Annotated in this window: 42 protein-coding genes and 1 tRNA gene (1 of these 43 cut by a window edge); 12 read left to right on the top strand and 31 right to left on the bottom strand. The window is 67.3% G+C overall.

Annotated elements, in window-relative coordinates; genetic code table 11:
* Positions 1-437: 437 nt before the first annotated feature.
* Positions 438-968: a cytochrome b gene (locus LGM56_RS30670; RefSeq protein ID WP_171026769.1), complete on the bottom strand. Its 531-nt coding sequence runs from the start codon at positions 966-968 to the stop codon at positions 438-440.
* Positions 968-2,062 carry a catalase family peroxidase gene (locus LGM56_RS30665; RefSeq protein WP_226207631.1) on the bottom strand — a complete coding sequence of 365 codons (1,095 nt, stop codon included), beginning with the start codon at positions 2,060-2,062 and terminating at the stop codon, positions 968-970. Before LGM56_RS30665 ends, LGM56_RS30670 begins: the two co-directional genes overlap by 1 nt.
* 156 nt (positions 2,063-2,218) lie before the next feature.
* Between LGM56_RS30665 and LGM56_RS30660 the strand changes: the two genes are divergently transcribed.
* Together LGM56_RS30660 and LGM56_RS30655 are read left to right on the top strand one after the other, a co-directional pair.
* Entirely contained in the window at positions 2,219-2,740 is a 522-nt protein-coding gene (locus LGM56_RS30660) for a sigma-70 family RNA polymerase sigma factor (RefSeq protein ID WP_175956534.1), read from the top strand.
* Positions 2,737-3,495 (top strand): anti-sigma factor family protein, encoded by a 759-nt coding sequence (locus LGM56_RS30655; protein ID WP_226207630.1) that lies wholly within the window; start codon positions 2,737-2,739, stop codon positions 3,493-3,495. The genes LGM56_RS30660 and LGM56_RS30655 overlap by 4 nt, the downstream gene beginning before the upstream one ends.
* Positions 3,496-3,743: 248 nt before the next feature.
* Here LGM56_RS30655 and LGM56_RS30650 read toward each other — a convergent pair whose 3' ends face one another.
* The 4 genes from LGM56_RS30650 to LGM56_RS30635 form a co-directional block, all read right to left on the bottom strand.
* Positions 3,744-4,304 carry a hypothetical protein gene (locus LGM56_RS30650; protein WP_226207629.1) on the bottom strand — a complete coding sequence of 187 codons (561 nt, stop codon included), beginning with the start codon at positions 4,302-4,304 and terminating at the stop codon, positions 3,744-3,746.
* A gap of 680 nt (positions 4,305-4,984) precedes the next feature.
* On the bottom strand, positions 4,985-5,302 hold the full coding sequence (locus LGM56_RS30645) for a hypothetical protein (RefSeq protein ID WP_226207628.1): 318 nt from the start codon (positions 5,300-5,302) through the stop codon (positions 4,985-4,987).
* Between the two features lie 76 nt (positions 5,303-5,378).
* Entirely contained in the window at positions 5,379-6,095 is a 717-nt protein-coding gene (locus LGM56_RS30640; RefSeq protein WP_226207627.1) for a hypothetical protein, read from the bottom strand.
* A gap of 106 nt (positions 6,096-6,201) precedes the next feature.
* Complete coding sequence (locus LGM56_RS30635; protein ID WP_226207626.1) at positions 6,202-6,351, bottom strand: hypothetical protein; 150 nt, start codon at positions 6,349-6,351, stop codon at positions 6,202-6,204.
* 587 nt (positions 6,352-6,938) lie between these two features.
* Between LGM56_RS30635 and LGM56_RS30630 the strand changes: the two genes are divergently transcribed.
* Positions 6,939-7,015: transfer RNA gene (locus LGM56_RS30630), tRNA-Val, on the top strand.
* A 308-nt stretch (positions 7,016-7,323) separates the two neighbouring features.
* Positions 7,324-7,827 (top strand): DUF2628 domain-containing protein, encoded by a 504-nt coding sequence (locus LGM56_RS30625; protein WP_226207625.1) that lies wholly within the window; start codon positions 7,324-7,326, stop codon positions 7,825-7,827.
* Positions 7,828-7,928: 101 nt separating this feature from the next.
* On the opposite strand, the gene LGM56_RS30620 is transcribed toward LGM56_RS30625, so the two are convergent.
* Together LGM56_RS30620 and LGM56_RS30615 are read right to left on the bottom strand one after the other, a co-directional pair.
* The gene (locus tag LGM56_RS30620) at positions 7,929-8,810 is read right to left on the bottom strand and encodes a sigma-70 family RNA polymerase sigma factor (protein ID WP_226207624.1); all 882 of its coding nucleotides are present in this window, start codon (positions 8,808-8,810) and stop codon (positions 7,929-7,931) included.
* On the bottom strand, positions 8,810-9,286 hold the full coding sequence (locus LGM56_RS30615) for a carboxymuconolactone decarboxylase family protein (RefSeq protein ID WP_226207623.1): 477 nt from the start codon (positions 9,284-9,286) through the stop codon (positions 8,810-8,812). The genes LGM56_RS30620 and LGM56_RS30615 overlap by 1 nt, the downstream gene beginning before the upstream one ends.
* A gap of 563 nt (positions 9,287-9,849) precedes the next feature.
* Here LGM56_RS30615 and egtB point away from each other — a divergent pair.
* The 5 genes from egtB to LGM56_RS30590 all read left to right on the top strand — a co-directional run bounded on the left by egtB (position 9,850) and on the right by LGM56_RS30590 (position 13,524).
* On the top strand, positions 9,850-11,073 hold the full coding sequence (egtB, locus tag LGM56_RS30610; RefSeq protein WP_226207622.1) for an ergothioneine biosynthesis protein EgtB: 1,224 nt from the start codon (positions 9,850-9,852) through the stop codon (positions 11,071-11,073).
* Positions 11,057-12,070, top strand: coding sequence for an L-histidine N(alpha)-methyltransferase (gene egtD / locus LGM56_RS30605; RefSeq protein WP_226207621.1), 1,014 nt, complete (start codon positions 11,057-11,059; stop codon positions 12,068-12,070). The genes egtB and egtD overlap by 17 nt, the downstream gene beginning before the upstream one ends.
* Before the next feature lie 296 nt (positions 12,071-12,366).
* Positions 12,367-12,669 (top strand): hypothetical protein, encoded by a 303-nt coding sequence (locus LGM56_RS30600; RefSeq protein ID WP_089471846.1) that lies wholly within the window; start codon positions 12,367-12,369, stop codon positions 12,667-12,669.
* A 43-nt stretch (positions 12,670-12,712) separates the two neighbouring features.
* Positions 12,713-12,967, top strand: a complete 255-nt coding sequence (locus LGM56_RS30595) for a hypothetical protein (RefSeq protein ID WP_175237681.1) — start codon at positions 12,713-12,715, stop codon at positions 12,965-12,967.
* A gap of 188 nt (positions 12,968-13,155) precedes the next feature.
* Positions 13,156-13,524 carry a hypothetical protein gene (locus tag LGM56_RS30590; protein ID WP_226207620.1) on the top strand — a complete coding sequence of 123 codons (369 nt, stop codon included), beginning with the start codon at positions 13,156-13,158 and terminating at the stop codon, positions 13,522-13,524.
* Between the two features lie 255 nt (positions 13,525-13,779).
* Here the strand turns inward: LGM56_RS30590 and LGM56_RS30585 are convergent, their stop codons facing one another.
* The 17 genes from LGM56_RS30585 to LGM56_RS30505 form a co-directional block, all read right to left on the bottom strand.
* Positions 13,780-16,806, bottom strand: coding sequence for a type III restriction-modification system endonuclease (locus tag LGM56_RS30585; RefSeq protein WP_226207619.1), 3,027 nt, complete (start codon positions 16,804-16,806; stop codon positions 13,780-13,782).
* Positions 16,806-18,824, bottom strand: a complete 2,019-nt coding sequence (locus LGM56_RS30580) for a site-specific DNA-methyltransferase (protein WP_226207618.1) — start codon at positions 18,822-18,824, stop codon at positions 16,806-16,808. The genes LGM56_RS30585 and LGM56_RS30580 overlap by 1 nt, the downstream gene beginning before the upstream one ends.
* Positions 18,825-19,159: 335 nt before the next feature.
* On the bottom strand, positions 19,160-20,290 hold the full coding sequence (locus LGM56_RS30575; protein WP_226207617.1) for a porin: 1,131 nt from the start codon (positions 20,288-20,290) through the stop codon (positions 19,160-19,162).
* 281 nt (positions 20,291-20,571) lie between these two features.
* Positions 20,572-21,249, bottom strand: a complete 678-nt coding sequence (locus tag LGM56_RS30570; protein ID WP_041492705.1) for a response regulator — start codon at positions 21,247-21,249, stop codon at positions 20,572-20,574.
* A gap of 13 nt (positions 21,250-21,262) precedes the next feature.
* Positions 21,263-22,630: a sensor histidine kinase gene (locus LGM56_RS30565; protein WP_226207635.1), complete on the bottom strand. Its 1,368-nt coding sequence runs from the start codon at positions 22,628-22,630 to the stop codon at positions 21,263-21,265.
* An 88-nt stretch (positions 22,631-22,718) separates the two neighbouring features.
* Entirely contained in the window at positions 22,719-23,576 is an 858-nt protein-coding gene (locus LGM56_RS30560; protein ID WP_089438879.1) for an ABC transporter permease, read from the bottom strand.
* A 37-nt stretch (positions 23,577-23,613) separates the two neighbouring features.
* Entirely contained in the window at positions 23,614-24,411 is a 798-nt protein-coding gene (locus LGM56_RS30555; protein WP_226207616.1) for an ABC transporter ATP-binding protein, read from the bottom strand.
* A 121-nt stretch (positions 24,412-24,532) separates the two neighbouring features.
* Positions 24,533-25,537, bottom strand: coding sequence for an ABC transporter substrate-binding protein (locus LGM56_RS30550; protein ID WP_089493789.1), 1,005 nt, complete (start codon positions 25,535-25,537; stop codon positions 24,533-24,535).
* Between the two features lie 166 nt (positions 25,538-25,703).
* Complete coding sequence (gene fliR / locus LGM56_RS30545) at positions 25,704-26,486, bottom strand: flagellar biosynthetic protein FliR (RefSeq protein ID WP_226207615.1); 783 nt, start codon at positions 26,484-26,486, stop codon at positions 25,704-25,706.
* Between the two features lie 23 nt (positions 26,487-26,509).
* On the bottom strand, positions 26,510-26,782 hold the full coding sequence (fliQ, locus tag LGM56_RS30540; RefSeq protein WP_039351961.1) for a flagellar biosynthesis protein FliQ: 273 nt from the start codon (positions 26,780-26,782) through the stop codon (positions 26,510-26,512).
* 20 nt (positions 26,783-26,802) lie between these two features.
* Positions 26,803-27,564, bottom strand: coding sequence for a flagellar type III secretion system pore protein FliP (fliP, locus tag LGM56_RS30535; RefSeq protein ID WP_089455315.1), 762 nt, complete (start codon positions 27,562-27,564; stop codon positions 26,803-26,805).
* A gap of 36 nt (positions 27,565-27,600) precedes the next feature.
* The gene (fliO, locus tag LGM56_RS30530; protein ID WP_226207614.1) at positions 27,601-28,161 is read right to left on the bottom strand and encodes a flagellar biosynthetic protein FliO; all 561 of its coding nucleotides are present in this window, start codon (positions 28,159-28,161) and stop codon (positions 27,601-27,603) included.
* On the bottom strand, positions 28,158-28,649 hold the full coding sequence (gene fliN / locus LGM56_RS30525) for a flagellar motor switch protein FliN (protein ID WP_069246732.1): 492 nt from the start codon (positions 28,647-28,649) through the stop codon (positions 28,158-28,160). The genes fliO and fliN overlap by 4 nt, the downstream gene beginning before the upstream one ends.
* Complete coding sequence (gene fliM, locus LGM56_RS30520; RefSeq protein ID WP_069246733.1) at positions 28,642-29,640, bottom strand: flagellar motor switch protein FliM; 999 nt, start codon at positions 29,638-29,640, stop codon at positions 28,642-28,644. Before fliM ends, fliN begins: the two co-directional genes overlap by 8 nt.
* A gap of 22 nt (positions 29,641-29,662) precedes the next feature.
* Entirely contained in the window at positions 29,663-30,199 is a 537-nt protein-coding gene (gene fliL, locus LGM56_RS30515) for a flagellar basal body-associated protein FliL (RefSeq protein ID WP_089424119.1), read from the bottom strand.
* A 248-nt stretch (positions 30,200-30,447) separates the two neighbouring features.
* Positions 30,448-31,170, bottom strand: coding sequence for an LrgB family protein (locus LGM56_RS30510; RefSeq protein ID WP_039351943.1), 723 nt, complete (start codon positions 31,168-31,170; stop codon positions 30,448-30,450).
* A 13-nt stretch (positions 31,171-31,183) separates the two neighbouring features.
* Entirely contained in the window at positions 31,184-31,660 is a 477-nt protein-coding gene (locus LGM56_RS30505; protein ID WP_089424120.1) for a CidA/LrgA family protein, read from the bottom strand.
* Positions 31,661-31,800: 140 nt separating this feature from the next.
* Here LGM56_RS30505 and LGM56_RS30500 point away from each other — a divergent pair, with 140 nt between their 5' ends.
* A complete protein-coding gene (locus tag LGM56_RS30500) occupies positions 31,801-32,727 on the top strand; it encodes a LysR family transcriptional regulator (protein WP_085041246.1) in 927 nt (308 codons plus the stop codon).
* A 59-nt stretch (positions 32,728-32,786) separates the two neighbouring features.
* Here LGM56_RS30500 and LGM56_RS30495 read toward each other — a convergent pair whose 3' ends face one another.
* Together LGM56_RS30495 and LGM56_RS30490 are read right to left on the bottom strand one after the other, a co-directional pair.
* Positions 32,787-34,346: a DHA2 family efflux MFS transporter permease subunit gene (locus tag LGM56_RS30495; RefSeq protein ID WP_089471857.1), complete on the bottom strand. Its 1,560-nt coding sequence runs from the start codon at positions 34,344-34,346 to the stop codon at positions 32,787-32,789.
* A 177-nt stretch (positions 34,347-34,523) separates the two neighbouring features.
* Entirely contained in the window at positions 34,524-35,015 is a 492-nt protein-coding gene (locus tag LGM56_RS30490) for a MarR family winged helix-turn-helix transcriptional regulator (protein WP_226207613.1), read from the bottom strand.
* Positions 35,016-35,189: 174 nt separating this feature from the next.
* On the opposite strand from LGM56_RS30490, the gene LGM56_RS30485 reads away from it, so the two are divergent.
* Complete coding sequence (locus LGM56_RS30485; protein ID WP_089439027.1) at positions 35,190-35,474, top strand: multidrug ABC transporter ATPase; 285 nt, start codon at positions 35,190-35,192, stop codon at positions 35,472-35,474.
* Positions 35,475-35,757: 283 nt separating this feature from the next.
* A complete protein-coding gene (locus LGM56_RS30480) occupies positions 35,758-37,308 on the top strand; it encodes an efflux transporter outer membrane subunit (protein ID WP_226207612.1) in 1,551 nt (516 codons plus the stop codon).
* Between the two features lie 22 nt (positions 37,309-37,330).
* Here LGM56_RS30480 and LGM56_RS30475 read toward each other — a convergent pair whose 3' ends face one another.
* The 4 genes in view from LGM56_RS30475 to gspK are tightly spaced (at most 32 nt apart) and all read right to left on the bottom strand, a layout consistent with a single transcriptional unit that may run on beyond the window.
* A complete protein-coding gene (locus LGM56_RS30475) occupies positions 37,331-38,119 on the bottom strand; it encodes a type II secretion system protein N (protein ID WP_226207611.1) in 789 nt (262 codons plus the stop codon).
* Between the two features lie 32 nt (positions 38,120-38,151).
* The gene (gene gspM, locus LGM56_RS30470) at positions 38,152-38,658 is read right to left on the bottom strand and encodes a type II secretion system protein GspM (protein ID WP_069249188.1); all 507 of its coding nucleotides are present in this window, start codon (positions 38,656-38,658) and stop codon (positions 38,152-38,154) included.
* The gene (gspL, locus tag LGM56_RS30465; protein ID WP_226207610.1) at positions 38,655-40,016 is read right to left on the bottom strand and encodes a type II secretion system protein GspL; all 1,362 of its coding nucleotides are present in this window, start codon (positions 40,014-40,016) and stop codon (positions 38,655-38,657) included. The genes gspM and gspL overlap by 4 nt, the downstream gene beginning before the upstream one ends.
* A gap of 26 nt (positions 40,017-40,042) precedes the next feature.
* Positions 40,043-41,052: the 3' portion of a type II secretion system minor pseudopilin GspK gene (gene gspK / locus LGM56_RS30460; RefSeq protein ID WP_226207609.1), read on the bottom strand. Its footprint extends 118 nt past the window's final position; only the last 1,010 of its 1,128 coding nucleotides appear in the window; its start codon lies beyond the right edge, outside the window; it ends in the stop codon at positions 40,043-40,045.

The raw sequence follows: 41,052 nt of genomic DNA, 5'->3' as shown, positions 1-41,052 counted from the left end.
GCTTTCATCAAGCGCCCACACTTATCGGCTGTTAATTTTTAAAGAGCATTCTGCGAGGAACTTCGTGTTTCTCAGCAGCGCTGCGTTTTCAGCAGCAGAGAAGCGAGATTATGAACCGTGTTTCGCAATTCGTCAACAACTTTTTTAACTACTTCGTTGCGACGACTGCGGTTTTATTCCATTTGCGCTGGAGTCGTTAAAACCGACATCAACAGCACCACTTCTCTTTTTCCCCCGCGCTGCGTTTCCGTTAGCGCGAAAGAGGCGTGATTCTAAGCACCTGCCCCAGTCTCCGCAACCCCTTTTGTGAAATTATTTTGACATGCGGTGCCGGGGGGGCGCCGAACCCCTCTAATAGTCATATATAAGCGACGCGGCAGGAGCAGCCTCGGTCGCCCGTGAACCGCCCCGCCGCATCGAGCGCAATCCTCCGCCGCTCACCGCCCCACCATCGCCCTCACCACACCGTCCCGCCGAATCAGCCCGTGATACAGCGCAGCAGCAAAGTGCGCGAGGAACGTCGCGAAGAACAGATAGGCCAGCACCCGGTGCGCGACCCGGAGCCACGCGAACGTCACCGGATCGGCCGACACCAGCGCCGGCAGTTGCACACCACCGCCCAACGTCACCGGGTAGCCGCCCGCCGACAGCATCGCCCACCCGATCAGCGGCATCGCGAGCATCAGCGCATACAGCACGAGATGCGACCCGTGCGCGGCAACCTTCTGCCACCACGGCAGATCCTCGGGCAATGCCGGCGGCTTCGACAGAACCCGCACCACGATCCGCACGCAAACCAGCACGAGCACGGCAATACCCAGAGGCTTGTGGATCGCCACCAGAAGCGCATGCCGCTCGGAAACGGACGCCACCATCCCCACCCCGATGAACAGCATCGCGATGATCATCGCGGCCATCACCCAGTGCAGCACCCGCGCCGGCAAGCCAAACGTCGTCGAAGCCTTCATCACCGTCCCTCCCCACTCAATCGCGCCACGCCCGCTACCCCGGCCTCTTCACTCGTCCTGCGCAGATATGAATCCGCGTAAGCCGCCGACCGTGCCGCCAGCAACGGATCTCCCGACACCTGAATCCCCTGCGGCAGCACCGTCGGGTCGTAATTCACGTCGCGACACGGGCCGCTGTCCTGCGCCTCCACGTGGTCGAGCACGAGCGTGCCCGCATCGATCGTCGTGCGCTGCGCGGGCCAGACCTTCGTCGCGTCGTCCACCGGGTCGCCAGGCTCCGCCAGCGTGACCAGCAGCTTCCACTTCTGCGGACCGGCCGCGATCCGCTGCGTCACGTCCTGCTGCAATACGTTCGGGTCCGCCGCCGTCGCGACGTCGCCGGCGCCGGCCGTCTGCTCCGGCACGACGCGCCACCGCACCGCCTGGCGCTTGCCCGCTGCGTCGACGAAGTAGAACGCGTTCAATCCGTAATAGCTTTCGGTGACGTAGCTCGCGCTCGGCTTCGCACCCTTCACCCATTCGCGGAACGCGGCCGTCTCCGGGTGTGCGCCGAAAAACGCCTTCACCTTCGCCGGGTCGGGCTTGCCCGTCTTCGGATCCGGCCGGGTCGCCATCAATTGCGCGTAGAACGCCTGCGGCGTCGCGACCGGAAACACGGGCATCGCGTTCATCCCGGTGCGCCACTGCTCGCCGTCCGGCGCGGTGAGCCTCAGCGCGAGGCTGCGGATCGGCACGCTGCTGTCGGGTGCATACGGATTCCCGCCCGGCAACGCGAACCGCCCGACCACCGGCGTGCGCACCGCCTGGAAGAACGGCGCGACCGAATACGCGCTCGCCGCACCGTTGCCTTCGAAGTAACCGGTCACGCACACGCCCTTCGCGTGATTGCGCCGGAAGCCCGGGTGAATGCCGCCGCCGGCCGTCTGCAACGCGTCGACGATCCGGTGCGGGGTCAGACGCGCCGGCGCGAGCCAGCCGCCGACATACCCGAACGCCACGGCTACGCCGGCCACCGCGCCGCCGATCGCGGCCCAGCGCCACCACCCGCGCCCGGGCTCGCGCCGCGGCGAAGAAGAGGAAGAAGATCGCTCCATATATAGACTCCCGACCATCAGGTCATTGTCGAACCCGCGTAGGACGCCGCCCACGCCGCTTTATTCCACGAAAAGATTTTTCGTATGCTGGTGGAATAAGCGGCGCCGTCCGCCGTCCTACGTGGCATCTCGACCCTTTCGGCAACCGGCCCGGCCATGCCCTCCACCGCCCTCGACGACGACGCACTGCGCGAACTCATCCCCAGGCTGCGACGCTTCGCGCTCTGGCTCGCGCGCGACGTCCATGCGGCCGACGATCTCGTCCAGTCGACGCTCGAGCGCGCGCTGTCGCGCTGGACGAGCCGCCGCGACGACGCGTCGCTGCGCAGCTGGCTCTTCACGATCCTGTACCGGCAGTTTCTCGACGGCAAACGCAGCGCGAAGCGCTACGCGTGGCTGCTTGGGCGCATCCGCGACGACGATGAAGCGCACTGGCCGTCCGCCGAACGCGAATTCGCGGCGCGCGCGACGCTCGAAGCATTCGGCCGGCTCTCCGACGAGCAGCGCAGCCTGCTGCTGCTCGTCGCGGTCGAGGGCTTCACCTATCAGGAAGTCGCCGACCTGCTCGACATTCCGATCGGCACCGTGATGTCGCGGCTCTCCCGCGCGCGCCAGGCGCTGCGTCAGCTCAGCGACGGCGAGCTTCCCGCTCCTTCTCTCCGGTTGATGAAGAAATGAACACGCCTCCGAACGAACACGACCTCCAGGCCTACGTCGACGGCCAGCTCGACGACGATGCGCGCGCCGCGGTCGAGCGCTATCTCGCGCTGCATCCGGCGCGCGCGGAACAGGTGAAGCACTGGCAGCAGGATGCGCAGCGGTTGCGGGCCGCGCTCGAAAGCGTGCGGATGCCGGCGGACAACCCCGCGCTGGATCCAGCCGCGATTCGTGGCCGGCGGGCCGATCGCGCGCGCATGCGGTTCGCAATGGCGGCTTCGTTCGTGTTCTGCGTCGGGCTCGGGACGTTCGGCGGCTGGCAGGCGCGCGGGTGGAACGCGCCGCCGCCCATCGCGCCGATGAGCGATGCGGTCAAGGCTTACCAGATGATGGTGGTCGATCGGACGGCCAAGGTCGATTACCGGCCGACCGGTGCGGGCGATTTGCAGGGATGGCTCACCAAAGGCGTGGGCGCATCGGCGAAGCTGCCGGATTTGAGCGCGGCGGGGTTCAGGCCGGTCGGCGGGCGGTTGTTCACGACGGACAGCGGGGCGACTGCCGCGATGGTGCTCTATGAGGACGAGGCCGGACGGACGCTGAGCTTCTATCTCCGGCCGGCGGAATCGAAACATCGGCTGCTGCCGGCCGGGCAACGGGTGGACGGTGCGCTGCTCGCGCGGTATGGATCGGTGAACGGGCTCAACTACGCGGTGGTCGGGCCGACGGGGAGTCTTGGCGAAAAGGCAGTCGTGCAGGCGCTCGACCAGCAGACTTGAAGTGGCAGGATGCACGCTCGGCTGGCTGTTGGTGGCGGCCGCCGGCGCCTTTGGTGGGGCGGCCCGGCGGGCTTGAACGGGCGCCCGCTCACCATTCGCCTGCACAGCGTTTCGAGTGACTTTCCCGGGCTGTTATTCACATCGAGACCACGCCGGCGCCCTCACCTTTGGAATCACAGGGTTTCGAGTTGCTGCGGAACAGGATATCCACATCGATCACGGGTAAGCGATCCGGCTTCCAGCGAGGGCTACGATCCTGTCCGTCCAGGTAGCGTCGCCACGGAGACCTGGCTGCCGGCAAGCATCTTGTTCGTCCGGCGCACGAACACCCAGTGCCAAACCCAGAGGAAAACCGCGACGCCACCCGCGATGGAGCCAATGGCATTGGGTATCAACGAAAGAACCTGCGCGAGACACCACCCGATGCCGCTGGTCCGGCCAAACGAGCGCAACCCCGACAGAGCCGGATTGATACGAGACTCCGCTTCCAGGGACTTCGCAACGTTGGAAATAATGAAGAAGTCCTCGATGAAGTTGTAGGGCAAGAGGAACATCAGCCAGACGCTGTTGGGTTCGGCCGCACGCGATCCTCGGTCGACCGATTTCAGGGACGTCCGGAGGTCGCTCGCGTAGGCATAGACCAGCGCCAGGAAAACCGCGACGACGACGATGCTGCCGATTGTCCCAAGCACCGCTATTTCGCCGAGAACGCCGCCGTCTTCGGAGGGATGGCCAAGGGGATAGGCAAGCCCAAAGGCAATGGGGATGCTCAGAATGGCTTTGAGAAGGCTCCGTGCAGTTGCGCTCATGTGTATCGGATGGAATCGGTGCGTTGTCACCGGCAGCATAGCGAACGGTCATCCTCGCTGGGCGACTTTGTCCTGGCATATGCCGCCTTCTCTCGCGACGCTCGCCGAGTCGGTGTCTGAACCGCACCGAGAATCGTGGAGTCGAGTGATATGAAAGTGCGATATCCACGACCCGTGAGATAACGCGAACATCCTCGCCGAATTCGCGTACCCTTACCCGTTGAATGCACAGGATTTCGAGTGCCTTGGCTGCTCGATATCCACAAGGCATTCCATCATGACGGATCGCGCCAGCAGGCTCCACATCGCCTGCGCTATTCCGGAAAATCCCTGTCAGACGAGGCGCTCGAGCTGATTCGCATGGTCGAATGCATGGCGCTCACCTGTCCGACGCACAGCGATTCGACTGGTTGGGTGTGTGAGTTGTCCACATACACGCTGTGGACAAGCGCACGAACACGTTGCACGTTCCGCATGCACCCCGTTCTCAGCGCTTGCTTCTCTCCGTCCAGTCGCGTGCTCGAACATTCGGATCGGCTTGTCGAGGGCAACATTCGCCGAGATCCGCACCCAGCTTGTGATCCGGGCAAACGCTCACCTTGTGTCAGCACAGCGTTTCGCATCGTTTTGTGCCGCGGTTGTCCACACGTGAAGGCTGACGACCTTCACCACCTCCGAAGTCACTTGGTCAGATAAACCCTGAGAATCTCGCCAGTTTCCGGAGAAACGACGTACTGGATCGACGTCCCGAGCGGACTCGCGTTACCGAGCCCGCGCATGCCCGCCGGCATCTTCGCCGAGAACGTCACGCGGATGACGGCGTCCTCGGGCTTCGGATCGACCTTGGCGGCACTTGCATCCTCGATGCAGATCTCGAAGTTGCGCAGGTCTTGCCCGGTCTTCGCAAATTCCTCATAGGCGGACTTCAGGCCGAGCAACGTCGCGGTATTGAGCCAGACGGAACAACGATCGACCCTGCCGAAATTCAGATTGCTCATGGTGTTCTCCGGATATCACGGATCAGGGCCGATGTCGTATTGCGCGATCATGCCCGTCACGATTGCCCCGTTGCGTTCACGTCCGCGTGTCGTCCTTGCGCAGACCGCTACGTTCCAGCACCTCTCGCAGGCACACCGGACACACGAGCTCACCGGCGTCCCACATCTGCACGAACGTGGCCCGATCATCGATGCGAAACGTCGATTCAACGATGTCGATGTCCGGCCCGAGCACCTTCCGCAAGAACGCTTCGTCAAACCAATGCGTGGCCCCATGCTCCACGCTGGCATTGGTCACCCGCACGACGTGACAATCGCGGATCACGTCGATCGACAAGATAGCGTCCTCGATATCCGGTGAGGTCCGTGTCGGCCGGATCAAGCCGTGCAACTCGCAGCGCGCGTCGCCGCGCGACCACTTCGCATTCGCCGCGACGACCGACGTGTCGAACGCTTGCTCTTTCGTCGTCGGTTTATAGGGCACCTCGCCGGAACGCACGAGCAGCTCGTCCAGGCATGCCGAACACAGACGCTCCCGCAAGCGCTCCAGCGCCGCGATCTTCGGAAACGCCGTCACGTGCGCAACGTTGTCGATAAAGGTCGCATCGACCTCGTGCTCGGCAAGTTCAGCACGCAGCATCCACCTTTCCAGGCTGTATTTCCGTCGGTCGAGCGAAACCTTCACGAGCTCGCCGGACATGAACTGCCCGCGCTGCCGGATGCGCGCGGCAATGCCCTTCGATGTCGTGATGCCGTTGTCGTGTCCGTGCCGACCGCAGTGAATGGGGCCCATTACCCGCTCCGGTTGCGGGCAGCGCTCGCGTTGCCCAAGTCTTGCTTCGGTTTCATCGTGTCGGTCGTCATCATCCCCTGGAATCGAGATCGAACTTCACGTTGAATCATTTGCCCTTGTAGCGGCAACACAGGACATCGGCCTCCGGCATCGACACGCGTTGCTCGAACACGATGTCGCCCGGGTGTTGCCGCAACCGGCGTACGACGGCATCGATCTCGAGTGCGTCGAGCCGGGCCAACGAAGAATCACTCATCTGTCGTGAGCCTGTGCGCCACGCCTTCGGATCCTGAATGCCGGCGATTCTACAGATACAGCGGCTCGCGCATCGTCAGATGCCCTCACAGCTTGCCGCTTCGTTCATCCGATCACCGCACGCAGTGCATATCCTGCTTGGATCACAGTCGACGGACTGTGCTTATCCAAAGGTGTTAACAGAGTTCGTATACATACGTAGTGATAGTTAACAAACCCTGTGCCTCACAGTGGATAACGTCCCTAACCTCATGAATTCTCGGCGGGAAGCAGAATGCATAACCCTGGGTGAGCCACGTGAACAGCTTCCGGCAGCACAGAACAACTTTTCTTCGATTCACGGCCGCGGCGACATATCCTCAATCGTTCCACTGTGAATCCAGAGGCTTGCCGGAGGGTTATCCATAGGGCAATGTGGATAACACCACAGCGCATCGACGCGTTTTGCTGTGATGCGAACAGGTGAAGCCAACGTTCCCGGCATCGCGAGGCATCATCGATCGTCGGCCCTCGCGCACCTCGATTCAAAAAATTTTCACGAAGGGGCTTGTGCTCCTCAAAAACCCTCTCTATAATTCGCGGCTTCTTAGGCTCGTAGCTCAGTTGGTTAGAGCACCACCTTGACATGGTGGGGGTCGTTGGTTCGAATCCAATCGAGCCTACCAACGAACAAATGAAGGGGTCTGGCAGCACAACTTGCCTACAGGCAATGCGGCTCGCCAACATACAAACGCCACGCGGCAACATCGCGTGGCGTTTTTCTTTTTCCGGTCGAAACAACGTATGTCGCCCCGATGCGTGGCGCGATCCACGGCATCGCATCCTTCCTCGCCGACACTTCGATCCGCCATACAACGGCCACTGAGCCGCGCGTAGAATCGTGTGCGCATCGAAGCAGCGGTTCCGACCGTCGCCCGATCTCCAACACATCAAAACAACGACGCGCGATCCGCGCGACTGAGAGCACACGACCATGTCCGACGTCACGACCGCCACGTCATCCGCGAGCAACGACGAAATCGCCGCTTTCGTCGGCAAGAAAGCCGCCTGGTTCGAAAGGAAGTGGGAGATCGCCGCATCGCGAAAGAACCGGCAGTCGTGGAACTGGGCCGCCTGTTTCCTGGGCCCGGTGTGGATGGCGTATCGATGCATGTACTGGCAGGCGGCGGCCGTCCTTGGCACGACGCTCGCGATCACGCTGGTCGAGCTGCTGTTCTTCCCGCGTTACTTCGAATCGACCACGTTCGACCCGGTCACCATCGGGATCGCGGTCACGCTCGGCTGGTGCGGGAACAGCCTCTACAGGACGCACGTCGAACGCAGGATCGAAAAACTACGCCCGAGCGCGACGTCCCGCGAATCGTTGCTCGCGTTGCTGGAAGCGCAGGGCGGCACGAACTGGCTCGCGGCAGCCGGTTTCGCGATCGCGACGCCGTTGCTCGGCGTCTTGATCTACCTCGTGGCCGGAACCTATTGAGCGCAGGAGCCGGCGGCCGGTAAGGCAGGGCGGCAGGACGAAGAAAAGGGCGCATCGCGGCCGCGCATGCGCACGGCACACGCCGCGTGATTCTGCCACCCTCAATGCAGGTGCTTCAACTTGTCAGGATTCCGCACGACATAGATCGCGACGATTTTCCCGTCCTCGATCTCGAGCGCCGTGGTCTGCAGCTCGCCGTCCGCTTCCTGCGTAACGAAACCCGGCAGCCCGTTGATGAACCCCGCGCGCACGAGCTTCGACGCATGCGTGGCGAACAGCCTGGCCAGGTACTCGTGCACCTTCATCACACGCTCGAAGCCGAGCACCGGGATGCCCGCGGCCGGGCGTTTGCCGCCGCCATCCGCGTGCAGGCTCACGTCCTCGGCGAGCATCGCGCCGAGCGCGCGCATGTCGCCGCTGCGTGACGCTGCAAAAAACGCTTCCGCCAATTCGATTCCGCGTTGCTTCTCGACATGGAAGCGCGGCCGCGCCTCGCGCACATGCGTGCGGGCCCGCGCAGCGAGCTGGCGGCACGCGGCCGGATCGCGCTGGATCGTCGTGGCCACTTCGTCGAACTCGAGGCCGAACACGTCGTGCAGCAGGAACGCCGCGCGTTCGAGCGGGGAGAGCCGTTCGAGCGCGAGCAGCAGCGGCAGCGTGACGTCTTCCTGTTCGTCTTCCTCGACGACCGGCTCGGGCAGCCACGGGCCGACATAGGTCTCGCGCTGGTGCCGCGCGGACTTCAGCTGGTCGAGGCACATGCGCATCACCATGCGGCGCAGGAACGCTTCAGGCACGCGCACCTCGGTGCGGTCGACGTCCATCCAGCGGATGAACGCCTCCTGCACCATGTCCTCGGCATCCGCGACGGAACCGAGCATCCGGTATGCGACGCGGATCAGCGTGCGGCGCAGCGGGTCGAAGCTCGCCGCCGCATCGGCCCGTGCATCGACGCTGCCGTTGGCCGGGTCGAGGTTCGGCATCAGGCCACCATCTTCGCGGCGGCGGCCTTTGCTTCGGCCGGTTCGATCCACAGCCCGAAGCCGACCGCGAGCCGGTTCCAGCCGTTGATCACGTTGATCATCAGCGTGAGTTTCACCTGTTCCTCCTGGCTGAAGTGGTCGTTCAGCGCCGCGTAGGCCGCTTCGTGCGCCGCGTGGTCCTCCGACAGCCGCGTGAGCGCGTCGGTCCAGCCGAGCGCCGCGCGTTCGCGGTCGGTGTAGCAGGGCGCTTCGCGCCACGCGGACAGCAGGTAGATGCGCTGCTCGGTCTCGCCTTGCTCGCGGGCTTCGGCCGCGTGCATGTTAATGCAGTTCGCGCATGCGTTGATCTGCGATGCGCGGATCTTGACCAGCTCGACCAGCGTCGGCTCGAGGCTCTGCGCGGCGGCGACCGAGACGGTCATCCAGTGCTTCATCAGGGCGGGCGCGGCGGCAAACGGGTTGAGTTTCGCAGTCATGGTCCTTCTCCTTTCGTGTGGGTTCCGGTGACATGACGAGCGAGCCCCCCGCGTATGTGACATCGACACAAAATTTTTTTCGAAACCGGCGAGCGGATCGGCGTGGAAGGCCGCGGGGGAAGGGCGGGCAGGGTGCTCGTCGAACGCGATAAACGCGGCGAGCATGCTTCGCGCACCCGTGTTGGTCAGACGATTCCGCATTCACTCAGGGAGACGATCACGGCCGCGCGAACGTCCGCGGCGTGCGTCGATCACAACGGCCGACGCATGCTCCTCCGCATGCTCCTCGATACGCGCGGATGTCAGCAATTGGCAGGTGATCGGTTGCTTTCATTTACATTTATCTGCCGTTTCATCCGCATCTCGGTCAGCAACATTCACATTTCTGGCCCATACTGTTCTGCACGGGCAGATGAAGTGACGCCGCATCCGCGGCCCGGCGCGCGCGCCGGCTGCCCGACGACGCAGCAGCAGGTCGCACGTCAGCCGCGCGCATCACGCGCAAGGCTTTCCTTTTTCCGGCAACACGCAACGCAGCGAACCGCGACGTGGACGGTAAACCGATGAGCCTCCTTGCCTCACAGCTTCAGCGCCGTTACCAGGACGTGCGCGCCCATAGCGTCGCGTTGACCGCGACATTGTCCGCCGAGGACCAGGCCGTGCAGTCGATGCCCGACGCCAGTCCGACGAAATGGCACCTCGCGCATACGACCTGGTTCTTCGAAACCGTCGTGCTGATGCGCCGCGTCCCCGGCTACGCGCCGTTCGACGCGGCCTTCCAGTTCCTCTTCAATTCCTATTACGAAGCGCTCGGCCCGCGCCATCCGCGGCCGCAACGCGGGCTGCTCTCGCGCCCGTCGCTCGACGAGGTACATGCGTACCGGCAATACGTCGACGACGCGATGCTGCGCGCGCTGGCCGGCGCCGACGCGGCGTTGCTCGAGACGATCGCGCCCGAGGTCGTGCTTGGCCTGCATCACGAGCAGCAACATCAGGAGCTGATCGTCACCGACATGCTGCATGCGTTCTCGTGCAACCCGCTGAAGCCGGCGTTCCGGCCGCGCAACGGGACGGACACAGGCGCGATGGCCGCGGGCGACGCCGGCGCGCAGCACTGGCTGCACCAGCCGGGCGGGCTCGTTGAGATCGGCCACGATGGTGATGCGTTCTCGTTCGACAACGAACGGCCGCGCCATACGGCGCTCGTGCGGCCGTACGAGATCGCGAACCGTCTGGTGACGAACGCGGAATTCGCGGCGTTCGTCGCGGACGGCGGCTATACGCGCCCCGAGTTCTGGCTGTCGGACGGCTGGGCGACGGTGCAGCGGGAAGGGTGGCAAGGGCCCGCGTACTGGATGCCCGACGACGACGATGCGGCCGCCACGCGCGTGCGGCGCACGTTCGGCCTGCACGGCGTCGAGCCGCTCGCACCCGACGCACCGGTGTGCCACGTGAGCTTCTACGAAGCGGCCGCGTACGCGGAATGGGCCGGCGCGCGCCTGCCGACCGAATTCGAATGGGAAGCCGCGTTCCCCGCCGAAGGCATCCGGCAGATGCTCGGGCACGTGTGGCAATGGACGCGCTCGTCCTACGAGCCGTACCCGGGCTTTCGGCCGCTCGTCGGGGTCGCTGCCGAATACAACGGCAAGTTCATGGTCGGCCAGCAAGTCCTGCGCGGCAGCAGCATCGCGACGCCGCCCGGACACGAACGGCCGACGTACCGCAATTTCTTTCCGCCGGCCGCGCGCTGGCAATTCACGGGGGTGCGACTTGCGCGAGACGTCTGACCGGACGGCCACGAGCGGTGGCCAGCAACCCGCCCGCGATTCGCGGCCGAGCGCGTTCGAGCGCGACCTGATCGACGGGCTGTCGCGTACGCCGCGCAGCATTCCGCCGAAATACTTCTACGATGCGGCCGGCTCCACGTTGTTCGATCGCATCTGCGAGCTGCCCGAGTATTACCCGACCCGCACCGAACTCGGCATCCTGCGCGATCGCGCGGCCGAGATCGTGCGGCGCGTCGGCCCGCATGCGGAACTCGTCGAATTCGGCGCGGGCTCGCTCGAGAAGATCCGCGTGCTGCTCGACGCGTTCGCGGGCAACTACGCGAATGCGCCGGCGCGCTACGTGCCGGTCGATATCTCGGCCGACTACCTGCACGATGCCGCCGCCCGGCTGCGTGCCGCGTATCCGTGGCTCGACGTCGCGCCGATCGCGGCCGACTACACGAAGGCCGAGCAACTGGCCGAGCTGACCGCGACACCGGCGCGGCGCATCGGCTTCTTTCCCGGTTCGACGATCGGCAACTTCGCGCCGGAAGAAGCCGATGCGTTCCTGCGCGATGCCGCGCGGCTGCTGCGTGGCGGCGGCTTGCTGGTCGGCGCGGATCTCGTGAAGGACGAGCGCACGCTGCACGACGCGTACAACGATGCGCAGGGCGTGACCGCGCAGTTCAACCTGAACCTGCTGGTGCGCGCGAATACCGAGCTTGGTGCGGATTTCAACGTCGACGCGTTCTCGCATTGCGCGTTCTACGACCCCGTGCGACAGCGCATCGAGATGCATCTCGTCAGCGACGTCGCGCAGACGGTGCACGTGCGTGGCCACGCATTCCGCTTCGACGCCGGCGAGCGCATCCACACGGAGAATTCGCACAAGTTCACGATCGACGGTTTCCATGCGATTGCGCGCCGCGCCGGATTCGTGCCCGATACCGTGTGGACCGACCCGGACAACCTGTTCAGCGTGCACTGGCTGCGCAGCGTCGACGATATCCGCGCGTGATGCACGTGCTTGCGAACCGCTCGCGGATAGTGCGGGCGGTTCGCTTTCGGTGTTTTCCAGTTCACGCCTGCGCGTGCCGATCACCCGGTTTCGTGCCGAAACCCCCTTTTTTACCGGCCCGATGCACCGCTGCAACGGTGTTTGGAATGCCGCCTCTTCCTTGTCCTGCAAGGCTTGGCGGGCGCCTGTAAACGTCCGTTACCTGTCTCGCATACCCGTTTCACCTGTGTCTGTGTCCGGTGCCTAGACTCCGAACCGTATTCACATGACGCACGACACGTGCAGGGAGTTGCGAGATGAACAAGAAACTCATTCTCGGTGCAGTTCTCGGTGTAGCGGCGCTGGCAGCTTCGGGCGTCGCATCGGCCCACGTCGACCTGTCGGTCGGCATCGGTGTACCCACCTATGTGGCGCCGGCGCCCGTCTACGTGGCGCCGCCTCCGCCCGTCATGTACGCGCCGGTCGGCTATCGCGACGACGGTTGGCGTGGCGACGGCTGGCGTCAGCGCGAATGGCGCGAACACGAGTGGCGCCGCCGTGAATGGCGCGAGCACGAGTGGCGCGATCGCGGCGGCTGGCGTGGCGGCCGCTGGGATTGAGCGAAGCGGCTCGACTTGATCGCCACATGAGGAGAATGAAAACATGACGCCCATTCGACACATCAGGCTGTATGCCACCGCGGCCGTCGTTGCGCTGGCCACCATCGGCAGCGCGCACGCGGCGGGCTGCATGAAGGGCGCGGTGGTCGGCGGTGTGGCCGGCCACTATGCGGGGCACCATGCGGTCGTCGGCGCGGTGGGCGGTTGTATCGTCGGCCACCACATGGCGAAGAAGCAGGCGCAGGAGCAGGCCGCGCAACACAGGGCCGCCGCGCAGGGCATCCAGCCGGCGCAGTAAGCATCATCGTCACCGGGGCGGCGCTGCGGCGCCGCGCCCGCCTGCCTCGTTCCCCACTCAAGCACGATCCGGATTGATCTGACGAATACGCGCCGAGCGCCTCGTTACGATCATTTACAACGTCGCATGGCGCGAATCCGGCGCGTTCATAGAATGCAGTCACACGAACGCGCTCCAGGGAGCACAAGATGAAACAGCAACGATATCTGTCCGTACTGACGGCCGCGCTGCTCGCGCTCGGCACGGTGTCCGCGTATGCCGCAGCCGGCGGCAATGGCGGTGGAAACGGTGGTGGTGGCGGCGGCGGAGGTCACGGTGCAGGCGGCATGTCCGCCGGCCACATGAGCGGCCACGCGCTGAGCAACTCGAACGGCATGCACGCGGGCGACCGCGACAAGGGCCTGTCGCGCGCGGCCGACCGCGCCGACACGATCGCCGATCGCGCCGGCGCGCAGCCGGGCCGCGGTCACACGCACGCACACGCGCATGGCCACACGACGCACGCGTCGACGTCCACACATCATTCGCATCACCACGCATTCGGCCGCACGCTTTAGGCGCGGCGCGCAATCGTGACGGAAGGGCGCTTCGGCGCCCTTTTTTCATGGCAGGAATGCAACGCGGCTGTCGCGCGAAAACATCGTGCCGACCCGATTTGCAACCAGCCGTAACCGCGCCGCGAACGGGCGCGAATACGGATCGCTTACACGCGGGTAACAGACCGGAAATCGGCGCAAGGCGCGCGCATGGCGAGCGCGCCGGGCCGCGTCGAGAAAGCCGATAAAAAAGGGCGGCTCATCGCCGCCCTTCGTTTAGCGCCCGGCGCTCGCCAGGGGCACTGCAGGTTCAAACAAAGCGTCCGCCTGCCTGACGCGCACGAAGCGCGCCGCGCCGTCGCCGTCCACCAGCGCCCGGAAGTGCGCTTCGCCGCACGCGAGCTTCGCCCGCTCGTGCTCGCTCGGCACGTGGCCGTCCGCATTCGGCGTATCGACGACGAAGTACAGCCGTTCGCCGCCGTCCTGTTCCGCGAGCACCGCCCAGTCCGGGTGATAGCTGCCGAGCGGCGTCTGCACGCGGAACCAAGCAGGCAGCTTCGCATACAGCTTCACGCCGTCGTGCGCCTCGAGCGCATCGGCGAACGCGCGCTCCGCATCCGTCTCGCACACGACCGCCTCGTGGATCGACTTCTGCGCATCGGGCCGCAGGTTGCGCAGGTAGCCGGTCAGCGCCTCGCTCTCGAACGATTCGAGCGCATGCACATGACGCTCGCCGAGCTTGTGGTACGCGATGCCCGCGACGAGCGCGAGCCGCTTGCAGCGGTTGATCGCATCGGCCGCGACCGCGATGAACTGCTGTGGATTCACGCGGAAATCCTCGAGCCGGCCGCTGTCGGCCAGGATCGTCGCGAGCGAACGGCGCGTGAGCTGCGTGCGGTCCTGCAGTTCGGTGAGCAGGTCGGGCAGCGGCAGCTCGCCTTCGTCGAGCAGCACCGTGCCGGCGCCGGCCACCTCGATCGCCTCGATGCCGGCCTTGCCGATGTCGATCTCGGCCTTTCGCCACTGCAGCCGGGCGCGCGCGATGTCCGGCGCGTCGTGCAGCGCGGCCGCGCAGTCGCGCACGAGCTTCGCGTTGTCGAACTCGACGCGGTACACGGTGCGATGGCGGATGCGGTCCCACAACGCGCGGAAATCCTCGCCGAACACGACGGCCTTGCCCGACGCATCGCGCCGCAGCGCGATCGCACGGCGCTCGTCCGCGTTGCGCACGGCGAAGCGGCCCGACAGCTTGCGCAGCGTCGCGACGATCGGCGCGCGCAGCATCTCGAACGCCTCCGGCAGCACCAGCGCACTCTGGCGCAGCGCATCCTTCAGCCGGTCGAGCACCTTGCCCTGCGCGTCGACGTAGCCTTGCTCGTGCAGGTGGTTCCACAGCACGCGCGACAGCTCGACGCCGAGCGCATGCGCGGGCCCGTCGCCTTCCTGCACGGGCAGCGCCGCGAACTGGTGTTCCTCGACGATCCCGAACCGGATGCCCGTATCGGCCTCGATTTCCTTCTGCAGGTTCTCCGCGAACGACTCGTAGCGCTCGGTCGCGATCACAGTGAGCGTGTTCACGCCCGGATCGCGCACGCGTTCGCCGTCCTGGTCGACGGCAAGGCGCAGCCCGCGGCCGAGCGTCTGGCGGCGCTCGCGTTCGGTCTGGATGTCGCGCAACGTGCAGATCTGGAACACGTTCGGGTTGTCCCAGCCTTCCTTCAGCGCCGAGTGCGAGAAGATGAACTTCAGCGGCGTGTCGAACGACAGCAGCGCTTCCTTCTCGCGCATGATCAGGCCGTACGCACGCTCCGCGTTCTCGCGGGCCGCGGCGCTGCTTTCGCTCGTGTCGGTCCAGCCGCCCTTGCGGTCGATCGAGAAGTAGCCGTTGTGCGCGCGGCCGACTTCGAGCGCCACGTCGACGCCGTCGAACAGTGCGCGATAAGCCGGCACGCGCGCCGCACGTGCGTATTCCTCTTCGAAGATCAGCGCGTAGTCGCCCTTCGCGGGCATGCCGTTCTCGTCGTAGCGGCGATAGCGTTCGACCGAATCGACGAAGAACAGCGACAGCACCTTCACGCCGCGTTCGGCGAGGCGCAGCTCCTTGTCGAGATGCTCGCGGATCGTGCGGCGGATCATCTCGCGCTGCACGGCGAGCGTGTCGATGTCGCCGAACGCCTCGCCGAGCGACAGGAACGCCTCGCCTTCCGGATGGCGCAGCTCGACGTATTCGGCGCCCTTCACCGCATGGACTTCGCCGATCCGCAGCCCCGCGTACAGCGCGCGCTTGGTCAGGCGTTCGAGATCGTCGCCGTCGGTGGCCGACACGATCTGGCGTTTCACGCCGGCCGTCGTCGCGACGTCGAGCTCGATGCGCGCGCTGATCGCGCCGCGCCGGTTCGACACGCCGACGAGCCGCACGTACGGCTTGTTGTGCGCATCCTCGACGATCGCCGACGCGATCTCGATCTGCTTGACCAGCTTGCGCTCGTACGCGTCGACCGCGTCGAGCCGGTACACCATGTGGTGACGGTCGACGTGCGTGGCCGAATAGCGCAGCGTGCAGAGCGGCGCCATCGCGGCGAGCGCTTCGCGGCCGCGACCTTCGAGCCCGCCGTCGACGCTTTGCGGCTCGTCGACGATCACGATCGGCCGCGTCGCGCGGATCAGGTCGATCGGCTTCTCGCCGCCGGTCTTCTCGCTGTCCTTGTAGAGGTTGTTGATTTCCTTCTTGTTGATCGCGGCGACCGTCATCACCATGATCTGGATCGCCGCGCTCGCCGCGAAGTGGCGCACCTGGCCGAGCTTCGCGGAGTCGTACAGGAAGTAGTCGTACGGCACGCCCGCGTACAGCGCGCGGAAGTGATCCTCGGTGATCGCGAGCGTCTTGTGCACGCCTTCCTTGATCGCGATCGACGGCACGACGATCACGAACTTCGTGAAGCCGTAGCGGCGGTTCAGCTCGAAGATCGTGCGCAGGTACACGTAGGTCTTGCCGGTGCCGGTCTCCATCTCGACGGTGAAGTCGCGCGAGCCGGGCAGGCCGGACGGCGGCAGCCCGCCGCGCAGCTGCACGTCGGCGAGATTGCGCGCGAGCGCGTCGTCGGTCAGCGACAGCCGGTTGCCGACACCCTGTTCCGACACCGCGAAGCCGAGCGAGCCTTGCGCGGCGGCCGTCGTGCCGGGCGCGGCGTTCGCGAGCACGCTGAAGTCGCCGCGATACGATTCCTGGCCGCGAAACAGGTCGCAGACGGCGTCGATCGCCTCGCGCTGGTAGTCGAGATCCGCTTCGAAATGCAGCCGCATCACAGGCTCCGCACGCGCTTCACGCCGTGCTGTTCGAGCAGCGCGGCGAGATTGAGCTTCGCGACGTCGTCGACGAAGCCGCTGTCGCGGAACAGGCACGTGACGTCGTGCGTCGTGCCGGTCGCATCGAGCAGGTCGACGATGCCGTCGGCCAGCGGCCCCGCGTCGTCGCGCGAAATGCGCGCATCGAAGCACGCGACGATCGCGCGGCCGATCAGGTGCACGGTCTTGCCCGCCACCGGGTGATGCTCGACCGGCGTGCACAGGTCGAGGCCGAGCTTCAGCGTCAGCTCGGCGAGCAGGTCGTCCTCGGTGCGGCCGGTCTTCACGTGCTCGACGGACGCGAAGAGCGCGTGGTCGAAGTCGTCGCGGCGCGGATCCCACTCGATCACGTTGGTCGTGTCGAGCCGGTACACGCGAAAGCCGAGGTCGCCATAGCTTTCCGGATAGTCGCGCGCGACCTGCTGCGCGGCGCGGCGCAGGCGCTCCTTCGTGATTTCGGCGAGCGTCAGCGGCTTCTTCAGCTTCGCGCAGAAGTCGGCGGCCGCCGTCTGCGTCTTGTCGCGGCGGTCGAGCGCCTCGGGCAGCTGCACGAGGATGTAGCGGCGCGCGCCGCCGTCGGTCGCGTTCACCTGCATCACCGCGTGGCCGGTCGAGCCGGAACCGGCGAAGCAGTCGAGCACGATGTCGTCGCCGCGCGTGCACCAGCCGATCACGGCCGCCGCGAAATCGACCGGCTTCGGCAGGTCGAACGGGATGCCGAGCGTCTTCAGCAGCGCGTCGTCGGAGCCGGCGAACGGCAGCACCGACGGCACGTTCTCGTACATGTTCTCGTCGAGGTAGTAGATCCGCTGCGGCTGCGTGGTTTCATCCGCGCCGAATTCGATCTGGCCGCGCTCGATCAGCGCCTGCATCGTCGCGGGCGGGTTGCGCCAGCCGCGCGCCGGCATCGCGCACGGCTTGCCGGTGACCGGGTGGATCAGCGGCGTGAAATACTCGTCCGGCGCCTTCTTCTTGTTCGGCCAGGCCATCGACACGAGGCGGTACACGCGGCCTTCCGGCGACAGCCGGTCGTACATCACCTCGCCGCCGGACAGGTTGGTCTGCGCCTTCATCCATGCGCGGTACGCCTTCTGCGCGTCCTTCGGGTTGCCGCTGCGGTACACGGCGTCGTGCGCGGCGTCGAGCATGCGCTGCGCATTGCGCTTCGGACGCTTGAGCGGCGCCTGTTCGAGCAGTGTCTCGGCGTTGCGCGCGAACAGCACCAGCGATTCGTGCTGGTACGCGACGCCGCGCGCGTCGCCCTTCGGGTTGCGCTTGTCCCACACGGCCACGCCGAGCTCGTTCTCCTCGCCGAAGATCTCGCGCAGCATCAGCACCAGCGCATGCACTTCATGCTCGTCGATGTGCACGGCGATCAGCCCTTCGTCGGACAGCAGCGCGTGCGCGAGCTTCAGGCGCGGATACATCATGTTCAGCCAGTCAGTGTGGAACCGGCCGTTCGCCTCGGTGTTGGTGCTGCGCTTCACGCCGCCCTGGGTCTGTCCGGTCATCGCCAGGTAGTGGCGGATGCTGTCGCTGAAGTCGTCCGGATAGACGAAATCGCTGCCGGTGTTGTACGGCGGGTCGATGTAGACGAGCTTCACCTTGCCCGCGTAGCTCTTGTGCAGCAGCTTCATCACGTCGAGGTTGTCGCCCTCGATCACGAGATGGCGCGTGTCGTCCCACGCGACGCTGTCGTCGGGGCAGGGCCGCAGCGTGCCCGTCGACGGCGTGAGCGCGGCCTGGCGCGCGCTGCGCTTGCCGTGCCAGTGGAAGCCGTAGCGCTCGTCGGCGTCGCCGACCGTGCGGTCGCCGACCAGCGCCTTCAGCACGTCGACGTCGACCGACGCGCCGTCGGGGCCTTCGGTCACGAGTTCGGGGAACAGCGCCTTCAGGCGCGCGACGTTGTCGGCGGTGAAATCCGTCGACATCGCCTGCGGGCTGGCCGCATCGAGTTTCTGCATCGTCTTTTCCATCGGAGCCCGGCCGCGCGCGCCAGGACGTCGGGCGTGCTCACGGCACCGGCGGCAACGGCCGCCCGGGCAAACCCGAAACGCTATCGAGTCACCCGGCCGAGGTCAAGCGCCGATGTGAGGCGATCGTGCGGGCATCGGCCGCGATTGCCCGCCGGACGGGCCGCAAGCGGCTTCGGGCGGGTTGTCGTAAGGTCGGCCGGCGGCCGCCTGGAGGGCATCCGCCGGAGCCCGCCGGAAAGGACGAAAAAAGGGCACGGTCGGCGCCAAGCGCCGGCGTGCCCGCATGGAGAATCCCGGACGGAGGTGCGGCGGGGCCCGTCTGGCCCCGTTTCAGGTCAGAAGCGCGTGCGGATGCCCGACGTCAGTTCGAGCTGGTTCTTCGCGCCGAACGTCGACGACACCGTGTAGCCGCCATGCAGCTTCATGTAGTCGCCGGCCAGGTAGACCTCGGTGCGCTTGCTCAGGTGGTAGAACACCGACCCGTAGATCGTCTCCTTGAAGCCGTTGGCGACGCCGTTGGTCAGGCTGAACGCGCCGAGGTTGGCGTTCGGCGTGAAGCCGTCCGCGTTGTTCGCGGCGTTCTTGATGCGCATCTGCTGGTAGCCGAGCTCGTAGTCGAGCGCGCCCTTCGGCGCGATCTTCATCGACACCGTCCACGAATCGTCGTGACGCTGGCCGAGCGAGCCCTGGTCGCCGTTGTAGCGGAAGTAGCCGGCGTTCAGCCGCACGATGTCGAACGTGTAGTTGCCGCCGACCGAGAACGTCTGGTTCCGGTAGCCGTCGTGGTTCACGTGGTTGTAGAAGCCCGACACGTTGAACGGCCCGCCGTTGTAGCCGAGCGCGACCTGGTACGCGGAGCCGGTCGCGAACGCGGTCGAGTTACTGAACTGGTAGCCGGCGCTCGCGAAAATGCCGTTGCTGAACAGCTTCTTCCACGCGATGCCGTTGTTGTAGCGCGTGCCGGTCGGGCCGGCCGCGTAGAAGATCATCTGCTTGAAGTTGTTCGAGTTGGTCCAGCCGCCTTCCTCGGTCGACAGCTTCGAGGAACCGTACGCATCGCCGTAGATCGTGGCCGCATCGCGGGCGATCGTGTTCTGGAAGCCGGCCGTCAGCTTGCCGAAGCGCTCGTCCTCGACGCCCACCCATGCGTCGCGGTCGAAGATCTGGCCTTCGTCTTCCATCTGGCCGTTCGCGACCACGAATTCGCTTTCGAGGCGGAAGATGATCTTCGTGCCGCCGCCGATGTCTTCAGCGCCCTTCAGGCCCCAGCGGCTGCCGCTGAACCACGGTTCGCCTGCGTTGCCCATCCCGATCACGTGATTGCCGTTCGCGTCGGCGTGGGTCCGGTAGGTCGGAAAGCTCAGGTCCATCAGGCCGTAGAGCTGCACGCTCGACTGCGCATGCGCCTGGGTGCCGGCGCACAGGCCAGCCGCCGCGATGGAAAGGGCAAGGGTTTTTCGTTTCAAGATCGTCTCCTCCGAGCTGCCGCATTGGAATCTGGTCGTTGGCAGTACGCAATGTATGCCGACTCTTGCCGGCCACAGCGAGAGGGCCGACGCGTAGCATCGTAGAGGGTGCAATCCTTCACGACGCTTTCCCGGCCGCAAGAATCGGATCGGTGAAAACACCGAACGCGCAACCATCGCGGATCGGGCAGGCGGACGGAAGCAGGCAAGCCGGGGGCGCCGGCATGCATCGATGACGTTTCGTGCTACGAATCGGTATTCAGGGCGCGCGAAGCGGCCCGTCAGTCCTGCGTGCTCTTCATGCGCAGGATGTAACCGAGCCCGCGCAGCGTGATGATCTCGGCCGTGCTGCCCGCGAGATGCTTGCGCAGCCGGTGGATGTAGATGTCGATCGCGTCGGCGCTCGGCTCGTCGTCGAGCGCGAACACGCTGTCCATCAGGCGGGCCTTCGACACCGTCTTGTTCTGCTGCAGCATCAGCGTTTCGAGGATCGCGTGCTCGCGGCGGCGCAGCGCGAGCACCGTTTCGCCGCAGCGGAATTCGCGCGTGCCGAATGCGTAGACGAGATCGCCGCACACGAGCTGCGTCGTGCCGACGCCGGCCTGCCGGCGGATCAGCGCGCGAATCCGCGCAACCAGCTCGCGCGATTCGAACGGCTTCACGACGTAGTCGTCGGCGCCCGCGCCGAAGCAGTCGACCTTGTCGTCGACCGAACCGTGCGCGGTCAGCATCAGCACCGGCACGTTGTCGTTGCGGCGCCGCAACCGCGCGAGCACCTCCTTGCCGCTGATGCCGGGCAGGCGCATGTCGAGCAGCACCGCGTCGTAGCGTTCGGTCTTCAGCACCGTATCGGCGCGCTCGCCGTCGCCGACGGAATCGACCGCGAAATCCTCGCCGCGCAGCAGGTTCACGATCCAGTGCGCGAGTTCGGCGTTGTCTTCGACCAGCAGGAGTTTCATGACGGCGTTCTCTTCAATCGTAGGCGGGCAGCCGTACAGTCACGACGATACCGCGATTGCCGGCTCCCGGCGCGAGCGACACGCTGCCGCCGTGCGCCTGCGCGATCTCGCGGACGATCGCGAGCCCGAGGCCCGAGCCTTCGGTGTCGGCCGACACGCGGTAGAACCGCTTGAACACGTGCGGCCGCGCTTCGGCCGGGATGCCGGGGCCGTTGTCGACGACGTCGAGCACGATCGCGTCGCCATCGCGGCGGCCGCAGACCGTCACGCAGCCGCCCGGCTGCGTATAGCGCACCGCGTTGTCGACGAGGTTCATCACCAGCGCGGTCAGCAGGCTGTCGCTGCCGGCGACGTCGAGCCGTTCGCCGAGGTCGGCGCCGAGATCGATATTGCGCTGCTGCGCGAGCACGATCGTTTCCTCCAGCACGCTCGATACCACGGCCGCGAGATCGACGCGATGGGTCAGCAGCGTCGACGGCGTCGCTTCCGCATGCGCGAGCAGCAGCAGCTTGTCGGTCACGTCGGCCATCTTGCGGCTGCTGCGCTGCATGCTGTCGAGCACCGACGCGAGTTCACGATCGTCGTTGCCGCGCTGCTGCGCGTACTGGATCTGCGTATCGAGCACCGCGATCGGCGTGCGCAGCTGATGCGCGGCATCCGCGATGAAGCGGCGCTGCGTGGCCGTGTGCGTGTTGAGCCGCGCGATGCACTGGTTGATCGCGTCGACGATCGGCCGCAACTCGTGCTGCAGCCGCTCGGGGCGGATCGGCTCCAGCTCCATCGGCCCGCGGTCGGCCACGTCGTCCTTCAGCTTCATCAGCGGGCGCAGCTCGAGCGTGAGGCCGAGATAGACGAGCACCACCGCGAGCACCAGCATCAGCGACAGGCGCACGAGCTGCGGCCGCCAGATCGTCGCGACCATCGCGCCGTAAGAACGCGTCGTCTTCGCGACGACCACCGTCACCGTCTCGATCTGCCCCTCGTCGTACAGCTGGCGATCGTAGGCCACCGCGCGCAGCGGCACGCCGTCGAGCGACGTGTCGTACAGCGTCGGCTCGACGCCGTGCCGCGCCGGCAGGTCGAGCGCGGGATTGCCGGCAAGCAGGCCGTCGTGACCGTCGATCACCTTGTAGAACACCGAGTCGCGCGACGGCGATTCGAAGATCTCCAGCGCGGCGGGCGGCACGTCGGCCGCCGGCCGCCCGTCGCGCCATTCGACGTCCTCGCCGATCGTGCGCGCCGACGCGACGAGCGCGCTGTCCTGCACGAGCGCGGCCGTGGTCCGCGCGGTGTCGTACGACATCGCGCCGGCGATCAGCACGAACACCGCGAGCGGCAGCAGCAGCCACCACAGCAGCCGTCCGCGCAGGCTGTGCGCCATCCCGTTGCGCTCCTTCTCCGAAATGCCGAACCGCGCCGGGGTCGCCGGCGCGGTCGGGTGTGTCATGTCAGGCGTCCGTCTGAGGCGTTCAGAACGCCGCGGGGCGCCACTTCAGCAGCCGCTTCTCGAGCCACGTCAGCAGGTAGTCGGCGGCCAGCGCAACCACCGCCAGCACGATCATCGCCGCGAACACGCCGCTCGCGTTGAACGCGCCCTGGGCGGTGGAGATTAGCAGGCCGATGCCCTGCTTGGAACCCAGGAATTCGCCGACGACCGCCCCGACCAGCGCGAAGCCGAAGCTCACGTGCAGGCTGGCGAGAATCCAGCTCAGCGCGGACGGGATCACGACCGACGTGGTGATCTGCCGGCGCGACGCGCCGAGGATCTGCGCGTTCGCGATCAGGTAGCGGTCGGCTTCGCGCACGCCCTGGAACGCGTTGCCGAACACGACGAAGAACACCATCACGACGGCCAGCGCGATCTTCGACGCCATCCCGAGGCCCAGCGCGATCACGAAGATCGAGCCGAGCACGACGCGCGGAATCGAGTTCGCGATCTGGATGTACAGGCCGAACACGTCGGCCATCAGCTTGTTGCGGCCGAGCACGATCCCGCAGATCACGCCGGCCACCGAGCCGATCACGAAGCCAATGCCGGTTTCCTCGAGCGTGACCCACACCTGCGTGAGCAGCGGGCCCTGCGACGTGCCGTTCACGAACCAGTCCTGGATCTGCGCGAAGATCAGCGTCGGTTGCGAGAAGAAGAACGGATCGATCCACTTCAGCCGTGCGGCGAGTTCCCACCCGCCCAGCACGATCACGAGTACGGCGATCCGCAGGCCGATGATCAGTTGCCGGCGGCGGCGCAGGCGGGTTTGAGCGGCGCGCGACTCGTCCTCGAGCGACGTTGCCGGAATGGCGGTGGGGGGAAGCGTCATGTCGGTCATGCTCCTGTCCTTGCGGTCCTTGCCTTGAGCGTATGCGTCAGCCGATCTGCACTTCTTCGCGCAGGTCGTGCCAGATGTCCTTGGAAATTTCGATGAAGCGCGTGTCGTAGCGGATCTCCGACGTGACGCGCGGGCGCGGCAGGTCGATCTCGACCACGCGCTTGAGCGTGGCGGGCCGCGCGGTCAGCACGAACACGCGGTCGGCCAGCGCGATCGCCTCCTCGAGATCGTGCGTGACGAACACCACCGAGCCCTTGTTCGCTGACCAGAGCTGCAGCAGCTCGTCCTGCATCAGCGTGCGCGTCTGCATGTCGAGCGCGGAGAACGGCTCGTCCATCAGCAGGATTTCCGGCTGGTTGATGAAGGTCTGCGCGAGCGCGACGCGCTTTCTCATCCCGCCGGAGAGCTGGTGCGGGTAGTGCTTCGTGAACTTGTCGAGGCCGACCTTGCGGATCCATTCCTCGGCCTGCGCGTACGCGACGTCCTTCGAGCGGCCGCGAAACAGCGGGCCCGCCGCGACGTTGTCGATCACGTTGCGCCACGGAAATACGGCGTCGGCCTGGAACACGAAGCCGATGCGCGGGTCGATCCCGTCGACCGGCCGGCCCATCACACGGACTTCGCCCGACGCGGGCTTGAGCAGCCCGGTGATCAGGTTCAGCGTGGTCGACTTGCCGCAGCCGGTCGGGCCGACGATCGCGATGAACTCGCCGCGCGCGACGCTCATGCTGAAGTCGCGCAGCGCGACGGTAGCCTTGCCTTCCGGCGAAATGAAGCGGCACGACACATTGCGAAACTCGATCGCCGGTGTGCTCGGGGAAACTGCCTGATTCATCGCATTGATCCTGCGGGTGAGGAGAGCGTCGCAGCGTGGCGGCGCCGGGCCGGTCAACCGGGCCGGAACGGGGAGCGCACGGCGGCGGGATCGCCGCCGCCGGCGCGACTGCCGAGTTCGATTACTTCGCGTTCACGAAATCGTTCGTGAAGGTGCGCGCCAGGTCGATGTGCTTGCCCTTCACCGACGGGTTGAACGCCGACAGCACCTTCAGCACGGTCGCCGGGCCGTCGGCCGGCATCTTGCCGTCGGCCGTGTACATCGGCAGCGACGCCTTCAGCGCGCTCACGTACAGCGCCTTGTCCTTCTGGTAGTCGGCCGGCATCTTCGCGGCGATTTCATCGGCGCTGTGCGTGTGGATGAACTGCATCGTCTTCGCGAACGCGTGCGCGAGCTTGGTCGCCTGATCCTTGTGCGAATCGGCCCAGGCCGACTGCACGTACAGGCTCGCGGCCGGGTAGGTGCCGCCGAGCGCGGCGCGCGTGCCTTCGAGCGTACGCAGGTCGACCAGCACCTTCGCGTCGCCCATCTTCTCCAGCGCGGACACCGTCGGCTCGGTCGTCATCCCGGCGTCGATACGGCCCTGCTTGATCGCGGCGATGAAGCTCGCGTCGGCGCCGACCGGCAGCATCGTGTACTGGGTCGACTGCACGCCGTGCTGGAGCGCAAGGTATTGGGTGAGGAAGCTGGTCGACGAGCCGAGGCCCGTCACGCCGAGCGTCTTGCCCTTCGAGTCGGCCATCGACTTGAAGGTCGGCGCGGCCTTGGTCGACACCATCTCGACTTCGCCCGGCACCTGGCAGAGCACGGCGATCGCCTTCACGTCCTTGCCCTTGCTCTGCAGGTCGACCGTGTGGTCGTAGAAGCCGACGACGCCCTGCACGGCGCCTGCCAGCAGTTCGTTCTCGGCGTCGACGCCGGCCGGCTGCGACAGCAGCTCGACGTCGAGCCCTTCGGCCTTGAAGTTGCCGAGCTCCTGCGTGAGCCGTGCGGGCAGGTAGATGAGCTTCGCGATCCCGCCGACCATGATCGTGATCTTGCCGCCGTCGTCGGCGAAAGCGGGGTGAGCGGCGAGCGCGCAGCTGAGGCTGGCTGCAACGGCGAGGGTGCGCAGGATGGGTCGCATCGGGATCGTCTCCTTCGTTGTATTCGTATGGCGCGATGCTTGCTGCATCGTCACGACGAGTATAGGGAGGCGAAACCTTCTGCAACCTTTCGCGGGTTGGCGGTTCCTTTAGGGGTTTTCCAGCAACGGAGGGCCGGAACCGGTGGGAAACGGGGGCGGCAGGCGCTCAGCGCCAGCCGGTCAGCACCCGCCCCATCGCGTCGAGCCCCATGTCGAACAGGTGCGCCACGAACGGCACGAGGTTCGGGATCATCAGTTGCACGAGCAACAGCCCGACGAGCATCGTGACGGGAAAGCCGACCTGGAACACGCCGATCTGCGGCGCCGCGCGGTTCAGGATGCCGAGCGCGAGGTTCGCGATCAGCAGCGCCGCGACCACCGGCAGCGCGAGCAGCAGCCCCATCTCGAACACCGTCGTGCCGAACCCCGCGAGCGTGCGCCAGCCGGGCGCGTGCAGCAGGTCGGCTGACACCGGCAGCGACTGGAACGACGCGGTGAGCGCGGCGAACACCTGCAGGTGGCCGTCCACCGCGAGGAACGCGAGCATCGCGATCGCGTTCAGGAAGCGGCCCATCGCGGGTGTCGCGCCGCTCGTGTGCGGATCGAAGAAGGTGGCGAAGCCGAGCCCCATCGACAGCCCGATGAAATCGCCGGCCGCCCCGACGGCCGCGAACACGATCTGCATCGTGAAGCCCATCGCGATGCCGATCAGGAACTGCATGACGACGATCCAGATGCCCTGCGCGGAGAACACGGTGACGTCCGGCATCGCGCCGAGCGTCGGGGCGACGACCAGCGCCATGAACGCGGCGAGGCCGATCTTCACGCGGATGGGCACCGCCGCATGGCCGACGACGGGCGCGGTCGCGACGAGCGCGAGCATCCGCACGAACGGCCACAGGAACGCCGTGAGCCAGCCGTTGAGCTGCGCGTAGGTAACCGAGAACATCACCGCCGGGTGGTGCGCGCGGCTCAGCCGACGCCGAGCGTCGCGACGTGCAGCAGCGTCTGCCGCAGGTAGTCGAGCATCGTCGTCATCATCCACGGGCCGGCGATCACGAGCGTCGCGGCGACCGCGAGCAGCTTCGGGATGAACGACAGCGTCGCCTCGTTGATCTGCGTCGCGGCCTGGAACAGGCTCACGACCAGGCCGACCGCCAGCGCGACCAGCAGCAGCGGGGCAGCCAGCAGCAGGCCGACCATCATCGCGTGGTGCGCGAGCGTCATCACTTGTTCGGGCGTCATCGTGCGTGTTCCTCCGCGGCTTACGTAAAGCTCTGCGCGAGCGAGCCGATCAGCAGCTGCCAGCCGTCGACCAGCACGAACAGCATCAGCTTGAACGGCAGCGACACGGTGGACGGCGACACCATCATCATCCCCATCGACATCAGCACGCTCGCGACGACCATGTCGATGATCAGGAACGGGATGAACACCGTGAAGCCGATCTGGAAGCCGGTCTTCAGCTCGCTCGTGACGAACGCCGGCACCAGCAGCGACAGCGGCACGTCCTCGGGCCCCTGCATCGGCGCGGCCTTCGAGATCTTCGCGAACAGCGCGAGATCGGTCTCGCGGGTCTGCTTCAGCATGAAGGTCTTGAACGGCGCGACGCCGCGCTGCACGGCCTGCTCCATCGGCATCGAGCCGTCGGAGAACGGCTTGTAGCCGTCGTTGTATGCCCGGTCGAGCACCGGCGACATCACGAAGAAGGTGAGGAACATCGCGAGGCCGACGAGCACCTGGTTCGGCGGCGTCGTCGCGGTGCCGAGCGCCTGGCGCAGCAGCGACAGCACGATGATGATGCGCGTGAAGCTCGTCATCATCAGCAGCATCGCCGGCAGGAACGACAGCATCGTGAGCAGCAGCATCGTCTGCACGCTCAGCGAATACGTGGTGCCGCCATGCGGGCCCGGGCTCGCGTTGAACGCGGGCAGGCCGTTCGCCTGCGCATACGCGAGCGCGGGGGCGAGGCAGAGGATCAGCACGGGCGCGAGGCGCGCCGCGCGATGCAGGAAGGCGTGTTTCATCGGAATGCGGGGTCGGAAAGAGGGCGCGTCGCCATGTCAGCGGTCCGTGCCGCGACCGAGGCGCTTCGCGGCTTCGCCCGCGAGCGCGTCGCGAAACCGCGAGCCGAACGTGCCGGGCAGGCCGCCGTCGGACGGGGCGGCGCCGGCGGGCGCATCGGCGGAAACAGGGGCCGCCGCACCGGCCGGCAGCGTGTGCAGCAATCGCACGTTGCCCGGCGCGACGCCGAGCACGAGCCAGGTATCGCCGATCTCGACGATCGTCGCGCTTTCCTTCGCGCCGACCGCGACGCTCGACACGACCTTCAGCGGGCCGCCGCGGCGTGCATGCTGGAAGCCGAAGCGGCGCGCGAGCCAGGCACACGCGAACACGAGACCGATCACGACCGCGAGCCCGACCAGCGTCTGCAGCACCGCGCCGAAGCCGAGCGACGGTGCGGCCGAGCCGACCATCACGCTCGATGCGATCGACCCGGGGTGGTTCACCGCGTTCATGTCGGCGGCGCTTGCCGGTGCGGTGGCGAGCGACGACGCAATGGCCGCGGCAGCCGCCGTCGCGATCACGCTGCGCGCGCGGCGGCCGGGCATCACTACGTTCACCGGTTCAGCTTCCGGATGCGTTCGGCCGGCGTGATGATGTCGGTCAGGCGGATGCCGAACTTGTCGTTGACCACCACGACCTCGCCCTGCGCGATCAGGCAGCCGTTCACGAGCACGTCCATCGGCTCGCCGGCCATGCCGTCCAGCTCGACGACCGAACCCTGCGCGAGCTGCAGCAGGTTGCGGATCGCGATCTTCGTGCGGCCGAGCTCCACGGTCATCTTGACCGGGATGTCGAGGATCATCTCGATGTCGTTGTGCGTCGTGTTTGCCGCGGCCTTCGACAGCGGCTGGAACACGCCGGCGCCCGTCGCACCGGCCGGCACCGGCTGCTCGTTTTGCTCGGCCAGCGCGGCCGCCCAGTCGTCCATGCCCGGATCTTCTTCCGCCGCGGCCGGTGCCGCCTGCGCGGCGGCGGCCGATGCCGCGAGGGCCGCGTCGGCCATCGCTTGTGCGTCGTCCTCGGGCGTCTGGTTCAGCTCACTCATATCCACCTTCCTTCATCGAATCGCCCGCGCTGATCATCTTCTGCACGCGCAACGCATATTGACCATTGAAAATTCCGTAGCCGCATTCCATCACCGGCACGCCGTCGACCTTCGCGGTGATCGTGTCCTCGATCTCCAGCGGCAGCACGTCGCCCGCGCGCAGGTTCAGGATCTTCTCGAAGTTCGACGAGATCTCGGCGAGGTTCGCGGTCAGCTCGACCTCGGCGGACTGCACCTGCTGCGACAGCACGCGCACCCAGCGGCGGTCGACTTCGAGCGCCTCGCCCTGGATCGGCGACGCGAGCACGTCGCGGATCGGCTCGACCATCGAGTACGGCATGCAGATGTGCAGCGTGCCGCCCGTCGGCCCGAACTCGATCGAGAACTGCGTGACGATGACGATCTCGTTCGGCGTCGCGACGTTCGCGAACTGCGTGTGCATTTCCGAGCGCACGAATTCGAACTGCAGCGGCCGCACGCTCTTCCATGCGGTCGTGTAGTGCTCGAACACGAGGTTCAGCAGCTTGCCGATGATCCGCTGCTCGGTGGCCGTGAAGTCGCGGCCCTCGACGCGCGTGTGAAAGCGCCCGTCGCCGCCGAACAGGTTGTCGACGACGAAGAACACGAGGTTCGGGTCGAACACGAACAGCGACGTGCCGCGCAGCGGCTTCACGTGCACCAGGTTCAGGTTCGTCGGAATCGGCAGGTTGCGGGTGAACTCGCTGTACTTCTGCACCTTCACCTGGCTGACGGAGATTTCCGCCGTGCGCCGCATGAAGTTGAAGATGCCGATCCGCAGCAGGCGCGCGAAGCGGTCGTTGATGATCTCGAGGCCGGGCATCCGGCCGCGGACGATCCGCTCCTGCGTCGCAATGTTGTAGGGGCGGACGCCCGATGTGTCGCGCTGTTCGTCGACTGAATCGGCTTCGCCCGTGACGCCCTTGAGGAGGGCATCGACCTCCTCCTGGGACATGAACTCCTGGTGACCCATACGCGCTCCTTTCTCGGCCGCGTTACTGGACGACGAACTCGGTGAACAGCACGTCGTCGACCTTCGCGCGCTGGTTGCCCGGCTGCGTCGGCTGCTCGATCAGCTCCCGCAGTTCCTTCGCGAGCGAACGTTTGCCGTCCGGCGTCGCGAGCTCCTCGGGATGCTTGTTCGACAGCGCGAGCAGGATCCGGCTGCGGATCTCCGGCATCCGCGCGGTCAGTTGCTCCTGCGCCTTCGAGTCGGTGAGCTTCAGCGACAGGCCGACGCGCAGGTAGTGCTGCGCGCCGTCGTCGGACTGCAGGTTCACGGTCAGCGGGTCGAGCGGGAAGAACACCGGCGCGGCCAGCGGCGCCGGCTCGGCGGGCTTGCTCGCATGGCCGACGCCTTCCTTGCTCAGGAACACGTACATGCCGCCGGCTGCGGCGGCTGCCGCGCCCAGCGCGATGACGGCGATCAGCGCGATGCGCTTGAACTTGCCGGAGGAAGCCGGCTTGTCGGCGGTCGGGTTTGCGGTCGTGGAGGCCATGTGAATGCGTGCGTGATGTCTCGTAGCATGCATTGTTCGGCATCCGGGCCGAGCCCGATGGGCGGAAAAGAGGGGGGATTTGCGGCTATCTCAGCCGATTGTCGGCCGGGTGTCGGCCGGATGCAGGGTAAGCGGGGGCGGAAAGGGCCGCCGGGGCTGGCGGCTGAAGCGGGTGGGGTGGGACGTGAGCGCCGTACCCGCCGCGCGGCGCCCCCGCGCCGATGGCGCCAGGCACGATTGCGCCAGGCCGGGCCGGCGCCTGGCGGGCGTCCGCCGCCCGATCAGATCGGCAGCAGCGTCAGGAGCGGCGCGATCAGCACCATCGCGACGCCCGCGATCATCATCGTCAGGCTCGACACGACGCCTTCCTCGCTGCCGATCTCGCGCGCCTTCGCGGTGCCCACGCCGTGGGCGGCCGCGCCGAACAGCGCGCCGCGTGCCAGCCGCGTGCGCATCGGCACCAGCGCGAGTACCAGCTCGCCGAGCAGCATCCCGCAGATGCCGGTCGCGATCACGAACAGCGCGGTGAGATCCTTCGGCGCGTGGATCTTGTCCGACACGGCGAGTGCGAACGGCGTCGACACCGAGCGCGTCATCAGCGAGCGCTGCAGCTCGGGCGACAGGTGCAGCAGCTTCGCGAGCAGCAGCGACCCGCACACGCCTGCACAGATCCCGACCGCGACGCCGACCGACAGCGACAGCCAGTGGCGGCGGATCAGGTCGCGATAGTCGTAGATCGGCACCGCGAATGCGATGGTCGCCGGGCCGAGCAGCCACATCAGCCAGCGCGTGTCGTGGAAGTAGACCGAATAGGGGATGCCGGTCAGCAGGACGAGCAGCACCAGCACGCCCGGCACGAACACGAGCGGCGAGAACAGCAGCGTCTTCTTGTACGCGTAGAGCCGCTTCGACGCGAAATACAGCACGACCGTCAGCACGAAGCAGCCGAACGAGATCGCGGTGTTCGCCTGATCGGCGGACAGGTTCGACAATGCGGCAAGCATGGCAGGCTCCGGCTCAGTGGGCGGACGCGGCGGTGAGGCGCGTGCGGCGGCGTTCGGCGAACACGCGCTGCACGGCGAGCCGGCGCTCGAGCTTCGCGGCGAGGTCGACCGCAACGGCCACCGCGACCATCACGAACGCGGTGCCGGCGAGCATCACCAGCGCGATGCGCCAGCCGTCCTCGCGGAACAGCCCGCCGTACTGCACGGCCGCGACGGCGGCCGGCACGAAGAACAGCAGCATGTCGGACAGCAGCCAGTTCGCGCCGTCCTTCACCCAGGCGGGCGCGACGCGGCCCGAGAACAGCAGCACGAGGAGCACCGCGAGGCCGATCACGCCGGACGGAATCGGCAGCCCGATCTTGCGCACGGCCCAGTCGACCGCCATCCACAGCGCACCGAGCGCGGCGGCCTGCAGCGCGATCCGGCCCGTGCGGGCCAGGCTGCCCGAAGCGGCGGGGCGGGCGGCGAGTGCGGCGGTCGGCTTGGTCATGGCGGGCTCCCTACAGATATTCCGTTGATGGTGGGAGTATAGGGTTTCCCCTAACCATAAATAAAATGACTTGTCTCTATCCTTGTCATTCCAATTCGGAATTCGCTTTCTGATTGCCGCACCACTTTGGGGAGTCATCGATGGAATTGCGCGCGTTGCGGTACTTCGTCGAGGTGGTTCGCCAGCAGAGTTTCACGGCGGCCGCCGACAAGCTGTTCGTGACCCAGCCGACCATCAGCAAGATGGTGAAGGCGCTCGAGGACGAGATCGGCTCGCCGCTGCTGCTGCGCGACGGCCGGCAGATGGTGCTGACCGACGCGGGGCGGATCGTGTTCCAGCGCGGCCAGGACGTGCTCGCCGCGCAGGCGCAGCTGCAGTCGGAGCTGAACGATCTCGGCACGCTCGGGCGCGGCGAGCTGACGATCGGCATCCCGCCGCTCGGCGGCTCGCTGTTCACGCCGATCATCGCCGCGTACAAGCAGCGCTATCCGAACATCGAGCTGAAGCTGTTCGAGCAGGGCGCGCGGATGATCGAGGCCGCGCTGACGTCGGGAGAGCTGGAACTCGGCGGGCTGCTGGAGCCGGTCGATCCCGGCACCTTCGAGCGGCTGCCGATGGTGCGCGCGCCGCTGTGGCTTGTCGCGCCGCGCGAATCGCGCTGGGAGGATCACGCGGCCGTGCCGCTCGCGGATCTCGCGCGCGAGTCGTTCGTGTTCTACGCGGAAAGCCTCGCACTGCACGACGCGGTGCTGGATGCGTGCCGGCAGGCCGGCTTCACGCCGTCGATCGTGAGCCGCAGCGGCCACTGGGATTTCATGGCCGCGCTCGTGCATGCGGGGGTCGGCATCGCGCTGCTGCCCGAGCCGTATTGCCGGCGGCTCGACGCGGGCCAGTTCACGTGCCGGCCGATCGTCGAGCCGGAGATCACGTGGGCGATCGCGCTCGGCTGGCTGAAGAAGGGGTATCTGTCGCACGCGGCGCGCGCGTGGCTCGACGTGGCGCGGGCGACGCTGCCGATCGCGCCGGGTGACGATCTGGCGTTTGGTGGGTTGCGGGCGAGGGAGTGAGGCCCGCCGAAGCGGTGGTCAAGCGAACGAGGCGGGCGCAACAGCCGCCCGCCGCGCGGTCAATGCCCCATCGCCGGCCCCGCGCCCTTCCTCGGCTTCGTGACCCACACGAGCGCCGCGAGCGCGCCGAACATGAACGCCGACAGCAGGAAGAAGTCGTTGGTCGCCATCATGAAGCCCTGCTGCGTGACGAGCTGGTTGAGCTGCGCATTGGCCGTCTGGCCGACGATGCCGAGCTGCGACAGCGCGCCCTGGTAGTCGGTCGTGTTCTGCGCATACACGCTCACCGATTCCGACAGCCGCGCGTGGTGGTAGATCGCGTCGTTTTCCCAGAACGTCGAGCTGGCCGCGGTGCCGATCGCGCCGGACAGCGTGCGCAGGAAGTTCGACAGCCCCGACGCGCTCGCGAGCCGGTCGTCGGAGATGCTCGACAGCGTGATCGTCGTCATCGGCACGAAGAAGCACGCGACGCCGATCCCCTGCACGAGCCGCGGCAGGATCACGTGGTTGAACGGCACGTCTAGCGTAAACGTCGAGTTCCAGATCGACACGCCGGCGAACACGATGAACGCGAAGCTCGCGACCATCCGCAGGTCGAGCCGGTGCATGTTGCGGCCGATCAGCGGTGACAGCACGAGCGCGAGCAGCCCGACCGGCGCGGTCGCGAGGCCGGCCTTGCCGGCCGTGTAGCCCATCACCGTCTGCAGCCACAGCGGGAAGATCACGACCGAGCCGAAGAACGCCATGAAGCCGAACGAGATGATCATCGCGCCGAGCGCGAAGTTGCGGTCCTTGAAGAGCGACAGGTCGACCACCGGCTCCTTCTCGGTCGCCTCCCACACGAGCATGAACGCGAGCGACACGACCGCGATCAGCGCGAGCGCGACGATGAACGTCGAGTTGAACCAGTCGCGGTCCTTGCCGAGGTCGAGCATCATCTGCAGGCACGACACGCCGATCACGAGCAGTGCCAGGCCGATCGCGTCGATCCGCTGCTTCGACGTCTTCGTCTCGCGGCCGCGCAGCAGGAAATACGCGCAGGTCGCCGAGAAGATGCCGATCGGCAGGTTGATGTAGAAGATCCACGGCCATGTGTAGTTGTCGCTGATCCAGCCGCCCAGCAACGGGCCGAAGATCGGTGCGACGATCACCGTCATCGCCCATAGCCCGAGCGCGAGCCCGCGCTTCGCGGGCGGGTAGCTGCGCATCAGGATCGTCTGCGACAGCGGCACCATCGGCCCCGACACGAGGCCCTGCAGCAGCCGGAACGCGATCAGCGTCTCGAAGTTGGTCGCGAGGCCGCACAGCGCCGATGCGACGGTGAACGCGAGCACCGACAGCGTGAACAGCCGCACCTCGCCGACCCGCCGCGCGAGCCAGCCGGTGAGCGGCACCGCGATCGCGGACGCCACCGAGTACGACGAGATCACCCAGGTGCCTTCGCTCGTCGCGACGCCGAGGCTGCCGGAAATGGTCGGCACCGCGACGTTCGCGATCGACGTGTCGAGCACTTCCATGAAGGTGCCGAGCGCGAGCCCGACGGTGAGCAGCGCGAGCGCACCGCCGGACAACGGCGCGGGTTCGGCGGCGGGGGCGGCGGATGCCGTGGTGGCGGACATCGGAATCTCCTAGACGCGGCGCGCGCGACGCGCCGGCGCAACGCACGGGTGTGCGCCGCAGCGCAACCCGGCCGGGTGGAACGGATAAAGGGAAAAGGGGAGCGCGTGCCTTGTCATCTTCTGCCCAGACAGATAAATAAGCGAGTGCTTAACCTAGACATGGGGCCTCCGCGCACCTCAGCCGTCTGCTTCTTCGTCGGGTTTCGGGCAACCGGTCGAACTGGGCCCGTTGGCGATGAAGCGCTGCAACAGGCCGGTGAGCGTCACGAGCTCGTCGGCCGAGAAACCGTCGAGTTGCGCGTTGAGCGCGTTCGCGATCAGCGACGGCAGCGCACGCGCGGCGTCGGCGCCGCGTTCGGTCAACGTCAGCTCGATCATCCGGCGATCCTGCTCGCTGCGCGAGCGGGCGACCAGCCCCTTGCGTTCGAGGCGGTCGAGCATCCGCGTCATCGACCCGCTGTCGTACGACATCTTGCGGGACAGCTCGAACGGCGTGCGCGCATAGCCGCGCGACAGCAGCAGGATCACGCCGATCTGCTGCGCGGTGAGGTCGAGCGGCTCGAGCGCACGGTCCATCCGCTCGACGAGCGCCTGCTTCGCCTTCGACAGGTAATAGCCGAGGCTCGTTTCCAGCGCGATGTTCTCGGGATCGTAGAGGCCGCCGGTCATGCGATTGCGCGCGCAGCAATAGTGCGTTTCGGATTTAAACGCGCCCAGTATCTTGAAAATTGGTTGCTTAGTCAATATTATTTGAGGCAACCAGTTACGACGTGCATGTTGCACTGCCGGAGACTATGTTCTGACCGATGCGCCCGCGCTGCGGGCACCCCGAGGATGTTCGCGATGCTGTTCCTGAAAAATGCCGCCGGCGCGCTGCGCCGCAACCTGACCGATACCGCTCATCATGCGTTTTCCGGGCCGCACCGCGGCTGGAAGATCGCGCTGTACGTGACGATGCTGGTGGTCCCGGGCGGCTCGCTCGCGGCGCTCGGGTTCGCCTGGTTCGATCATCGCCGGCAGCGCAACGCGAAAGACGGCGCTCGCCGCGCGGGCCAGCCGGCCGCGACGGAGCCGTCGACATGGCGGTCCGCCGCCGAACCGCTGCCGCTGCCCGCGCGCTGCCACTGACCGCTGACCGCTGACCGCGCGCGTCTCCCGCCTTCCTGGCTGCTCCGCTGGGCGCCGGCCGCGCCCCGCACGGCCGGCGTCGCATCCCCGTCTTCCCGTCAGCTGGCCGTAATGGCCGGTAAACCGGCCGCTCGCGCCGGTAACACATTCCTGTCGCCGCGCGCCGTACCCTTGGGGCTGCGCAGCTTTCCCGCCGTCAGTTACCATTTGTCCGCCAGCGGCACGACGACCGCATCGCGCGACGCCGCTCGCCGGACGTCGCGCCCAGACAGGAAAAACCACCATGCCGTACGCCTCCCTCCCGCGCGCCCCTCGCCCGCTGAGCGCCGCCGTCGCCGTCGCGACGGCCGTGCTGCTCGCCGGCTGCGCCGTCGGGCCCGACTATCACCGGCCCGACACGTCGATCCCCGCCGCCTACAAGGAAGCGCCGGCCGGCTGGAAGGTCGCGCAGCCCGCCGACCGCACCGACCGCGGCGCGTGGTGGACGGTCTACAACGATCCGCAGCTCGATGCGCTGATCGGCAGGCTCAACGCGTCGAACCAGACCATCGCGCAATCGGCGGCCGCGTACCGGCAGGCGCGCGCGCTCGTCACCGAGGCGCGTGCCGCGTATTTCCCGACCGTCGGGCTGACCGCGTCGGGCTCGCGCGCCCGCACGCCGCGCACGTCGGTGTCGTCGGGTTCGTCGTCGAGCTTCGGCAGCGGTTCGTCCGGCTCGATCAACAACAGCTACAGCGTCGGCCTCGACGCGAGCTGGGAACCGGACCTGTGGGGCAAGGTGAGTCGCACCGTCAGCGCGCAGCGCGCCGGCGAAGCGGCCGCCGCGGCCGATCTCGCGAACGCGCGGCTGTCGCAGCAGGCACTGCTCGCGCAAACCTATTTCCAGCTGCGCACGTCCGATGCGCTGCAGAAGCTGCTCGACGACACCGTGAAGTCGTACGAACAGTCGTTGAAGCTCACGCAGAACCAGTACGCGCAGGGCGTTGCCGCACGTGCGGACGTGATCCAGGCGCAAACGCAGCTGCAGAGCGCGCAGGCCGCATCGATCGACAACGGCGTGGCCCGTGCGCAGTACGAGCATGCGATCGCGACGCTGATCGGCGAACCGGCGTCGACTTTCTCGCTGCCGCCGAATCCGCTCACGGCCGAGCCGCCGATCACGCCGGTCGACGTGCCGTCCGCGATCCTCGAGCGCCGGCCCGACATCGCCGCGGCCGAGCGCCGTGCGGCGGCGGCGAACGAGCAGATCGGCGTCGCGATCGCCGCGTTCTTCCCGACGCTCACGCTGTCGGCCACCGGCGGCTTCCAGAGCTCGGTGTGGTCGCAGCTGTTCACGCTGCCGGCACGCTTCTGGACGGTCGGCCCGCAGCTCGCGGCCACGCTGTTCGACGCCGGGCTGCGCGCCGCGCAGACCGACGCCGCGCGCGCGACCTACGACCAGGACGTCGCCGCGTACCGCCTCGCGGTGCTCACCGCGTTCCAGGACGTCGAGGACAACCTCGCGTCGCAGCGCATCCTCGCGCAGGAAATCGACGTGCAGCGGCAGGCCGTCGACAGCGCCGAGCATTCGCTCGCGATCGTCACGAACCAGTACAAGGCCGGCACGGTCGCCTACCTGAACGTGCTGACCGCGCAGACCACCGCGTTCACCGCGCAGCAAAAGCTCGCGACGATCGCCGGGCAGCGGATGACGTCGTCGGTCGGGCTCGTGAAGGCGCTCGGCGGCGGCTGGAACGTGGCTGAGATGACGCGCGAGAACGGCGACGTCGCGGCGCCCGTGCCGGCGTCCGGTGCGGCCGCGCCCGCGGCCACCGCACCGCTCGCGCAGAAGTAGGAAGGAAAGGGCGACGCGCGCGTCAGCGCTGCGCGTCGCCGAAGATCAGCGACACCTCGTTGTTGCCGATCGGATGGCCGAGCAGGTTCAGCAGCCCCGCGAGGTTCGCCTGCTGCTCGGGCGCCGAGTGCGCGGTGCCGCGGAACGAGCCCTGGCCCGGGCCGAAGGTGCCGTGGCCGTCGAGGAACAGCGGGCCCTGCGTCGTCGACAGGTCGAGATCGGCGCCGGCCCCCTTCGCCTGCAGCACCGCGCGGTACGAACCGAGCGGCTTCACGCGCGAGACGCGCGAACTCATCGACTCGATCGTCACCGTCAGCTGGCCGAACGCGTTGTTGCCGATCAGGCGCCAGTCGCTCCAGCCGAGCCGCACGTCGCCCTGCAGGTCGAGCGTGTTGAACGGCGTGCCGAGCCCCGCGAGCAGCGACGCGGGCACGGCCATCGTGCCCGCCGACAGCACCGCGCCGCGCCACGTCGCATCGAGCGTGACCGCGTCGGGCATCGCCTCGGTCTGCCGCATGCGCATCTGCACGCGCCCGGTCAGCAGCGGCCAGAAGCGCGTGGTCCATTCGACCCGGCCGGGCAGCAGCGTCGCCGCGCTCTGGTCGGCCCCCGGCGCGAGCATCAGCGTGCCCGAGCCGTGCCACAGCGACCCGTCGGGATCGACGAGATTCACGTGCCCGCCGGTCGCGCGCGCGAACTGCGGCGCGATCCACGCGGCCGGCGCAAGTGCGACGAGCGTCAACGCCGTCGCCAGGCCGCCCGCCAGTACCCACGGCAATGCGGTGGCGAGCCGCCTCAATCCCGGCCTCATCGGCCGACTGCCACTTGCATCGTCCAGCTGCGTCATTTCTGCGTGGACGGTTGCATCACGGCCGTCAGGTCGACCTGGCCATCGTCCTTCAGCGCAGTGGCATGCGCCTCGCCGACCTGGACCTTGAACTGCCGGCGCGCATCGTCGAGCCACTGCGTCCACGCCGGGAACGACACGTTCTTCATCTGGATCTGCACACCGTTGCCGACGATCTGCACCTGCGCGCCCTGCAGCCCGTGATCGGACAGCGACGCGGTCAGCGCGTCCTTCAGCGCGAGGCCGGTCGGCGCGACGCCCTGCGCGGCGGCCGTCAGCGACTTCGCCTCGTTCGCCTGCGCGGTCATCTGCGCCAGCTCGCGGCGCATCGTCGGCAGCTCGCGCTGGATCCGCGCGCGGCCTTCCTGCGCGGGCGACCACAGCACCGAATACGCGATCGCGACCGCCAGCACGGCGCCGCCCCAGCCGAGCAGCATCTTTTCGCGCTGGGAGCGCTCGCCCCAGAACTGGGCCAGCGTCTGGTTCAGTTGTTCCGTCTTCATGAGCGGCTCCGGATCGTCCATTTGCCCGTGTTGCTGTCGACTTCGCCGGACAGTCCGTTACGCGCGAGGCGCTGCGTGAAATCGGGATCGACCTTGACCTCGGGCTTGAAGCCGACGTCGAGCCGCCGGTCGTGATAGTCGAGCGACGCGATGCCGTTCAGCGGCAGCGCGCCCATCGAACGCGACAGCCCGCTCGCCAGCGCGAGGAAATCGTTCGGCGACAGTTCGCCGGCCGCGAGACGCAACTGGTCGAGCTGGCGCTGCATCTGCGCGGGCGGATCGAGCACCGTCGTCGTTTTCGGGAACGCGGACAGCAGCGTCTCGGTGATCTGCGCGGACAGCGCATCGCGCTCGCGCGACAGCTTCCACCAGTGCAGGTTCATCCCGATCACCGCCACGCCGAGCGTCGCCGCGACGAGCGCGAGCGGCACGCGCAGGCGCTTCACCGTCGCGCGGTCGAAGCGCCACGGCTGCGATTCGAATTCGAACTGGCACAGGTCGAACTTCTCGGTCAGCGCGCGCCGCGCGAACGCGTCGAACGACAGCGGCGCGGCGCCCGGCAGCAACGGGCCGCCGTCGGTGCGGCCGACCGATGCGAGCCGCGGCTCCGCGCCCGGTTCGCCGAGTTCGTACAGTTCGACGTCGCCGCCGCCCGCCAGCGCGGCCAGTGTGCCGGCCGCACGCGACGCGGGCGCCGCGAAGCCTTCGCCGAGCGCACCGCGCGCGACCGCGAGTTCGAGGCGGGGTGCACCGGCTGCAGCCGGCAGCGCGCCGGCTTCGACGAGTACCGGCTCGACCGATGCCGCAAGCCCGAGCACCGCGGCCACCGTCGCCGGACGGGCGGGCGGCGCCTCGACGGCGTCCGCAGCAACCGCAGCGGCATCGACCTCGCTGTCGGCCGGCGCGGCGGTGACGTGCGGCGCCGGCAGGCAGCGGGTCGCGGGCACCGCGCTGAGGTGCCGGTGGCCGGCCGCCGTGAACGCTTCGCAGATCGTGCGGAACCACGCGCGATCGACGACCGCCAGCACACGGCGCCCGTCGGGCAGCGCATCCGGATCGAGCGCGATATGGCAGCCGAGCGGATCCTGGATCAGCTGATCCTCGACGATGTTGGGCAGCGCCTGGCGCAGCTTCGGTCCCTTCAGCGGCGGCACGGTCGCGGCCAGCAGCAGCACGTCGCGCGCGGCGACGATCAGCACGGTCGCATTCGCGCGCGGCAGCAACGCAAGCGCGGCGCGGCCGGCGCGCTGCACGTGGCCGGCCTTGTCGACGAGCGTGAACGGCAGCTCGGGCCACTGCCATTCCTGCAACGGCACGGCAGGCTCGCGCGGCGGCAAAGAAACAATCAACGTGCTCACAAGAGCTCCTCTCCCGATTGGCGTCGTTATAGCTGGTCGCGAATGCGCACGACCCGTGTCGAGTGCGTGGTCGGATCACGATACACGAGCGAGGTGCGATCAACCTCCGCCCGGTCATGCTGGATCCGGCCATGCACGATGAAATAGCTCGAATTGACGTCGATGACGCTCGAGTCGAGCGTCACGTTCGGCGCACCGGCGCCGCGCAGCGCGAGCTGCACGTCGCCGACGTTGCGGAAGAACACGGTCTCGCGGCGCGACACGAGCGCCTGCGCGGACGACACGCTCATCCCCGGCATCAGCGCCGCGATCACCTCGGCCGGCGCCGTGTTCATGTTCACGGGCGTCGTGGTAGGCAGCACGGTGACGAACGGGCGCAGCCGCGCGACCATCTCGGGCGTCACGCCGTCGACGTCGAGCAGGCTGTCGACGCCCGTCATCATCAGCGGCGCGGGCCCGCGATCGCCGCCCGTCATGCCGGGATCGTCGGTGAAGCCGCCGCCTTGCTGATCGGTCGTCACCGGCGCGGTGACCGGCGGCGCCGTGCCGCCACCCGGCAGCGTCGGCATCTGGAAACGCGTCGCCGAATTCAGCAGGCTCGCGCGCACCTGCAGCGCGATGCGCTTCGCGAACGCGCCGTCGTAGCCGAGCGTCGTCAGCAGGCGCTGGAATGCCTGAACCTGCGTGACGTTCAACTGCAGCACGCCGGGCGCCGGCGACGCCACGAGGTTGCGCAGGTTGAACTTCGCCTGCGCGTCCTCGATCGAGCCGGAGAGATAGGTGTCTTCGCCGCCGGCGTCGTTGGGCGCACCGATCCGGCCGAGGAAGTCCGACAGTTTCGTCTTCGCGATCGGCACGCCCCAGATGCCGCCGAGATACGTGATGCCGGGCGCCGTATCGCCTTCGGAACGCAGGATCATCCGCGTCCAGTCGAGCGCGCCGCGCGCGACCCACTGCGCCTGCGCGATCACGCGCTGGTTCTCGATCCGGCGGATCTGCACCTGCTGGCGCCACAGCATCCCCGAGACGAGAATCG

Source organism: Burkholderia sp. AU38729 (assembly GCF_020419725.1).
Classification (GTDB): Bacteria; Pseudomonadota; Gammaproteobacteria; order Burkholderiales; family Burkholderiaceae; genus Burkholderia.
The sequence above is the reverse complement of the archived record's forward strand: the minus strand, read 5'-3'. Positions and strand labels throughout refer to the sequence as shown.

Excerpts from the sequence above, each read along its gene's own strand:
- LGM56_RS30670 (WP_171026769.1), bottom strand. The coding sequence starts at position 968 with ATGAAGGCTTCGACGACGTTTGGCTTGCCGGCGCGGGTGCTGCACTGG.
- LGM56_RS30665 (WP_226207631.1), bottom strand. The coding sequence starts at position 2,062 with ATGGAGCGATCTTCTTCCTCTTCTTCGCCGCGGCGCGAGCCCGGGCGC.
- LGM56_RS30660 (WP_175956534.1), top strand. The coding sequence starts at position 2,219 with ATGCCCTCCACCGCCCTCGACGACGACGCACTGCGCGAACTCATCCCC.
- LGM56_RS30655 (WP_226207630.1), top strand. The coding sequence starts at position 2,737 with ATGAACACGCCTCCGAACGAACACGACCTCCAGGCCTACGTCGACGGC.
- LGM56_RS30650 (WP_226207629.1), bottom strand. The coding sequence starts at position 4,304 with ATGAGCGCAACTGCACGGAGCCTTCTCAAAGCCATTCTGAGCATCCCC.
- LGM56_RS30645 (WP_226207628.1), bottom strand. The coding sequence starts at position 5,302 with ATGAGCAATCTGAATTTCGGCAGGGTCGATCGTTGTTCCGTCTGGCTC.
- LGM56_RS30640 (WP_226207627.1), bottom strand. The coding sequence starts at position 6,095 with ATGGGCCCCATTCACTGCGGTCGGCACGGACACGACAACGGCATCACG.
- LGM56_RS30635 (WP_226207626.1), bottom strand. The coding sequence starts at position 6,351 with ATGAGTGATTCTTCGTTGGCCCGGCTCGACGCACTCGAGATCGATGCC.
- LGM56_RS30625 (WP_226207625.1), top strand. The coding sequence starts at position 7,324 with ATGTCCGACGTCACGACCGCCACGTCATCCGCGAGCAACGACGAAATC.
- LGM56_RS30620 (WP_226207624.1), bottom strand. The coding sequence starts at position 8,810 with ATGCCGAACCTCGACCCGGCCAACGGCAGCGTCGATGCACGGGCCGAT.
- LGM56_RS30615 (WP_226207623.1), bottom strand. The coding sequence starts at position 9,286 with ATGACTGCGAAACTCAACCCGTTTGCCGCCGCGCCCGCCCTGATGAAG.
- egtB (WP_226207622.1), top strand. The coding sequence starts at position 9,850 with ATGAGCCTCCTTGCCTCACAGCTTCAGCGCCGTTACCAGGACGTGCGC.
- LGM56_RS30600 (WP_089471846.1), top strand. The coding sequence starts at position 12,367 with ATGAACAAGAAACTCATTCTCGGTGCAGTTCTCGGTGTAGCGGCGCTG.
- LGM56_RS30595 (WP_175237681.1), top strand. The coding sequence starts at position 12,713 with ATGACGCCCATTCGACACATCAGGCTGTATGCCACCGCGGCCGTCGTT.
- LGM56_RS30590 (WP_226207620.1), top strand. The coding sequence starts at position 13,156 with ATGAAACAGCAACGATATCTGTCCGTACTGACGGCCGCGCTGCTCGCG.
- LGM56_RS30585 (WP_226207619.1), bottom strand. The coding sequence starts at position 16,806 with ATGCGGCTGCATTTCGAAGCGGATCTCGACTACCAGCGCGAGGCGATC.
- LGM56_RS30580 (WP_226207618.1), bottom strand. The coding sequence starts at position 18,824 with ATGGAAAAGACGATGCAGAAACTCGATGCGGCCAGCCCGCAGGCGATG.
- LGM56_RS30570 (WP_041492705.1), bottom strand. The coding sequence starts at position 21,249 with ATGAAACTCCTGCTGGTCGAAGACAACGCCGAACTCGCGCACTGGATC.
- LGM56_RS30565 (WP_226207635.1), bottom strand. The coding sequence starts at position 22,630 with ATGGCGCACAGCCTGCGCGGACGGCTGCTGTGGTGGCTGCTGCTGCCG.
- LGM56_RS30560 (WP_089438879.1), bottom strand. The coding sequence starts at position 23,576 with ATGACCGACATGACGCTTCCCCCCACCGCCATTCCGGCAACGTCGCTC.
- LGM56_RS30555 (WP_226207616.1), bottom strand. The coding sequence starts at position 24,411 with ATGAATCAGGCAGTTTCCCCGAGCACACCGGCGATCGAGTTTCGCAAT.
- LGM56_RS30550 (WP_089493789.1), bottom strand. The coding sequence starts at position 25,537 with ATGCGACCCATCCTGCGCACCCTCGCCGTTGCAGCCAGCCTCAGCTGC.
- fliR (WP_226207615.1), bottom strand. The coding sequence starts at position 26,486 with ATGTTCTCGGTTACCTACGCGCAGCTCAACGGCTGGCTCACGGCGTTC.
- fliQ (WP_039351961.1), bottom strand. The coding sequence starts at position 26,782 with ATGACGCCCGAACAAGTGATGACGCTCGCGCACCACGCGATGATGGTC.
- fliP (WP_089455315.1), bottom strand. The coding sequence starts at position 27,564 with ATGAAACACGCCTTCCTGCATCGCGCGGCGCGCCTCGCGCCCGTGCTG.
- fliN (WP_069246732.1), bottom strand. The coding sequence starts at position 28,649 with ATGAGTGAGCTGAACCAGACGCCCGAGGACGACGCACAAGCGATGGCC.
- fliM (WP_069246733.1), bottom strand. The coding sequence starts at position 29,640 with ATGGGTCACCAGGAGTTCATGTCCCAGGAGGAGGTCGATGCCCTCCTC.
- fliL (WP_089424119.1), bottom strand. The coding sequence starts at position 30,199 with ATGCATGCTACGAGACATCACGCACGCATTCACATGGCCTCCACGACC.
- LGM56_RS30510 (WP_039351943.1), bottom strand. The coding sequence starts at position 31,170 with ATGCTTGCCGCATTGTCGAACCTGTCCGCCGATCAGGCGAACACCGCG.
- LGM56_RS30505 (WP_089424120.1), bottom strand. The coding sequence starts at position 31,660 with ATGACCAAGCCGACCGCCGCACTCGCCGCCCGCCCCGCCGCTTCGGGC.
- LGM56_RS30500 (WP_085041246.1), top strand. The coding sequence starts at position 31,801 with ATGGAATTGCGCGCGTTGCGGTACTTCGTCGAGGTGGTTCGCCAGCAG.
- LGM56_RS30495 (WP_089471857.1), bottom strand. The coding sequence starts at position 34,346 with ATGTCCGCCACCACGGCATCCGCCGCCCCCGCCGCCGAACCCGCGCCG.
- LGM56_RS30490 (WP_226207613.1), bottom strand. The coding sequence starts at position 35,015 with ATGACCGGCGGCCTCTACGATCCCGAGAACATCGCGCTGGAAACGAGC.
- LGM56_RS30485 (WP_089439027.1), top strand. The coding sequence starts at position 35,190 with ATGCTGTTCCTGAAAAATGCCGCCGGCGCGCTGCGCCGCAACCTGACC.
- LGM56_RS30480 (WP_226207612.1), top strand. The coding sequence starts at position 35,758 with ATGCCGTACGCCTCCCTCCCGCGCGCCCCTCGCCCGCTGAGCGCCGCC.
- LGM56_RS30475 (WP_226207611.1), bottom strand. The coding sequence starts at position 38,119 with ATGAGGCCGGGATTGAGGCGGCTCGCCACCGCATTGCCGTGGGTACTG.
- gspM (WP_069249188.1), bottom strand. The coding sequence starts at position 38,658 with ATGAAGACGGAACAACTGAACCAGACGCTGGCCCAGTTCTGGGGCGAG.